General features: G+C 73.4%; 55 protein-coding genes and 2 tRNA genes (2 of these 57 running past the window's edge). 30 read left to right on the forward strand and 27 right to left on the reverse strand.

Going from position 1 to position 55,301, the window contains the following annotated elements; genetic code table 11:
• Positions 1–521 carry the 3' portion of a phosphotransferase family protein gene (locus ACTFAP_RS06895; protein ID WP_500468486.1) on the forward strand. Its footprint begins 226 nt before the window's first position, so the window shows 521 of its 747 coding nt (coding positions 227–747); its start codon lies off the left edge, out of view; its stop codon occupies positions 519–521.
• A gap of 175 nt (positions 522–696) precedes the next feature.
• Complete coding sequence (locus ACTFAP_RS06900; RefSeq protein ID WP_500468487.1) at positions 697–1,338, forward strand: histidine phosphatase family protein; 642 nt, start codon at positions 697–699, stop codon at positions 1,336–1,338.
• A gap of 183 nt (positions 1,339–1,521) precedes the next feature.
• On the opposite strand, the gene ACTFAP_RS06905 is transcribed toward ACTFAP_RS06900, so the two are convergent.
• Positions 1,522–1,890, reverse strand: coding sequence for a VOC family protein (locus tag ACTFAP_RS06905; RefSeq protein WP_495683853.1), 369 nt, complete (start codon positions 1,888–1,890; stop codon positions 1,522–1,524).
• Between the two features lie 96 nt (positions 1,891–1,986).
• On the opposite strand from ACTFAP_RS06905, the gene ACTFAP_RS06910 reads away from it, so the two are divergent.
• Positions 1,987–2,934: a WYL domain-containing protein gene (locus tag ACTFAP_RS06910; RefSeq protein ID WP_495683854.1), complete on the forward strand. Its 948-nt coding sequence runs from the start codon at positions 1,987–1,989 to the stop codon at positions 2,932–2,934.
• A gap of 31 nt (positions 2,935–2,965) precedes the next feature.
• Here the strand turns inward: ACTFAP_RS06910 and ACTFAP_RS06915 are convergent, their stop codons facing one another.
• Both ACTFAP_RS06915 and ACTFAP_RS06920 read right to left on the reverse strand, forming a co-directional pair.
• A complete protein-coding gene (locus tag ACTFAP_RS06915; protein ID WP_495683855.1) occupies positions 2,966–3,850 on the reverse strand; it encodes an NAD(P)-binding domain-containing protein in 885 nt (294 codons plus the stop codon).
• A gap of 2 nt (positions 3,851–3,852) precedes the next feature.
• Positions 3,853–4,347 carry a DUF3145 domain-containing protein gene (locus ACTFAP_RS06920; protein ID WP_390116630.1) on the reverse strand — a complete coding sequence of 165 codons (495 nt, stop codon included), beginning with the start codon at positions 4,345–4,347 and terminating at the stop codon, positions 3,853–3,855.
• Between the two features lie 242 nt (positions 4,348–4,589).
• Between ACTFAP_RS06920 and ACTFAP_RS06925 the strand changes: the two genes are divergently transcribed.
• The 10 genes from ACTFAP_RS06925 (at position 4,590) to ACTFAP_RS06970 (ending at position 17,925) form a co-directional block, all read left to right on the forward strand.
• A complete protein-coding gene (locus tag ACTFAP_RS06925; protein ID WP_500468488.1) occupies positions 4,590–5,480 on the forward strand; it encodes an SGNH/GDSL hydrolase family protein in 891 nt (296 codons plus the stop codon).
• 129 nt (positions 5,481–5,609) lie between these two features.
• Positions 5,610–6,773 (forward strand): mandelate racemase/muconate lactonizing enzyme family protein, encoded by a 1,164-nt coding sequence (locus tag ACTFAP_RS06930; RefSeq protein ID WP_390116626.1) that lies wholly within the window; start codon positions 5,610–5,612, stop codon positions 6,771–6,773.
• Complete coding sequence (locus ACTFAP_RS06935) at positions 6,770–7,795, forward strand: zinc-dependent alcohol dehydrogenase (RefSeq protein WP_500468489.1); 1,026 nt, start codon at positions 6,770–6,772, stop codon at positions 7,793–7,795. Before ACTFAP_RS06930 ends, ACTFAP_RS06935 begins: the two co-directional genes overlap by 4 nt.
• 120 nt (positions 7,796–7,915) lie before the next feature.
• Positions 7,916–8,899: a hypothetical protein gene (locus tag ACTFAP_RS06940; RefSeq protein ID WP_500468490.1), complete on the forward strand. Its 984-nt coding sequence runs from the start codon at positions 7,916–7,918 to the stop codon at positions 8,897–8,899.
• 150 nt (positions 8,900–9,049) lie between these two features.
• Complete coding sequence (gene chvE, locus ACTFAP_RS06945; RefSeq protein WP_495683859.1) at positions 9,050–10,177, forward strand: multiple monosaccharide ABC transporter substrate-binding protein; 1,128 nt, start codon at positions 9,050–9,052, stop codon at positions 10,175–10,177.
• Positions 10,178–10,221: 44 nt separating this feature from the next.
• Positions 10,222–11,856, forward strand: a complete 1,635-nt coding sequence (locus ACTFAP_RS06950; RefSeq protein ID WP_500468491.1) for an ATP-binding cassette domain-containing protein — start codon at positions 10,222–10,224, stop codon at positions 11,854–11,856.
• Complete coding sequence (gene mmsB / locus ACTFAP_RS06955; RefSeq protein ID WP_500468492.1) at positions 11,853–13,124, forward strand: multiple monosaccharide ABC transporter permease; 1,272 nt, start codon at positions 11,853–11,855, stop codon at positions 13,122–13,124. Before ACTFAP_RS06950 ends, mmsB begins: the two co-directional genes overlap by 4 nt.
• 36 nt (positions 13,125–13,160) lie before the next feature.
• A complete protein-coding gene (locus ACTFAP_RS06960; protein ID WP_500468493.1) occupies positions 13,161–14,261 on the forward strand; it encodes an aldose epimerase family protein in 1,101 nt (366 codons plus the stop codon).
• Positions 14,262–14,318: 57 nt separating this feature from the next.
• Positions 14,319–16,907 (forward strand): ATP-dependent Clp protease ATP-binding subunit, encoded by a 2,589-nt coding sequence (locus ACTFAP_RS06965; RefSeq protein WP_500468494.1) that lies wholly within the window; start codon positions 14,319–14,321, stop codon positions 16,905–16,907.
• A gap of 160 nt (positions 16,908–17,067) precedes the next feature.
• The gene (locus tag ACTFAP_RS06970) at positions 17,068–17,925 is read left to right on the forward strand and encodes a dioxygenase family protein (RefSeq protein WP_500468495.1); all 858 of its coding nucleotides are present in this window, start codon (positions 17,068–17,070) and stop codon (positions 17,923–17,925) included.
• 51 nt (positions 17,926–17,976) lie between these two features.
• Here the strand turns inward: ACTFAP_RS06970 and ACTFAP_RS06975 are convergent, their stop codons facing one another.
• On the reverse strand, positions 17,977–18,444 hold the full coding sequence (locus ACTFAP_RS06975) for a VOC family protein (protein ID WP_500468496.1): 468 nt from the start codon (positions 18,442–18,444) through the stop codon (positions 17,977–17,979).
• A gap of 107 nt (positions 18,445–18,551) precedes the next feature.
• Here ACTFAP_RS06975 and ACTFAP_RS06980 point away from each other — a divergent pair, with 107 nt between their 5' ends.
• Together ACTFAP_RS06980 and ACTFAP_RS06985 are read left to right on the forward strand one after the other, a co-directional pair.
• On the forward strand, positions 18,552–19,541 hold the full coding sequence (locus ACTFAP_RS06980; protein ID WP_500468497.1) for a helix-turn-helix transcriptional regulator: 990 nt from the start codon (positions 18,552–18,554) through the stop codon (positions 19,539–19,541).
• A 25-nt stretch (positions 19,542–19,566) separates the two neighbouring features.
• Positions 19,567–20,166 carry a YdeI/OmpD-associated family protein gene (locus ACTFAP_RS06985; RefSeq protein ID WP_500468498.1) on the forward strand — a complete coding sequence of 200 codons (600 nt, stop codon included), beginning with the start codon at positions 19,567–19,569 and terminating at the stop codon, positions 20,164–20,166.
• Positions 20,167–20,178: 12 nt separating this feature from the next.
• Here ACTFAP_RS06985 and ACTFAP_RS06990 read toward each other — a convergent pair whose 3' ends face one another.
• The 5 genes from ACTFAP_RS06990 to ACTFAP_RS07010 all read right to left on the reverse strand — a co-directional run bounded on the left by ACTFAP_RS06990 (position 20,179) and on the right by ACTFAP_RS07010 (position 24,731).
• On the reverse strand, positions 20,179–20,754 hold the full coding sequence (locus ACTFAP_RS06990; protein ID WP_500468499.1) for a hypothetical protein: 576 nt from the start codon (positions 20,752–20,754) through the stop codon (positions 20,179–20,181).
• Positions 20,751–22,481 carry a PHP domain-containing protein gene (locus ACTFAP_RS06995; RefSeq protein ID WP_500468500.1) on the reverse strand — a complete coding sequence of 577 codons (1,731 nt, stop codon included), beginning with the start codon at positions 22,479–22,481 and terminating at the stop codon, positions 20,751–20,753. The genes ACTFAP_RS06990 and ACTFAP_RS06995 overlap by 4 nt, the downstream gene beginning before the upstream one ends.
• Positions 22,482–22,708: 227 nt before the next feature.
• Entirely contained in the window at positions 22,709–22,885 is a 177-nt protein-coding gene (locus ACTFAP_RS07000) for a hypothetical protein (RefSeq protein WP_495683870.1), read from the reverse strand.
• 119 nt (positions 22,886–23,004) lie between these two features.
• Entirely contained in the window at positions 23,005–23,823 is an 819-nt protein-coding gene (locus ACTFAP_RS07005) for an ABC transporter permease (protein ID WP_500468501.1), read from the reverse strand.
• Entirely contained in the window at positions 23,820–24,731 is a 912-nt protein-coding gene (locus ACTFAP_RS07010; RefSeq protein WP_500468502.1) for an ABC transporter ATP-binding protein, read from the reverse strand. The genes ACTFAP_RS07005 and ACTFAP_RS07010 overlap by 4 nt, the downstream gene beginning before the upstream one ends.
• Before the next feature lie 134 nt (positions 24,732–24,865).
• Between ACTFAP_RS07010 and ACTFAP_RS07015 the strand changes: the two genes are divergently transcribed.
• From ACTFAP_RS07015 to ACTFAP_RS07025, 3 genes are all read left to right on the forward strand, one after another.
• Complete coding sequence (locus ACTFAP_RS07015; RefSeq protein ID WP_500468503.1) at positions 24,866–26,059, forward strand: sensor histidine kinase; 1,194 nt, start codon at positions 24,866–24,868, stop codon at positions 26,057–26,059.
• Positions 26,056–26,721 (forward strand): response regulator, encoded by a 666-nt coding sequence (locus ACTFAP_RS07020; RefSeq protein ID WP_500468504.1) that lies wholly within the window; start codon positions 26,056–26,058, stop codon positions 26,719–26,721. The genes ACTFAP_RS07015 and ACTFAP_RS07020 overlap by 4 nt, the downstream gene beginning before the upstream one ends.
• Positions 26,722–26,910: 189 nt before the next feature.
• A complete protein-coding gene (locus ACTFAP_RS07025) occupies positions 26,911–27,993 on the forward strand; it encodes a protein-L-isoaspartate O-methyltransferase family protein (protein ID WP_500469422.1) in 1,083 nt (360 codons plus the stop codon).
• Between the two features lie 184 nt (positions 27,994–28,177).
• Here the strand turns inward: ACTFAP_RS07025 and arfA are convergent, their stop codons facing one another.
• The 9 genes from arfA to ACTFAP_RS07070 all read right to left on the reverse strand — a co-directional run bounded on the left by arfA (position 28,178) and on the right by ACTFAP_RS07070 (position 37,649).
• Positions 28,178–29,701, reverse strand: coding sequence for an arabinosylfuranosidase ArfA (arfA, locus tag ACTFAP_RS07030; RefSeq protein WP_500468505.1), 1,524 nt, complete (start codon positions 29,699–29,701; stop codon positions 28,178–28,180).
• Between the two features lie 150 nt (positions 29,702–29,851).
• On the reverse strand, positions 29,852–30,850 hold the full coding sequence (locus ACTFAP_RS07035; RefSeq protein ID WP_500468506.1) for an arabinan endo-1,5-alpha-L-arabinosidase: 999 nt from the start codon (positions 30,848–30,850) through the stop codon (positions 29,852–29,854).
• A gap of 44 nt (positions 30,851–30,894) precedes the next feature.
• A complete protein-coding gene (locus ACTFAP_RS07040; RefSeq protein ID WP_495683874.1) occupies positions 30,895–31,812 on the reverse strand; it encodes an ABC transporter permease subunit in 918 nt (305 codons plus the stop codon).
• Positions 31,809–32,705, reverse strand: coding sequence for a carbohydrate ABC transporter permease (locus ACTFAP_RS07045; protein WP_500468507.1), 897 nt, complete (start codon positions 32,703–32,705; stop codon positions 31,809–31,811). Before ACTFAP_RS07045 ends, ACTFAP_RS07040 begins: the two co-directional genes overlap by 4 nt.
• Entirely contained in the window at positions 32,702–34,045 is a 1,344-nt protein-coding gene (locus ACTFAP_RS07050; RefSeq protein WP_500468508.1) for an extracellular solute-binding protein, read from the reverse strand. The genes ACTFAP_RS07045 and ACTFAP_RS07050 overlap by 4 nt, the downstream gene beginning before the upstream one ends.
• 362 nt (positions 34,046–34,407) lie before the next feature.
• On the reverse strand, positions 34,408–35,427 hold the full coding sequence (locus tag ACTFAP_RS07055; RefSeq protein ID WP_495683877.1) for a zinc-binding dehydrogenase: 1,020 nt from the start codon (positions 35,425–35,427) through the stop codon (positions 34,408–34,410).
• Between the two features lie 139 nt (positions 35,428–35,566).
• Positions 35,567–36,433 carry an SMP-30/gluconolactonase/LRE family protein gene (locus ACTFAP_RS07060; RefSeq protein ID WP_500468509.1) on the reverse strand — a complete coding sequence of 289 codons (867 nt, stop codon included), beginning with the start codon at positions 36,431–36,433 and terminating at the stop codon, positions 35,567–35,569.
• 26 nt (positions 36,434–36,459) lie between these two features.
• Complete coding sequence (locus tag ACTFAP_RS07065; RefSeq protein WP_390116574.1) at positions 36,460–37,233, reverse strand: IclR family transcriptional regulator; 774 nt, start codon at positions 37,231–37,233, stop codon at positions 36,460–36,462.
• A gap of 134 nt (positions 37,234–37,367) precedes the next feature.
• A complete protein-coding gene (locus ACTFAP_RS07070) occupies positions 37,368–37,649 on the reverse strand; it encodes a hypothetical protein (RefSeq protein WP_495683879.1) in 282 nt (93 codons plus the stop codon).
• Between the two features lie 151 nt (positions 37,650–37,800).
• Here ACTFAP_RS07070 and ACTFAP_RS07075 point away from each other — a divergent pair.
• Positions 37,801–37,873: transfer RNA gene (locus ACTFAP_RS07075), tRNA-Asn, on the forward strand.
• Between the two features lie 190 nt (positions 37,874–38,063).
• Positions 38,064–38,137 (forward strand) — tRNA-Ile (locus tag ACTFAP_RS07080).
• Positions 38,138–38,268: 131 nt separating this feature from the next.
• Here ACTFAP_RS07080 and ACTFAP_RS07085 read toward each other — a convergent pair.
• Complete coding sequence (locus ACTFAP_RS07085) at positions 38,269–38,781, reverse strand: MarR family winged helix-turn-helix transcriptional regulator (protein ID WP_500468510.1); 513 nt, start codon at positions 38,779–38,781, stop codon at positions 38,269–38,271.
• A 179-nt stretch (positions 38,782–38,960) separates the two neighbouring features.
• Between ACTFAP_RS07085 and ACTFAP_RS07090 the strand changes: the two genes are divergently transcribed.
• A complete protein-coding gene (locus ACTFAP_RS07090) occupies positions 38,961–40,190 on the forward strand; it encodes an FAD-dependent monooxygenase (protein ID WP_500468511.1) in 1,230 nt (409 codons plus the stop codon).
• Positions 40,191–40,432: 242 nt separating this feature from the next.
• Here ACTFAP_RS07090 and ACTFAP_RS07095 read toward each other — a convergent pair whose 3' ends face one another.
• Positions 40,433–41,008, reverse strand: coding sequence for a M15 family metallopeptidase (locus ACTFAP_RS07095; RefSeq protein WP_500468512.1), 576 nt, complete (start codon positions 41,006–41,008; stop codon positions 40,433–40,435).
• A 147-nt stretch (positions 41,009–41,155) separates the two neighbouring features.
• Here ACTFAP_RS07095 and ACTFAP_RS07100 point away from each other — a divergent pair, with 147 nt between their 5' ends.
• Positions 41,156–41,824: a response regulator transcription factor gene (locus ACTFAP_RS07100; RefSeq protein WP_451750802.1), complete on the forward strand. Its 669-nt coding sequence runs from the start codon at positions 41,156–41,158 to the stop codon at positions 41,822–41,824.
• Positions 41,821–42,975, forward strand: coding sequence for a sensor histidine kinase (locus ACTFAP_RS07105; protein ID WP_500468513.1), 1,155 nt, complete (start codon positions 41,821–41,823; stop codon positions 42,973–42,975). The genes ACTFAP_RS07100 and ACTFAP_RS07105 overlap by 4 nt, the downstream gene beginning before the upstream one ends.
• Before the next feature lie 237 nt (positions 42,976–43,212).
• Here the strand turns inward: ACTFAP_RS07105 and ACTFAP_RS07110 are convergent, their stop codons facing one another.
• The 4 genes from ACTFAP_RS07110 to ACTFAP_RS07125 are packed head-to-tail and all read right to left on the reverse strand — an operon-like array spanning position 43,213 to position 46,549.
• Positions 43,213–44,211 (reverse strand): DUF4184 family protein, encoded by a 999-nt coding sequence (locus ACTFAP_RS07110; protein ID WP_500468514.1) that lies wholly within the window; start codon positions 44,209–44,211, stop codon positions 43,213–43,215.
• Between the two features lie 50 nt (positions 44,212–44,261).
• The gene (locus ACTFAP_RS07115; RefSeq protein ID WP_500468515.1) at positions 44,262–45,137 is read right to left on the reverse strand and encodes a hypothetical protein; all 876 of its coding nucleotides are present in this window, start codon (positions 45,135–45,137) and stop codon (positions 44,262–44,264) included.
• Entirely contained in the window at positions 45,134–45,472 is a 339-nt protein-coding gene (locus ACTFAP_RS07120) for a PadR family transcriptional regulator (RefSeq protein WP_030726121.1), read from the reverse strand. The genes ACTFAP_RS07115 and ACTFAP_RS07120 overlap by 4 nt, the downstream gene beginning before the upstream one ends.
• Before the next feature lie 42 nt (positions 45,473–45,514).
• Positions 45,515–46,549 (reverse strand): lysylphosphatidylglycerol synthase transmembrane domain-containing protein, encoded by a 1,035-nt coding sequence (locus ACTFAP_RS07125; protein ID WP_400009554.1) that lies wholly within the window; start codon positions 46,547–46,549, stop codon positions 45,515–45,517.
• A gap of 131 nt (positions 46,550–46,680) precedes the next feature.
• Between ACTFAP_RS07125 and ACTFAP_RS07130 the strand changes: the two genes are divergently transcribed.
• Genes ACTFAP_RS07130 through ACTFAP_RS07145 form a run of 4 tightly spaced genes read left to right on the forward strand, consistent with a single transcriptional unit; the run spans position 46,681 to position 50,025 of the window.
• The gene (locus ACTFAP_RS07130) at positions 46,681–47,238 is read left to right on the forward strand and encodes a chorismate--pyruvate lyase family protein (protein ID WP_500468516.1); all 558 of its coding nucleotides are present in this window, start codon (positions 46,681–46,683) and stop codon (positions 47,236–47,238) included.
• Entirely contained in the window at positions 47,238–48,359 is a 1,122-nt protein-coding gene (locus ACTFAP_RS07135) for an FAD-dependent monooxygenase (protein ID WP_500468517.1), read from the forward strand. Before ACTFAP_RS07130 ends, ACTFAP_RS07135 begins: the two co-directional genes overlap by 1 nt.
• Positions 48,356–49,312 (forward strand): UbiA family prenyltransferase, encoded by a 957-nt coding sequence (locus ACTFAP_RS07140; RefSeq protein ID WP_500468518.1) that lies wholly within the window; start codon positions 48,356–48,358, stop codon positions 49,310–49,312. Before ACTFAP_RS07135 ends, ACTFAP_RS07140 begins: the two co-directional genes overlap by 4 nt.
• Complete coding sequence (locus ACTFAP_RS07145) at positions 49,309–50,025, forward strand: class I SAM-dependent methyltransferase (RefSeq protein ID WP_500468519.1); 717 nt, start codon at positions 49,309–49,311, stop codon at positions 50,023–50,025. The genes ACTFAP_RS07140 and ACTFAP_RS07145 overlap by 4 nt, the downstream gene beginning before the upstream one ends.
• A gap of 75 nt (positions 50,026–50,100) precedes the next feature.
• Here the strand turns inward: ACTFAP_RS07145 and ACTFAP_RS07150 are convergent, their stop codons facing one another.
• From ACTFAP_RS07150 to ACTFAP_RS07160, 3 genes are all read right to left on the reverse strand, one after another.
• The gene (locus ACTFAP_RS07150; RefSeq protein WP_500468520.1) at positions 50,101–51,093 is read right to left on the reverse strand and encodes a polyprenyl synthetase family protein; all 993 of its coding nucleotides are present in this window, start codon (positions 51,091–51,093) and stop codon (positions 50,101–50,103) included.
• A 34-nt stretch (positions 51,094–51,127) separates the two neighbouring features.
• Complete coding sequence (locus tag ACTFAP_RS07155) at positions 51,128–52,441, reverse strand: acyltransferase family protein (RefSeq protein WP_495683893.1); 1,314 nt, start codon at positions 52,439–52,441, stop codon at positions 51,128–51,130.
• Between the two features lie 173 nt (positions 52,442–52,614).
• Positions 52,615–53,967, reverse strand: coding sequence for an aminotransferase class I/II-fold pyridoxal phosphate-dependent enzyme (locus ACTFAP_RS07160; RefSeq protein WP_495684907.1), 1,353 nt, complete (start codon positions 53,965–53,967; stop codon positions 52,615–52,617).
• Positions 53,968–54,082: 115 nt separating this feature from the next.
• On the opposite strand from ACTFAP_RS07160, the gene ACTFAP_RS07165 reads away from it, so the two are divergent.
• The 3 genes from ACTFAP_RS07165 to kdpA form a co-directional block, all read left to right on the forward strand.
• Positions 54,083–54,889, forward strand: coding sequence for an alpha/beta fold hydrolase (locus tag ACTFAP_RS07165; RefSeq protein ID WP_390116543.1), 807 nt, complete (start codon positions 54,083–54,085; stop codon positions 54,887–54,889).
• Positions 54,890–55,017: 128 nt separating this feature from the next.
• On the forward strand, positions 55,018–55,107 hold the full coding sequence (locus tag ACTFAP_RS07170; protein ID WP_495683895.1) for a potassium-transporting ATPase subunit F: 90 nt from the start codon (positions 55,018–55,020) through the stop codon (positions 55,105–55,107).
• Positions 55,107–55,301, forward strand: the 5' portion of a protein-coding gene (kdpA, locus tag ACTFAP_RS07175; protein WP_500468521.1) for a potassium-transporting ATPase subunit KdpA. It continues 1,467 nt past the right edge of the window; only the first 195 of its 1,662 coding nucleotides appear in the window; its start codon is at positions 55,107–55,109; its stop codon lies beyond the right edge, outside the window. Before ACTFAP_RS07170 ends, kdpA begins: the two co-directional genes overlap by 1 nt.

The following is a 55,301-nucleotide window of genomic DNA, read 5'->3' on the forward strand; positions in this document are numbered from 1 at the left end:
GGACGCCGACGGCGTGGGCCGCGGCGGGCGCGGCCATCCGGACGCTCCACGAAGCGCCCCTGCCGCCCCAACGGGGGCGCGCCGGGCGGAGCATCGCCAGACTGACGGCCGAACTCGACGACGAGTGCGAGGCGCTCGTGGCACACGGTGCCCTGCCCGCCGACCTGGTCACCCGGAACCGCCGGGTCGCCGAGGCCGCGCTCCGGCCGTGGACCCCGGCGTTCACCCACGGCGACCTGCAGATCGCGCACGTCTTCCTCGACGGCGACGAGGTCACCGGCATCATCGACTGGTCCGAGGCGGGCCGGGGTGATCCCCTGTACGACCTCGCCACCTTCACGCTCGGACACGAGGACCGCCTCGACGACGTCATCGCCGGCTACGGCACCGGCATCGACCTCGACGTGATCCACGCGTGGTGGTCGTTGCGGAGCCTGATGAACGTTCGCTGGCTGGCGGAGCACGGCTTCGACCCCTTCGCGCCGGGCTGTGAGGTCGACGTGCTGAGATCGCGGATGTGAGACCGCGCGGGCCCGGCGCCGCGTGAGCATTCCGGGACGTCCAGCGCGCCGGCTCGTACAGGTCCTGCCGGACCCGGCCTGCTCCCGCCCCGGCCCCTGAAGGGCGCGAAAAACGTTTGCCCGACCGGGAGCGGCTCTTGCACAGTTGCGGGCCGCCCACCGAAAGGCCCGCACCATGCGCACCCTGTACGTCGTCACCCACCCGGAGGCGACCCACCACGTCGAGGGAGTCGTCGGCGGGTGGCACGACTCCCACCTGACGCCCGCCGGTGTCCGCGCCGCCGGTTCCATCGCCCGTGCGCTGCGCGAACAGGTCCCGGACGGCGCCGAGGTGGAGCTGTACTCCTCGGATCTGCGGCGCACCGCACGGACGGCCGAGGAGGTGGGCGCGGCGTTCGGCGTGCGGCCGGTCCTGGACCGCGATCTGCGGGAGAAGTCCTACGGTGAGGCGGGCGGAAAGCCACAGGAGTGGCTGGACCGGCGGTTCGTGCCGCCGCCCGCCGTCGGGGAACGGATGGACCACGACGAGGGCGTCGCGGGCGCGGAGACCAAGCTGGAGGGGGCGCGGCGCCTCTACGCCGCCCTGGACCGGATCCTGGCCCGCCCCTGCCGTCACCAGATCATCGTGACGCATGGCGGCTCGCTGACGTTCGTCGTCTCGGCCTGGATCAGGATGCCGATCGAGGCGGCCGGTTACGCCAGTTTCCGGGCGCCGTCCGGCAGCATCACCACGCTGCGCGAGGACGACTACTTCCACAACCGTCAGCTGACCGTGCTCGGAGACACCCGGCATCTCGACGCCGCCGGGGCCGGCTGACGCACCTCCGGCGATCACGGGCGGGTGGTGCACGGGCGGTCTCCCCGGTCACGTTCCCGAACGAGCGTACGCCGGGCCGCCGGCCACCCGGCGAAGGGTGTGGGCGGCACACTCGCCGCCCGGGGGCACGGCCCCGCCGGTGCCGGCCGCACGGGCCGGCGCCGCCGGAGACCGTTCCGGCCGTCAGTCGACGGGGGCGACCCGGATCAGGTTGCCGTCCGGGTCCGCGACGACGAAGGTGCGCCCGAAGACCGTGTCGGCCGGCTCGCTGACCACCCGGACGCCCTTCGCCACCCACTGCTCGTACCGGCGGTCGATCGCCTCGGGCGCGCCCGGCAGGCAGACACAGACCTCGCCCGTGCGCGGCACCCGCGGGTTCAGGCCGCCCTCGAACTGGCCGCTCCACAGGGCCAGGTCGGCGCCGTCCCCGAGGGAGTAGGAGATGAATCCGGGGCTCTCGAAGACGGGCTTGATCTCCAGGAGGTCGGTGTAGAAGCGGGCGGCTTCCGGCGCGTCGCTGACGTAGACGATGAAGGTGATCGAGGCAGCCATGAGGTGTTCCCTGAGTCGGTCGTGCTGACTGGACGACCGGAGCCTGCCGGTCATACCTGACGGATCCCGTCATGTTTTCTGCGATGCTCGGTTTCCGTGACCCCGGATCGGTTCTTCTCGCTGCTGCTGGCCCTGCAATCAAGGGAGGCCACGACCTCCGCTGACCTGGCCGCCGAGGCGGGGGTGTCCGTGCGGACCGTCCTGCGGGATCTGCGCTGGCTCCAGGAGGCGGGCTTCCCGCTGCTGATCCGGCGCGGCCGGTGGGGCGGGGTGACGCTGCTGCCCGGTGGCCCGCTGGACACCTCGCGGCTGACGCCGGAGGAGCGGGATCAGCTGGCGCTCCACGGACTCGACGACGCGCAGCGCGGGCATTTGGGGGCGTCCGGCGACAGCAGCCGGGCGCGCCGCAAGATCGGGGCGGCGGCGCGCCGGGCGGGGACCGGTGCGCTGCCGCTGAGTTCGCTCGTGACCACCGACAACAGGCCGTGGTTCTCCGGGGAGTCCGAGGGGCTGCCCCGGGCGGCGATGGTGGACGCCCTGCGGCGCGGGGTGCGGCTGCGGATCCGCTACCGCCGCTCGGGGGAGCGTGAGCCGACCTGGCGGGTGGTGGACCCGTACGGCCTGCTGGCCAAGGCCGGGAAGTGGTATCTGGTGGCCGACCGGGCGGGGCGTCCCCGGCTGTACGCGCTGGAGCGGCTCATGGACTGGGAGCCGGTACGGGCGGCCCGGCGGCTGCGTCCGGGCGCGGACCTGGCCGGAGTGGCGGCGGAGTTGACGGCGCACTGGGAGAACCCGGACGGTTTCCTCATCCGGGCCGAGGTCGATCCCGATCGGCTCGGGGTGGCCCGGCGCATGCTCGGCCGGCGGCTGGTGATCGGGGAGGCGGTCGCGGGAGGGCGGGTGAGCGTCACCGTCAACGGGCGGAACGTGGAGGATGTCCGGCTGCTCCTGCCGTTCGGCGGCAGTCTCACGGTGACCGGTCCTGCGGAGGCCCGGGCGCGGATGCGGGAACTCGCCGAGGAGATCCGCGCGGTGTACGCGTAGGGCGTCCCCCGCAGGGCCCGGGGCCCGGCGCTCAGCTCCCGGCGGCCGGGGGCTCGAAGCTCGCGAAGTAGGAGGCGGCCATGTCCTCGGCCGCGTGGCCCTGCGCCGCCGCGCGCCGGAAGCGCTCCGCGCCCGCCTCCGTCGCGTCCAGCAGGACCCCGGCCTCCCGGCCCGCCGCCACGATGAGCCGGGCGTCCTTCTCGGCGGTGTCCACGGCGAAGCTGGGCGGGGTGAGGGAGCGGGTGCGCACGGCCGTCGATTTCGCCCGCAGGTAGCCCATGTCCAGACTGCCGCCCGCGATGGCGTCCAGGAACTGGTCGAAGTTCACGCCCAGGCCGTCCGCCAGGGCGAGGGTCTCGGCCGCGCCGTGGGTGACGGCCAGCACCCAGGTGTTGCAGACCAGCTTCAGCCGGGTGGCCTCGCCGGGGCGTTCGCCGACCCACACCGTGCGGGAGCCGACCGCGTTCAGCACCGGCTCGATCCGTTCCCACACCTCGGTCGGTCCGGCGATCAGCGTGGTCAGCTCGCCGGCCTCCGCCGGGGCCCTGGTGCCCAGCACCGGGGCGTCCACGAAGGCGAGCCCCCGCTCCCGGGCCAGGTCGAGGAGAAGGGGCAGGGCGTCGGTGCCGGCGGTCGTGGACTGGAGCCACACGGTGCCCTCGGTGAGGCCGTCCGCCGCCGCCCGCATCGCGTCCAGGGTGGCCGGTCCGTCGTACAGCATGGTCAGCACGGTGTCCGCGCCCGCTACCGCATCCGCCGGATTTTCGGCGACCCGGGCGCCGTCGGCCGCCAGGGGTTCGGCCTTGGCCCGGGTACGGTTCCACACCCGTACGTCGTGGCCGGCCCGGCACAGGTTGCGGGCCATGGCCGCGCCCATGATGCCGGTGCCGAGGACTGCCACGGAGCGGCGCGTCATGATCAGACCACCTGGTGGAGCCAGCGGACGGGGGCGCCCTCGCCCGCGTACCGGAACGGTTCGAGTTCGTCGTCCCACGGCTTGCCCAGCAGGCGGGTGATCTCCGCGTGCAGGTCGCTCTCGCCGCGCGCGGCGCGCGCGGTGGCGGCGCGCAGCCGGTCCTCGGGGATCATGATGTCGCCGTGGATGCCGGTCACCGCGTGGTAGATGCCCAGCTCAGGGGTGCAGCTGTAGCGTTCGCCCTCCGCCGACTGGGAGGGGTCGCTGGTGACCTCGAAGCGCAGCAGATGCCAGCCGCGCAGGGCGGAGGCGAGCTGGGAGGCGGTGCCGGGGGCGCCCTGCCAGGAGAGTTCGGCGCGCCAGGTGCCGGGGGACGCGGGCTGTCTGATCCAGTCGAGGGACACCCGACTGCCCAGGACTCCCGCCGCGGCCCACTCGATGTGCGGACACAACGCGCGCGGCGCGGAGTGTACGTACAGGACTCCTCGTGTGGTCATCGGGTCCTCCAGGTCTTTCCTACCAGCGCCCACACCCCCACGTACCGCGCACGAACAGTAAACACCATGGAGATCATTTCTCGCCAAAATGGACAGCGTGTGACATGAGGTCATGTCTTTTACGCTGGATGAAGGGCCCGATCCCACTCGCCGTCCAGTGCCTGGATCCAAGCTACCGCGCGGCGGTGACCCCGGGCCCCGCCGCAGTGCCAGCGCACCATGACTCAAGGGCAGGGAACTGAATGCCGGTCAGCCGCCCCATCCTCGCCTCGACGCTCGCCGCAGCCGCCTCGCTGGCGCTGGTGGCCGGGTGTACGTCGACCCCCGCCGGTTCCGAGCCCGAGTCCGTGAACGCGACCGACGAGGCGGGCGTCCCTGCCGTCCCGCCGTGGAACACCAGCCCGGCGTCGGTGGCGGCGATCGGGGATTCCATCACCCGGGCCTTCGACGCCTGCGGGGTGCTGTCCGACTGCCCCGAGGTGTCCTGGGCGACCGGGACGGACCCGGAGGTGGCCTCGCTGGCGCATCAGCTGATCGGGGACGCCGAGCTGCTGGCCGACCGGTCGTGGAATCTGGCCGAGTCGGGGGCGCGGGCGTCCGATCTGCCGGCCCAGGCGCGGGCGGTCACGGCGCACGATCCGGAGCTGGTGACGATCATGGTCGGGGGCAATGACGCGTGCGCGCCCGATCTCGCCTCGATGACGGACACGGACGACTTCCGCGCGGACATCGAGCGGGCGGTGGAGATCATCCGGGAGTCGCTGCCGGACACCCAGATCTATGTGTCGAGCGTGCCGGATCTGCTGCGGCTGTGGGAGGAGGGCAGCACCTCGGCGCTGGCCCGCACGGTGTGGGGGGTGGCGGACGTGTGCCCGTCGATGCTGGCCGATCCGGTGGCCGTCACGGCGGAGGCGACCGAGCGGCGGGACGCGGTGCGCGAGCGGGTGGAGGAGTTCAACGCGGTGCTGGAGTCGGTGTGCGCCGCCGACACGCTGTGCCGGTACGACGGCGGGGCGGTCTTCGGGTATCAGTTCACGGCGGACGATCTGAGCAAGTGGGACTGGTTCCACCCGAACGCGCGGGGCCAGGCCGCGCTGGCCGCGCTGGCATATGAGCAGATCAGCATGGAGTAGGGCCCAGTAGGGCTCATCGGTGCCGAATGGGGCCAAGCCATTGACACGGCGGCTTGGCTCTCATTACGTTCACGCCAGCATTTCGAACAGCTGTCGAAATATCGAACAAGTGAGAGGCTGGCTGTCCCCGTGCGCATCACCGGAATCAGTACGCATGTCGTCGGTACCCCCTGGCGGAACCTCACATACGTCCAGGTGCACACCGATGAGGGGCTGACCGGCGTCGGCGAGACCCGGATGCTGGGCCGCACCGACGCCCTCATCGGCTACCTCCGGGAGGCGGAGGTCAACCACATCAAGGGCTCCGACCCGTTCGCCGTGGAGGACCTGGTCCGCCGCATGAAGTACGGCGACTACGGGCGGGCCGGCGAGATCGTCATGTCGGCGATCGCCTGCGTGGAGACCGCCTGCTGGGACATCAAGGGCAAGGCCCTGGGCGTACCGGTGTGGCAGCTGCTGGGCGGCCGGGCGAACGCCTCCGACAACCGGATCAAGGCGTACGCGAACGGCTGGTACACCGTTGAGCGCACCCCCGAGGCCTTCCACAAGGCCGCCGAGGCCGTCGTGGCCCGTGGCTACCAGGCGCTGAAGCTGGACCCGTTCGGCACCGGAAACTTCGAGCTGGACCACGCCGAGACCGTGCGCTCGCTCTCCCTGGTCGAGGCGGTGCGGGACGCGATCGGCCCCGAGCGCGAGCTGCTGCTGGAGATGCACGGCCGCTTCTCCCCCGCCACCGCCATCCGGCTGGCCAAGGACCTGGAGGAGTTCGCGCCGTCCTGGCTGGAGGAGCCGGTGCCGCCGGAGAACCTCAAGGCGCTGGCCAAGGTCGCCGCCAAGACGACCCTGCCGATCGCCACCGGTGAGCGCATCCACGACCGGATCGAGTTCCGCGAGCTGTTCGAGTCGCAGGCCGCCGACATCATCCAGCCGGACCTCGGGCACCTGGGCGGCATCTCCGAGATGCGCAAGCTCGCCGCGACCGCCGAGACCCACTACGTGCTGATCGCCCCGCACAACGTCGGCGGCTCGGTGCTCACCGCGGCCAGCCTCCAGCTGGCGGGCTGCACCCCCAACTTCAAGATCCTCGAACACTTCAACGACTTCGCGGACGCCGAGATCAAGAAGGTCGTCAAGGGCGCGCCCGAGGTGGTCGACGGGTACTTCACCCTCTCCGAGGAGCCGGGGCTCGGCGTGGAGCTGGACACCGACGCCGCCGCCGAGTTCCCGCAGCAGCAGGCCCGGTTCGACCTGTGGGCCGAGGGCTGGGAGAAGCGGGAGGGGACGAACAAGTGACGCGCGGCAGCACGGCGCGCGCCGTCCTGATCGAGGAGCCGGGGCGGCACCGGCTGGTGACGGGGCCGCCCGCCGAGCCGGGCCCGGGCGAGGTACGGGTGGCGGTGCGCGCCGCCGGGATCTGCGCCAGTGACCGCGAGGTGTACGAGGGGACGCGCGCGCCCGGCTATGTGCGCTACCCGATCGTGCCGGGACACGAGTGGGCGGGCACGATCGAGGCGGTCGGCGAGGGCGTCGACCCGTCGCTGATCGGGCGCGGGACAGTCGCCGAGGGGTTCCGGGCGTGCGGGATGTGCGAGCGCTGCCGCACCGGGCAGACCAGCCTGTGCACGGCCGGGTACGAGGAGACCGGCTTCACGCGGCCGGGCGCCTTCGCGGACACCGTGGTCGTACCGGCCCGGCTGCTGCACCCGCTGCCCGACGACGCGGACCTGAGCGCCGCCGCGCTGCTGGAGCCGGCCGCCGTGGTGGCCGCCGCCGTGCTCGCCGCCCCGCCCCGCCCCGGGGAGCGGGTCGCGGTGGTCGGCGCCGGCACGCTGGGGCTGCTGGCCGTCCAGTTCCTGGCCGCCTCCTCCCCCGGCGAACTGCTGGCCATCGACCCCAGGAAGCGCCCCCTGGAGCAGGCCGCGGCGTTCGGCGCGACCACCACGGTCACCCCGGACGCGGCGAACGCCCTGCACGGGCGCTACGACCTGGTGATCGAGACGGCGGGGGCGCCGACCACCGCCCGGGACGCCACGCTGCTGGCGCGGCGCGGCGGGCGGGTGGTGCTGACCGGGATGCCGGAGGCCGGGGCCGCGGGCATCGACCCGGTGCATCTGTCGGTCTCCCAGCTGACCGTCTCCTCGGTGTTCGGCGCGACGCCCGCCGCCTGGAGCTACGCGGTGCGGGCGTTCAGCGGCGGGCTGCTGCGCCCGGCCGAACTGATCACCCATCAACTGACCCTGGAATCCTTCGGCGAAGCGATCGAACTCGTCGGTAGCGGAGACCCGGAGGTGGGCAAGGTGTTGTTGACGCCCTAGCCCGCCACCTGCCGCCCGCCGCCCGATCCCCCACCGCCCCGGTGTCCGGGAGTCGTGCGACCGCCCGCCGCCCCGCCCGAACCATGTACGACATATCGAACAAACCCTTACAGGAGCATCGTGTCTGAGTCAGCCGCCGCCCTTCCGCACCGCCCGGGCGAGGCCGCCCTGGCCTCGCTCGGCCACGCCATACCGGCCGGCGACACCGCCGACTCCTCCCCGCACACCTTCCCCGACGGTGGCCGCTGGCGCACCGAGGTGCCCTCGGTCGAGGGCCCCGAGGCCCTGCACACCGTCCTGAAAGAGGCCGCCCAGCTGGGCGTGCCGGTCCACCGCATCAGCCAGGGCAGCGGCGTGTGGATGCTCACCGACGCCGAGATCACCGAGATGGTGGACACCGCCGCGCAGGCCGGGGTGGAGCTGTGCCTGTTCACCGGGCCGCGCGGCACCTGGGACATCGGGGCCGGCACCCGTACCGCCTCGGGCGGTGGCGGGCTGCGGGCCCGCGGCCAGTCCGCCGTCGCCGGCTGCGTGGAGGACGCCCTGCGCGCCGCCGCGCTGGGCGTGCGCTGCCTGCTGGTGGCGGACGAGGGCGTGCTGTGGGTGCTGCACCAGCTGCGCGAGCGCGGCGACCTGCCGGCCGACACCACCCTCAAGGTGTCCGCGCTGATCGGCCCGGTGAACCCGGCGGCCGTCTCCGTCCACGAGGGGCTCGGCGGCGACTCCGTCAACATTCCCTCGGACCTGACGCTGGAGCACCTCACCGAGATCCGCCGGGTCAGCCGGGTCCCGCTCGACTTCTACCTGGAGGCGCCCGACGACCTGGGCGGCTACGTCCGGATGCACGAGATCGCGGAGCTGATCCGGCGCGGGGCGCCCATCTACCTGAAGTTCGGGCTCAGCAAGGCGCCCGGCATCTACCCCTTCGGCGGGCACCTGCGCGACCTGGCCCTGGAGACCGCGAAGGAACGGGTACGGCGCGGACGGCTCGCCCTGGACCTGCTCGCCCGGCTCGGCGGGGACGAGACCGGCACCGGCACGATGTCGCCGCTCGGTTCACGGCTTCCGGGCGCGCTCAACCGCTTCCCCATTCCGGCCAGCTGACGGAGAATCAGCCAGCCGGTACCACCACCACAACCGAACAACTTCCCTCACCGAACACCGCCAGGAACAGCGCCACCTGCACGACTCGCACCACGTACCACCGCACAGAGAAGGCACCGCACCACCGAGTCGAGAGGACGTGACCCCGTCATGTCTCGCGCACGAGCCGCAACACGCGTCACCGCCGCCACCGGCGCCGCCCTCGCCCTCACCCTCGTCCTGGCCGCCTGCGGCCAGGACTCCAACCGGGGTGGGGGCGGGGGCGGTGACCGCGACCCCGAGGCCGAGGGCGGCACCATCGGGATCGCGATGCCCACCAAGTCGTCCGAACGCTGGGTCGCGGACGGCAACAACATGGTCCAGCAGTTCGAGGACGCCGGTTACGACACAGTCCTCCAGTACGGCGAGAACCGGGTCGAGAACCAGGTCTCGCAGATCGAGAACATGATCTCCCAGCGGGTCGACCTGCTGGTGATCGCCGCCATCGACGGCAGCGCGATGACCAACGTGCTCCAGCAGGCCCACGACGCCGGCATCCCCGTCGTCTCCTACGACCGGCTGCTGCTGGGCAGCGAATACGTCGAGTACTACGCCTCCTTCGACAACGAGCGGGTCGGCCGGCTCCAGGGCGAGTACATCGTCGAGGCCCTGGGCCTGGCCGACGGCAGCGAGGAGGGGCCCTTCAATATCGAGCTGTTCGCCGGCTCCTCGGACGACAACAACACCCAGTACTTCTTCCAGGGCGCCATGGAGGTGCTCCAGCCCTACCTGGACAGCGGACAGCTGGTGGTCCGCAGCGGGCAGACCAAGCTCAGCCAGATCACCACCGCGGCCTGGGACGGTGGCCGCGCGCAGAGCCGGATGGACGACCTGCTGACCGCGCACTACTCCGGCCAGCGGCTGGACGCCGTGCTGTCCCCCTACGACGGCATCTCGATCGGCATCCTGTCCAGCCTCAAGAGCATCGGCTACGGCTCGGGCAGCCAGCCCTTCCCGGTCATCACTGGGCAGGACGCCGAACTGGCCTCGATCAAGTCGATCATCGACGGCGAGCAGACCCAGACCGTCTACAAGGACACCCGCGAACTGGCCCGGCAGGCCGTGGCGATGAGCGACGCGCTGCTGACCGGCGGCGAGGCGGAGGTCAACGACACCGAGAGCTACGACAACGGTGTCAAGGTCGTCCCCGCCTACCTGCTGGACCCGGTGAGCATGGACATCAGCAACTACCAGATCCTCATCGACGAGGGCTACTACAAGGAATCGGACCTCGGCTGAGCGGCGAGGCGGACGGAGGCAGACGGAAGCACGGGAGCGACGTCATGGCACGTGCACAGCACACGGCATCCGAGCCCGAACACGTCCTGCGGATGAGCGGCATCGTCAAGACCTTCCCCGGGGTGCGCGCCCTGGACGGGGTCAGCATGTCGGTGCGGCCCGGCGAGATCCACGCCATCTGCGGGGAGAACGGGGCCGGCAAATCCACCCTGATGAAGGTGCTCAGCGGGGTACATCCGCACGGCAGTTACGAGGGCGACATCGAATTCGAGGGCGCACCCTGCGCCTTCAAGGACATCCGCGCCAGTGAGCGGCGCGGCATCGTCATCATCCACCAGGAACTCGCGCTCATACCGCAGCTGTCCATCGCCGAGAACATCTTTCTCGGCAACGAACGCACCGGCGGACGCGGTTTCATCTCCTGGTCCACCACGCTGAGTGAGACGGAGCGGCTGCTGCGCCGGGTCGGGCTGACCGGCGAGCGCCCGCAGACGAAGATCTCCGCCCTGGGCGTGGGCAAGCAGCAACTGGTGGAGATCGCCAAGGCGCTGGCCAAACGGGTCAGGCTGCTGATCCTGGACGAGCCCACCGCCGCGCTCAACGACGAGGACAGCCGCAAGCTCCTCGACCTGATCCGCGAACTGCGCGACCAGGGCATCTCGGCGATCCTCATCTCGCACAAGCTGAAGGAGGTGCTGTCGGTCGCGGATTCCGTCACCATCCTGCGCGACGGCCGCACCATCGAGACGCTGCCGGCCGAGGGCCTCACCGAGGACCGCATCATCCGGGGCATGGTGGGCCGCGAGCTGGACGCCTACTACCCCGACCGGGTGCCCTACGAGGGCGAGGACGCCGGACAGGTGGCGCTCGCGGTACGCGACTGGACAGTGGCCCACCCCGCCGACGAGCGGCGCAAGTCGGTCGACTCGGTCTCCTTCGAGGTACGGCGCGGCGAGATCCTGGGCCTGGCCGGGCTGATGGGCGCCGGCCGCACCGAGCTGGCGATGAGCCTGTTCGGGCGCTCCTGGGGCCGGTACGAGGGAGGCACGGTGGCCGTCGACGGCGAGGAGGTGTCCACCCGTACGGTGCCGGAGGCCGTCGCGCACGGCCTGGCGTACGTCACCGAGGACCGCAAGACGTACGGGCTGAACCTGATCGACACCATCAGCCGCAACATCTCCCTGGCGGGGCTGCCGGGGATGGCGCGGCGCGGCGTCGTCGACGAGCACGCCGAGACGCGGGTCGCCGAGCGTTTCCGCGCCTCGATGAACATCAAGACGCCCACGGTGTTCGAGCAGGTGGGGCGGTTGAGCGGCGGCAACCAGCAGAAGGTGGTGCTCAGTCAGTGGATCAACACCGGGCCCAAGGTGCTGATCCTGGACGAGCCGACGCGCGGCATCGACGTGGGTGCCAAGGCGGAGATCTACGCGGTGATCAGCGCGCTGGCGGCCGAGGGGCGGGCGGTGGTGCTGATCTCCTCCGAACTGTCGGAGCTGCTGGGTCTGTGCGACCGGATCGCCACCATGGCGGCCGGGCGGCTGACCGGCGTACTGGAGCGGGAGCAGGCGTCCCAGGAGGCCCTGATGCGGCTGATGACGCGCACCGAGGAGCCCGTTGACAGCGTTGTCAACGCGGCCGGCGGGGGCAGGGGCGACGAGGACGGGGAGGCACGAGGATGAGCGGCACCGACGTCACGCTGGACAAGAACGCGCCCGCGCCGGGCGGCGGTGACGGGCAGGGGCCCGGGAGCGGCGGACCGGCGGGCGGACTGGCCGTGCTGGCCTCGGAGTTGCTGCGCTCGGTGCGCACCAACATGCGCCAGTACGGGATGCTGATCGCGCTCGGCATGCTGGTGGTGATCTTCCAGATCTGGACCGGCGGCGATCTGCTGATGCCGGGCAACGTCACCAACATCATCCTGCAGAACGGCTACATCCTGATCCTGGCCATCGGGATGATGATCGTGATCATCAACGGTCACATCGATCTGTCGGTCGGTTCGGTCGCGGCGTTCTCCGGGGCGGCCTCGGCGGTTTTGATCGTCAACCACGGGGTCCCGTGGCCGCTCGCCCTCACGCTGTCGCTGCTGATCGGCGCGGCGGCCGGGGCCTGGCAGGGCTTCTGGGTGGCGTACATCGGCATCCCGTCGTTCATCGTCACGCTGGCCGGGATGCTGCTGTTCCGGGGCGCCACCCAGCTGTTGCTGGACGGTCAGTCCCGGGGTCCGTTCCCGCGCGGCTTCCAGAACATGAGCCAGGGGTACCTGCCGGAGGTCGGCCCGTACACCAACTACCACAATCTGACGCTGCTGCTGGGTCTGCTGGTGGTGACGGTGGTGCTGTTCCAGGAGTGGCGCAAGCGGCAGCAGCAGCGGGAGTACGAACTGGAGGTGCTGCCCCGCAATCTCTTCCTCCTCAAGTGCGCGGCGATCGTGGCCGCGACGGCCGCGTTCACCATGACCCTGGCCAGCTACCGGGGTGTTCCGGTGGTGCTGCTGATCCTGTCCGGGCTGCTGATCGTGCTCGGTTACGTGATGCGCAACGCGGTGCTGGGCCGGCATGTGTACGCGCTGGGCGGCAACCGGGCGGCGGCCCAGCTGTCCGGGGTGAAGGACAAGCGGGTCACCATGGCCGTGTTCATCAACATGGGTGTGCTGGCGGCGCTGGCCGGGTGTGTGTTCGCGGGCCGGCTCAACGCGGGGACGCCGGGCGCCGGTCAGCTCTTCGAACTGGAGGCGATCGCGGCGGCGTTCATCGGTGGCGCGTCCATGAGCGGCGGTGTCGGCACGGTGCTGGGCGCGGTGATCGGCGGCCTGGTGCTGGGTGTGCTGAACAACGGCATGCAGCTGGTGGGGATCGGTCCCGACTGGCAGTCGATCATCAAGGGGCTGGTGCTGCTGGCCGCCGTGGGCTTCGATGTGTGGAACAAGCGTCGCGCTCGCACATGAAAGAGCGCTCCCGCACATGAAGGAGCAAAAGGCAACATGAGCACCACGGAGCACCGCCCGGCCGCGGCCCCGCCCGCGCGCACCCCGTTCGGCACCCTGCCGGACGGAACCGGCGTCGACCGATGGACGCTGGCGCGCGGCGGGCTGCGGCTCGCGGTGCTCACCTACGGCGGGATCGTGCAGTCCCTGGAGGTGCCGGACCGGGAGGGGCGGCTCGCCAACGTCTCGCTGGGCTTCGGCCACCTGGCGCCGTACGCGGCCGAGGGCGCGTCCCCGTACTTCGGCGCGCTGATCGGCCGCTACGGCAACCGGATCGACGGCGGGCGGTTCACGCTCGACGGGCGCGAGCACCGGCTGCCCGTCAACAGCGGCGAGCACAGCCTGCACGGCGGAACCACCGGGTTCGACCGGCGGCTGTGGGACATCACCCCCTTCGACGGACCCCAGGGCACCGGGCTCACGCTGCGCCGGACCAGCCCGGACGGCGAGGAGGGCTACCCCGGGACGCTGGAGGTGCGGGTGGACTACACGCTCACGGACGGCGGCGCGTTCCGGATCGACTACACGGCGACCACCGACGCCCCCACCCTCGTCAACCTCACCAGCCACACCTACTTCAACCTGGGCGGGGAGGGCAGCGGCAGCGTCGAGGGCCACGAGCTGCGGCTGGCCGCCTCCCGCTACACCCCGGTGGGGCCCACTCTCATCCCGACCGGGGAACTGGCCCCGGTCCAGGGCACCCCGTTCGACTTCACCGGCCCGGCGGGCAAGCCGATCGGCCGCGATCTGCGCACCGGGCACGAGCAGCTGCGGTACGCGCAGGGCTACGACCACAACCTGGTGCTGGACGCCGGGGCGAGCGAGGAGCCGCGGTACGCCGCCACGCTGCGCGACCCGCGCTCGGGCCGGGTCATGGAGCTGGCCACCACCGAGCCGGGGGTGCAGCTGTACAGCGGCAACTTCCTGGACGGTTCGCTGGTGGGCTCCTCGGGGCGGGCGTACCGGCAGGGCGACGCGGTCTGCCTGGAGACCCAGCACTTCCCCGACTCGCCGAACCGGCCCGGCTTCCCCTCCACCGTGCTGCGGCCCGGTGAGACCTACCGCAGCAGCACGGTGCACACCTTCACCACCGCGTAGCCGAGTGGGGTTTGTGCCGGTTTGCGGGGCCTGGTGGCTCTTGCTGTAGTGGACAGCATGAGCTTGCCCTTCGGATCCTCGTCGTCGCCCTCCTCACCCGACCCGTTCTCCGACCTGCTCAACCGCTTCTTCGGGATGTCGCCGCTCGCCTCGCCCCCCGCCGTCCAGCGGGTGCCGATCGGGCGGCTGCTCACCGACGCCGCGCGCGAGCTGATCTCGCTCGCCTCGGGCCGGGCGACCCGGGACGGCAGCGAGGATCTGGACACCGGGCACCTGCTGTGGGCCGCCACCCAGGTCGAACCGTCCCGGGGGCTGCTCACCACCGCCGGCGCGGACCCCGACCGGCTGGCCGAGCGGGTCGAGGACACCCTGCCGCATCCGGGAACCCGGGCCGGCACCCCACTGGGCCTGACCCCCTCCGCCAAACGCACCCTCATCGCCGCGCACGCCCGCTCCCGGGCGGCCGGCGTCTCCTACATCGGCCCCGAGCACATCCTGGGCGCGCTGCTGGACGACCCCGACTCGGCCGCCGCCCGGCTGCTGCTGGGCGACGCCCGGGTGGACAGCGGACGGCTGCGCGAATCCGCCCGCCCCGGCCGCCCCGCCGAGCCCGTGCGCGGCCCCGGCGCGATGGGCATGCCCGGTGCCGCCACCGAACGGGAGAGCACCACCCCCACCCTCGACCTGTACAGCCGCGACCTGACCGAGGAGGCGGGCGCGGGCCGGCTGGACCCGGTGGTGGGCCGCGCCGAGGAGATCGAGCAGACCGTCGAGATCCTCTCCCGGCGCGCCAAGAACAACCCGGTGCTGATCGGCGAGCCGGGCGTCGGCAAGACCGCCATCGTGGAGGGCCTCGCCCAGCGCATCGTCTCCGGGGACGTGCCCTCCACCCTCGCCGACCGGCGGGTGGTCGCCCTGGACCTGACCGCCCTGCTCGCCGGGTCCAAGTACCGGGGCGAGTTCGAGGAGCGGCTGAAGAACGTCATCGACGAGGTACGGGCCACCGAACGCTCCACCATCCTGTTCATCGACGAGGTGCACACCGTCGTCGGCGCCGGGACCGGCGGCGAGGGCAGCATGGACGCCGCCAACATCCTCAAACCGGCGCTGGCCCGCGGCGAACTGCACGTCGTCGGCGCCACCACGCTGGACGAGTACCGGCGGCACATCGAGAAGGACGCCGCCCTGGAGCGCCGCTTCCAGCCGGTCACCATCCCCGAGCCGACCGTCACCGAGACCGTCCAGATCCTGGAGGGGCTGCGGGACGCGTACGAGGCGCACCACCAGGTGCGCTTCACCGACGAGGCGCTGACCGCCGCCGCCGAACTCTCCGACCGCTACCTGTCCGACCGCTTCCTGCCCGACAAGGCCATCGACCTGCTCGACCAGGCCGGCGCCCGGGTGCGGCTCAGCGGCGGCCCCGGCGGGGCGGACGGGCAGCGGCGGCGCGAGCGGATCGCCTCCCTCAACCGGGAGAAGGACCAGGCCATCGCGGTCGAGGACTACGAGCGGGCCGCCGACATCAAGCAGCAGCTCGCCGCCGTCGAGGCCGAGGGGCCGCCGCCCGGCGCCGGGCCCGACCACCACGAGGGCGTGCGCACCGTCACCGCCGACGACATCGCCCAGGTGCTCTCGCGCGCCACCGGCATCCCGGTCGCCCAGCTCACCGAGAGCGAGCGGGCCCGGCTGCTGCGCCTGGAACACGCCCTGCACCAGCGGATCGTCGGCCAGGAGGAGGCGGTCACGGCCGTCTCGGAGGCGGTGCGCCGCTCCCGCGCCGGCATGGGCGACCCGGACCGGCCCGTCGGCTCCTTCCTCTTCCTGGGCCCCACCGGGGTCGGCAAGACGGAGCTGGCCAAGGCCCTCGCCGAGCTGCTGTTCGGCGACGAGAGCCGGATGGTGCGCTTCGACATGAGCGAGTTCCAGGAACGCCACACGGTCTCGCGGCTGGTGGGCGCCCCGCCCGGCTACGTCGGGTACGAGGAGGCCGGGCAGCTGACCGAGCAGGTGCGCCGGCAGCCGTACCGGGTCCTGCTCTTCGACGAGGTGGAGAAGGCGCACCCCGACGTGTTCCACCTGCTGCTCCAGGTGCTGGACGACGGGCGGCTGACGGACGGCCAGGGCCGCACCGTCAACTTCCGCAACACCGTGGTCATCATGACCAGCAACCTGGGCGCCGACCTGATCCTGTCGCACGGCGGCGAGGTCGACGAGATCAGGACCGAACTGCTGGAGCAGCTGCGGCGCGGCTTCCCGCCCGAGTTCCTCAACCGGATCGACGAGACGATCATCTTCCACCGGCTGTCGGACACCGATCTGGAGCGCGTGGTGGACCTGCTGCTGGAGCGCAGCCGGCGCCGGGTGCGGGCCCAGGGCATGCACCTGGAGGTCACCCCGGCCGCCAAGCGGCTGCTGGCGGAGCGCGGGCACCAGCCGGAGTACGGGGCCAGGCCGCTGCGCCGCACCATCCAGACGGAGCTGGACAACCGGATCGCCACGCTGCTGCTGGGCGACCGGGTCGAGCACGGCGACACCATCACGGCGGACGCGCGCGGGGACCACCTGGTGGTGACGGTGGTCCCGGTCGCGGACGAGGAGGCCGAGGAGCGGGCCGAGGGCGAGGGCATGCCCCCGCCCATGAGCTGAACCCGGTGCGGGTGCGGTGACGGCGGTCCGGGCGGCGAACCGCCGTCGCACGTCGCAAGGGGCACCGGCTCCCGGCGGGGGTGCGCCATACGGTGACAACATCTGTTCGGCCAGCCCGGGACTCTGCTCAATCCACCGTGATGAACCTAGCTTGATCCTCATGACGGAATACAGACTCAGCCGCCGTCGCATCCTGACCATCGGCGGCCTGGGAGCCGCCGGGTTTGTGCTGGCCGGCCACTGCCCCGCGAGCGCCGCCACCGGCGCCGCCACCCCCGTCCACCCCGCCTCGGGCGCCACCGGCGAGACCACCGCCGACTCCTGGTACGAGCTGACCACCCACCGCTCGGACGGCCCGTACACCCTGACCGCCGCCCAGAACCGGCAGGACATCACCGACGGCAAGCAGGGCGTGCCGCTGGCCCTCGACCTGACGGTGCGGGACAGCGGCGGCAGCGGGGCGGCCCTCCCCGGCGCGGCCGTCGAGGTCTGGCACTGCGACGCCTGGGGGTACTACTCGGGCTACACCGACGCCAACCCGGGCGGCGAGGTACGCGCCGAACGCGAGGACCGCAGCGGCGCCGACCCGGACTCCTTCCTGCGCGGCCACCAGGTCACCGACCGGGAGGGCCGGGTCGCCTTCCGCACCATCGTGCCGGGCTGGTACGCGCCGCGCGCCCCGCACATCCACGTCCGGGTGCACCTGGGCGCCGAGCCGGAGAGCGGCGGCTTCGCGGCGGAGGCCACGCACTTCACCGGGCAGCTGTTCCTGCCGGACGAGCTGGTCGCCGAGGTGTACGAACTGGAGCCGTACGCCCAGCACATCGGCGACGGTCCGGCGACGCTGGCCCGCGACATCGTGTACGCGGGCGGCGGGGAGCGGGACGGCCTGCTGTCCCTGGAGCGGGTCAGCACCCGCTCTCTGACCGAGGGCTGCTCGGCGGCGTTCACCCTGGCCGTCCCGGCGGAACGCGCCAGGGCCGCCGCCCGCGCGGCGTCCGCCGCCCGCGCCGCCTGACGGCGGGCGCGGCCCGCCGGGGGGCGGGCCGCGTTCGTCGGGCGTGTGCCGTCAGCCCGCGTACGGTGCCTGGACATCGAGGACCCAGGTGACGCCGAAGCGGTCGGTGAGGATGCCGAAGCCGGGGCTCCAGGGCGAGGCGGCGAGGGGCTCGACGATGTCGGCCCCCTCGGACAGCGCCTTCCAGTAGCCGGTGACCTCGTCGAGGGTCTCGCCGCGCACGGACTGGAAGAAGGTGCGGTCGGTGAGGGTCATGCCGTTCTCCCGGCGGGTCGACCCGGCGATCGCGGCCGGGTCGGCGTCCTCCGGGCCGGGGATGTCGTAGGCCATGACACGGAACCCGTCCTCGTTCTCGACCTGGCCGAACACCACCTTGTCGGCACCGGGCGCGTCCTTCGGCGCGCCGAGGTCACCGTACGTCGCGAGGGTGAGCCGTCCGCCGAACACACTCTGGTAGAACGCGAGGGCCTGCCCGGCGGTGCCGCGGAAGTTGAGGTGGGTGGTGGTCTGGATGGTCATGGGAGTGTCCTTCTCCTGACGGTTCTCGGCGGCCGGTTCGCCGCGGGGCCCACACTGGCGGCAGTAGAGGACAGCGGCGGTCCTCCACCTCGGGCAGGATCGGGCGCATGGCCGGACGTTCCTCTCGGATGCTGTCGTTGCTGTCGCTGTTGCAGACCCGGCGCGACTGGCCGGGCCGGACGCTGGCCGAGCGGCTGGCGGTGAGCCCGCGCACCGTGCGGCGCGACATCGAGCGGCTGCGCGAGCTCGGGTACCGGATCAGCGCGACGAAGGGCCCGGACGGGGGTTACCGTCTCGCGGCGGGATCGGAGCTGCCGCCGTTGCTGTTCGACGACGACCAGGCCGTGGCGATCGCGGTGGCTCTGCGGAACGCCTCCGCGAGCGGGGTCGACATCGAGGAGGCGGCGGCGCGGGCGCTGGCGACCGTACGGCAGGTGATGCCCTCACGTCTCCGCCATCGGATCGACGATGTCCGGTTCACCGGCGCCGAGCCCACCGCACGCGTGGACCCCGGGGTGCTCCGGACGGTGAGCGCCGCGGTGCGGCGGCGGCACGTCCTGCGCTTCGGCTACGGGGAGGCGGACGGTCCCGCGCGACGCGCCGAGCCGCACGCCGTGGTCGCCCGCGGCGGCCGGTGGTACCTCATCGCCTGGGACCTGGACCGCGAGGACTGGCGTGTCTTCCGCCTGGACCGGGTGACCCCGCGCCTGCCGGACGGTGGCCCCTTCACCCCGCGCCGGCTTCCGGCCCCGGACGCGCGGACCTTCCTGGCCGCGCGGTCCAAGGGGTCGGCCGCCGAGGACCGGTGGCCGTGCACCGGGGAGGTCGTCATCGCCCGGCCGGCGAGCGAGGTCGCGCCGTGGATCGGGGACGGCGAGGTGGAGGCGCTGACCGAGCGGACGTGCCGGCTCACGGTGGGCTCGTGGTCATGGACCGGCCTGCTCGCGCTCGTGACCCGGTTCGACGCCCCGTTCACCGTCCTCGGGCCACCGCCCCTGGCCGCCGCCGCCCGTACCCTGGCCGACCGCCTGCGGGCGGCGGCCACCGGCCCGCCGCCGGACACCGCGGGCCACGCGGAGGAACAGGACAGAACCTGACCGCTTGTGGGGCCACCCTTGCCCCATGACGAAGCGACAACCGGCGGAGCGGCTGACAGTGCGGGACACGCGGGCGTGGCGACAGTGGCTCGACGTCCACGAGGAATCGTCCGACGGCGTGTTGCTGGTCCTCGCGAAGAAGGGACACACGCACCCCACCTCCCTGACCTATGCCCAGGCGCTGGAGGAGGCCCTGTGCAGCGGCTGGATCGACGGGCGCCGCAACGCCATCGACGAGCGGACCTTCCAGCAGCACTTCACTCCCCGCCGCGCGGCGTCCCTCTGGTCGCGCCGCAACGTCGGCATCGTCGCGGCCCTGATCGAGGAGGGGCGGATGCGGGCGCGCGGGCACCGGGAGATCGAACGGGCGAAGGCCGACGGCCGGTGGGAACGGGCGTACGGCGGACAGGCCGTGGCCCAGGTCCCGGACGATCTCGCGCGTGCCCTCGCCGGGTCGCCGGAAGCGGCGGCGCGTTTCGCCGCGCTGGACCGGTCCCGGCGCTATTCCGTCATCCATCAGGTCGTCACCGCGTCCAGCCCCGCCGGCCGGGCCCACCGGATCGAGCGGTTCCTCACCCGTCCGGAGCCCGCACCTCCTGCCACGTCCGATGACCCCCGACGATGAGTGGCCGGCCCCTCAGTCGTGGTCCGCTCCGCAGCAGGGGTGCGGATCCGGGGTCTCGAACGGCACGTAGGTGCCGCCCAGGGCCGGCATCAGCCGCAGCAGCAGCCGCCCGCCCGCCCATTCGGGGCGGACGTGGGAGCGGGTGAGGAGCACCGTGTCCGGGTCGGCCGGGGTGCCGCCCAGCACCTCGGCGGCGTCGATCGCGGTGGTGGCGAGGAGTTCGGCGACGGTCAGCCGTTCCGGCAGGCTCGCGGAGCCGGGAAAGTACACCGCCCGGCCGCCCGTACGGCCCGTGTGCTCGGCCGTGGCGAGCGCGGCGCCCGCGCCCGCCTCCGTACCGCACCGCACCCCCGCCGGGCCCGCCTCCGCGCCGAGCCGGTCCAGGACCGTACCGGCGTCGGCGGCGGGCACCGCGAGCGACAGGGCCAGGCCCGGCCGTTCGCCCGGCGGGCGCACCCGGTGGGTGCAGGCGTACGCACCGGCCGGCAGCGGGAGCAAGCCGGCCAGCCGGTGCAGCACATGGTCGGCGGCGCGCAGGGTGGCGGCCTGCGGCCCGGCGTCGACGCCGATGACGTGGAACGTGGTCACGAAGGCAGCACCCAGATGGGGTTGGAGTAGAACCACAGGTCGCGCCACGGGTCGGCGTCGCCGACGACGTCCAGCGCCGGACCGTTCGGGTCGGTGGCGGCGCCGTGCAGGCCCACCTGCGAGCGGTTGCCGTCGGTGCCGCGCACCCGGACGTACACCGGGCGGTCGATCCGGCCCAGCTTGTAGGTGAGGGTCACGGAGCCGGTCGACTTGTTGACCTCGAAGGACGTGGCGACCTTCGTGCCGGGGGCACGGAAGCCGTCGCGGTCCTGCGCCGCGCCGGTGACCTCGCCCCGGATGACGTCGACCCGGGCCAGTTCGGGCACGAAACCGGCCCAGTTGGCGCCGTTGGCCAGCGCGATCTCCAGCCGCAGCTCCACGCTCGTACCGCGCTTGACCTGGAGGGTGCCGCCGAGGGTGGCGGAGCGGTTGCCGCCGCGCAGCTGGGCGTCGAGGCCGGAGATCAGCCCGCCGTGGTCCACCCAGACCCGGCCGTCGCGGATGCCCTCCATGACGGCGGCGTAGGAGAAGTTGGTGGCGCCGACGTGGGTGCGGCTGTACTGGCCGGGCCAGTAGTCGCCGGCGTCCAGGTTCAGGCCGCCGGAGTACACCGGGTCGCCGTGGAAGCCGTTCGCGTCGAAATCCGTGTCGGAGGGGCGCGCGGCGGTGTCGGCGTAGTTGCTGTGCGAGTCGGAGTTGGCGCTGATCCACCAGGGCTTGCCCTCGGCGAGCAGGCTGTCCCACAGGCCGCCGACGGTGGCGGTCATCCAGTCGAAGCCGCCCCAGGTGCGGTAGCTCTCGGCCGGGTAGGCGGGGAAGGAGCCGGCACCCGGGCTGGAGTCGTAGTAGCCGCGGCCCGAGCCGGGGCCGCCCGGCTTGGCGATGCCGGCCGCCTGGTGACCGGGGGCGCCCTCCATGCCGACCGCGATGCCGGGCTGCGCGTCGCGCCAGGCGCGGATCTCGTGCGGGGAGTCGATGCCCTTGCGGGAGGGGTGGTTGGCGAGCATCAGCGCGGCCTTGACCTTCTTGCGCTGGACCTGCTCGGCGAGGAAGTTGAGGCCGGAGATGGCCAGGGCCTCGTTCTGCGGGGTGTCGGCGGTGGCGCCCTTGACGGCGCCGTCGTAGCCGGTCTCGAACTGCTTGAGGACATCGACCTCGTTCTTGCCGGGGTGGACGAAGACGGTCGCGTGCTCGGCGGCGGGGATGTTCCACTCCAGGCCCTGGAAGACGAGGGTGTCCTGGTAGCGCTCCCGGGCGGCCTTGATGTCCGGATTGACCTTCTCCACGCCGATCCGGGAGTGGTTGACGCTGCCGTGGTCGGTGATGACCATCCAGTCCAGGCCGTGGCGCGAGCCGTTGCGGACCTGGTCGGCGACCCGGTAGAGGCCGTCGGAGCTGTACTGGGTGTGGATGTGGTGGTCCCCGGCCAGCCACAGCATCCGGCCGTTGCCGTTGCCCCGGCCGTTGTTGCCGGTGGGGCGGGTGCCGGGGGCGGCGGCCGCCGCCTCGAAGGCGGAGGAGCCCAGCACGCCCGCACCGGCGATCCCGGCGCCCAGCAGTCCGGCGCGGCGCAGCATGGAGCGCCGGGAGAGCTGGTCGGGGCTCAGCTCGCTGTCCGGGATCTCCGTGTCCATGGCGGCCGGAAGCGCCCGGGGTTCCTCGTCGTGGTCGTGCCCGTGACCGTGTTCGTGCCCGTGACCGTGCGGGTGGTGGTGTCCGTGCCCCATGGGATCGCTCCTGTGTCCACGCGTTGCTGCTGCCGCAGGAACTCTGAGAGTGGCAGGTGAACACGAACCCGTATCGACGCCACGTGGAGAAGAACAAAGGAGAAGAATGTCAGGGAATTGGCGACCGAATCGGCGGAAAACCGGCGCCGGGACCGGCGGATGAGCAGGGACGGACGAGGGGCGGCGGGAACGGTCCCGCCCGTTCCCGCCGCCCCGCCCCGACCCGGTCAGCGACCCTCGGAGGGCACCTGTCGGCTGTGTTCCGGCCCGGCCGGCTCGGCGGACTCACCCGCGCTCACGGCGGTCCCGCCGGCCAGCACCAGCAGCCCGGCGGCCAGCACTCCGGCCCCCACCGCGGCCAGATTGCGGCGTCCGGTGGGCCTGCGGTGCCTGCTGCGGCTCATGGGGTCCTCTCCGACTGCTGAACCGACCTGTACACCTCAACCTAGGAAGCGCTTGTTCACTCCGTCAATCCCCGCCCCGGGCCGGTTCGGTGGACGTCCTGTGCTGGTTCACGGACGGCTCACAGATCGCGCCGGTGGACCACCGCCACCGCCGTCACCGCCGCCGCGAGCGGCCAGGCCGCCAGGACGATCCAGGACCCGGTCACCGTCGCCGGATACCGGCCCGGGTCGTAGTCCATCGCCGGGTTGAGGGTGAGCGTCTGCCAGGCGGGCAGCGGCATCGCGTGCCCGATCTCCGCCACCCAGCGGTAGGTGTCGCCGCCGAACAGCGCCGGCAGCAGGAGCAGTACGCCGATGGTCGTCACCACGGTGCCGGTCGCGTGCCGGATCAGGGCGGCGACCGCCAGGCCCACCAGCGCGCTCACCGGGGCCAGCAGCGCCGACGCGGCCACCGCGCGCGCCGCGCCCGGGTCGGCGAGCGAGACGCCGCCGTACTCCCGCAGCAGCCACTGGCTGACGGCGAACGAGGTGAGCGCCACCACCGTGCCCATCGCCAGGGTCACGGCCGTCACCACCGCCGCCTTGGCCGCCACCACCGCCCGGCGGTCCGGGACCGCCGCCGCCGTCGTACGGATCAGGCCGCTGGTGTACTCGCCGAACAGGGCGATGGCGCCCACGCTGCCCGCGATGATCACCAGGATCTGGTAGGCGGGGCCGACGAAGGCCGTGTGCATCGGGTCGAACATCATGCGCGGATCGAGGCCGTCCGGCGGCGGCCACAGGGTGGCGAGCCGGTCGGCGTTGGAGCGCGCCGCGTTGACGTTGATCGCGATCACGGCCAGCGCGCCGGCGCCCAGCACCCAGTAACTGGAGCGCAGCGACCACAGCTTGATCCATTCGGCGGCCAGCAGCCGGCCGAACCGGGGGCGGGGGGTCATCGGGCATCTCCGGCGAGGTGGTCGACGCTGTCGGCGGTCAGTTCCATGAACGCCTCCTCCAGGGAGGAGGCGGCGGCGCTCAGTTCGTGCAGGACGTAGCCGTGCCGCAGGGCGAGTTCCCCGATTCGCGCGGCGGTGAGCCCGGTGACGGTCAGGGTGTCCTCCCCGCCGGGCACCGGGGTGCCGCCCGCCGCCGCCAGCACGCTCGCCAGCGCGGTGGCGCGCGGCGCCCGGACGGTGATGGAGCGCCGGGCGCCGCGCGCCGCGAACGCGGTGACGGTCTCGGCCGCGATCAGTTCGCCGCGGCCGATGACGACCAGGTCCTCGGCGGTGTGCTCCACCTCGCGCATCTGGTGGCTGGAGACGAACACCGTGCGGCCCTCGGCGGCCAGCCGCCGGAACAGCGCCCTGATCCACCGCACGCCCTCCGGGTCCAGGCCGTTGAGCGGCTCGTCGAAGACCAGCACCGGCGGGTCGCCCAGCAGCGCGCCCGCGATGCCCAGGCGCTGCTTCATGCCCAGCGAGAAACCGCCGATCCGGCGCCGCGCCGCGTCCGCCAGGCCCACCTCGGCCAGCACCTCGGCGACCCGCGCCCGGGGGATGCCGTTGCTCACCGCCAGCGCCGTGAGATGGGCCGCGGCGGTGCGCCCGCCGTGCACGTCGTGGGCGTCCAGCAGCGCGCCGATGTGCCGCAGCGCGCGCGGCCGGTGCCGGATCTGCCGCCCCTCGACGGTGGCGGTGCCCGAGGTCGGGTCGTTCAGGCCCAGGATGATCCGCAAGGTGGTGCTCTTGCCCGCCCCGTTGGGGCCCAGGAAGCCGGTGACCCGGCCGGGCCTGACGGTGAACGTCAGCTCCCGCACGGCGGTGGCCGGCCCGTATCGCTTGGTGAGGTGGTGTACGTCGATCACCCGTCCCACGGTGCCGCCCCGCACCCGTGCCGGGCATCGGCCCGGTGGCCGCAACCGGCGCCCGGCCATGGGCCCGTGGGCGTACGCCCGTCGGCCAATGGCCGGGCCCGCTCCCGCGTCCTACGATCGGCGTCATGCACACCACCCCCGGTCCCCCGGCCCCGCCCTCGCTGTTGCGGCGGGTCCCGCCCGGGCTGTGGCTGGTGCTGCTCTGGCTCGCGGTCACCGTGTACACGCTGGTGATGGACACCCGGATGATGGACCCCTGGCACTTCGTGTTCGGCGGCCCCCGCTCCCGGATGACCGGCTGGCCGATGCTGACCGTCGCGGGGGCCCTGGTCGCGGCGGCCGGCCTGCTGACCCGGCGTACCCTGCTCGCGCTCGCCCTGCTGCTGACCGGCACCGTCGTCACCACCACGGGCATCTCGGTGAAGGACATCCCGCTGCTGCAGTTCCTGCCGGTGATCGTGGCGCTGTGCTACATCGCGGCGACCCGCCCGCGCCGTACCTCGGCCGCCGCCGGCGCGATGGCGCTGGGCGTACTGATCGGGTACGCGCTGACCCGCTCGCTGCTGGGGATGCCGGTGGAGGTCTCCACCGCGGCAACCGTCGTGCTGACGACCGTCGTCGCGTGGCTGATCGGGAACTCCATCCGGCAGAGTCAGCTGCACGAGGAGGCGCTGCGGACCCGGGCCGCCGAGGCCGCGGTCACCGCCGAGCGGCTGCGGATCGCCCGCGAGCTGCACGACATGGTGGCGCACAGCGTGGGGATCATCGCGTTCCAGGCCGGGATGGGCGGCCGGGTCATCGACACCCAGCCCGCCGAGGCCCGCAGGGCACTGGGCGCCATCGAGGCCACCAGCCGCGAGACGCTGTCCGGGCTGCGCCGGATGCTGGGCACGCTGCGCCGCCCCGTCGCGCTGGAGCCCGCCCCGGGCCTGGCGGACCTGGACCGGCTGGTCGCCACGGCGGGGGCCGCCGGGGTACGGGTGGAGGTGCGCCGGCTCGGCGAACCCCGCCCGCTGCCCGGCGACATCGAGCTGTCGGCGTTCCGGATCGTGCAGGAGGCGCTCACCAATGTGGTGCGGCACGCGCACACCGACCGCTGCCGGGTGACGGTCGGCCTCGGCGAGGCGGACCTGTCGGTGGAGATCACCGACGAGGGGCGCGGGCCGGGCGACGGGCGGGCCGCCGGGTACGGGATCGTCGGGATGCGGGAGCGGGCGGCGCTGCTGGGCGGCTCGCTGACGGCCGGGGCCCGCCCCGGGGGCGGCTACCGGGTGGCGGCGACGCTGCCGGTTCCGGCGCCGGTGGCGGCGGTCCGGTGAGCGTGCGGGTGCTGCTGGCCGACGACCAGCCGCTCATCCGGTCCGGGCTGCGGGTGCTGATCGCCGACACGGCCGGGCTGGACGTGGTGGGCGAGGCCGGGACCGGCGCGGAGGCGGTCGCGCTGGCGGCCGAACTTCGCCCCGATGTGGTGGTGATGGACATCCGGATGCCCGGCATGGACGGCATCGCGGCCACCCGGGTCATCACGGCGGGCGGCGAGGGCGCGCCCCGGGTGCTGATCCTCACCACCTTCGACGAGGACGCGCACGTCTACGGCGCGCTGCGGGCCGGGGCCAGTGGCTTTCTGGTCAAGGACATGGCGCTGGACGACATCCTGACGGCGGTGCGGGTGGTGGCGGGCGGCGAGGCGCTGATCGCGCCGGGCGTCACCCGGCGGCTGATCGCGGAGTTCGCGGCCAGACCGGCGGTACGGCCCGGTGCCGGGCGGCCGTTGCCGGGCAGTGTGACCGAACGGGAGCGCGAGGTGCTGACCCTGGTCGGCCGGGGCCTGACCAACGCGGAGATCGCCGCCGAACTGACCATCAGCGCGGCCACGGCGAAGGCGCATGTGGCCCGGCTGTTCACGAAGCTCGACGCCCGGGACCGGGTGCACCTGGTGATCACCGCGTACGAGGCGGGGCTGGTGACGACGGGCCGGTAGGCGCGGGTGCCGGGCGGGGCCGCGGTGGCCCGGGCGCCGGCGTGGGGCCCGCCGGGCCCGCACCGCGCCGCATATGCCTTTGTCCCGTTCCGCGCGCTCCTCCCCCACCTGCGGCTTGCACGGCATATGGGATGGGTAGGGCTGTTGGCCGGAATCGCCGCCCCCACCCGAAGAGGTTCGACCGTGCCCATGGGACCGCTCGCCGACGCGCTGATCCGGGTGCCCCGGCACGCGTTCATTCCGACCGCGGCCTGGGCCAGGCCCGCGGCGGGGGACGGGTACTGGATCGACCGGGATCGGGATCCGGACCAGTGGTGGACGGCGGTGTGCTCCGACACCGTGGTCTTCACCCAACTGGACGACGGGGCGACCGAGCTGACGCCGCACAACGCCGCCCGTACCTTCGCGCCCACCTGCTCGGCGTCCAGCCCACTGCTGATCACCGCCTTTCTGCGGCACCTCGCGCCCGAGCCCGGCGACCGGGTGCTGGAGGTGGGGACCGGCACCGGCTGGACCGCCGCGCTGCTCGCGGACCTCACCGGAGACCCCGGGCGGGTGACGACCGTCGAGATCGACGCCACGCTGGCGGCCGTCGCCGAGCGCAATCTGCGCGCGGCGGGAGCGGTGCCGCGGCTGGTGGTCGGCGACGGCACCGCGGGGGCACCGGAGCACGGGCCCTTCGACCGGCTGCACATCACCGCCGGGGTGCGGGAGATCCCGTACGGCTGGATCGAGCAGACCCGCCCCGGCGGCGTCATCGTGCTGCCCTACGCGCCCGTGATGCGGCTGCTGCGGCTGGTGGTCGGCGCGGACGGTGAGGCGCTCGGGACCTTCCACGAGGACTGCGCGTTCATGCCGCTGCGCTCCCAGCGCGGGACGGGGCCGGGCGCGCCGGCCGGCGACCCGGGGCCGTCCCGGACGCGCGCGCTGGACCGCGATCCGGCGCCGCTGCTCGATCCGGCGCCCGGGCTGCAGCTGCTGTTCGACGTCCTCCTCGGCGATCTGCCCTGGGAGGGCCGGGACGGGGAGCTGGTACTGGCCGGTGGCGCCTCCCGCGCCACGGTACGGGCGGGCGAGGTCACCCAGAGCGGGCCGCGCGATCTGTGGGACGAGGCGGAGCACGTGCACGCCGCGTGGACCGACCGGGGCTGCCCGGGGCCGGACCGGATGGGCCTGCGGCTCACCCGGGAGCGACAGTACGTATGGCTGGATGATCCCGCCTTCCCGGCGACGGACATCCTCACCGCGAGAGGGGATACGCACCATGGCTGACTGTGGATCGTGCGGGGGCCAGGGGTGGGTGTGGGTGCACTACGACGGCAAACGCAAGAAGGAGAACTGCCCCATCTGCACCGGGAAGTGAGCCCGGAGCCCGCTGGGTGGGACCGCCGGCGCCCGGGGATGGGCGGGCGGCGGCGGTCCCGGTCGGTGGGGGTGCGTACCGGCGGTTACGGGGTCACGCGAGCCGGATGACGTTCCACGACAGCGGCTCCAGGGTGGCGCTCAGGGTGCCGTCGGTGAGTGTCGTGCCGGTGGCCGCGTGCGGGGCGACCCGCTCGGTGTTCTCCAGGGTGTTGCGCGCGTCGGGGTCCTCGTCCGAGAGCACCGAGTGCTCCACGACCCGGGTCAGGTCCAGGCCGTGCAGCACCGCCTCCAGCGGCAGCGCCCGGGTCTGGCTGCGGTTGACGGCGAAGATCGTGACCTCGCCGGTCTCGTCGTTCTTGACGGCCGTGGTGTGCAGCAGGTCGACCGTGCCGAACTGCTCGGTCTCGTACGTCGGGGACTCCGGGCGCACGTCGAGCACCGTGCCGCGCCCGTACTTCGAGGCCGCCGCGAAGGGGAAGTAGGTGGTCTGCTTCCACGCCGGGCCGCCCGGCTCGGCCAGGATCGGGGCGATGACGTTGACCAGCTGCGCCAGACAGGCGACCTTCACCCGGTCCGCGTGCCGCAGCAGCGCGATGAGCAGCGAGCCGAAGACGACGGCGTCCACCACGCTGTAGTGGTTCTCCAGCAGGCGCGGCGCCTCGGCCCAGTCCTCCTGCGGCGGGTCGGTGTGGGCCGGCGCCTCGGGGTTCATGTACCAGACGTTCCACTCGTCGAAGGAGAGGCTCAGCTTCTTCTTCGACTTCAGCTTGGCGCCCACGTGGTCGCAGGTGGCGACGATCTTCTCGATGAAGGACTCGGTGTCCACGGCCGAGGCCAGGAAGGAGTCGCGGTCCCCGTTCCGCTCCTCGTAGTAGGCGTGCAGCGAGACGTGGTCCACCAGCTCGTAGGCGTGCTCCAGGACGGTGGCCTCCCACTGCGCGAAGGTGTCCATCGAGGAGTTGGAGCTGCCGCAGGCGACGAGTTCCACGTCCGGGTCGATCTGCCGCATGGCGCGCGCCGTCTCGGCGGCCAGCCGCCCGTACTCCTCGGCCGTCTTGTGGCCGGTCTGCCAGGGGCCGTCCATCTCGTTGCCCAGGCACCACAGCTTGATGTCGAACGGGTCCTTGTCGCCGTGCGCGGCGCGCAGGTCGGACAGGGCGGTGCCGGCGGGGTGGTTGGCGTACTCCTGGAGCTCCAGAGCCTCCGCGACCCCGCGCGTGCCCAGGTTGACGGCCATCATCGGGGTGCCGCCGACCTTGCGGACGAAGTCGATGAACTCGCTGAGCCCGAACTGGTTGGACTCGGTGGAGCGCCAGGCCAGGTCCAGACGGCGCGGCCGGTCCTCTTTGGGGCCGACGCTGTCCTCCCACTTGTAGCCGGAGACGAAGTTGCCGCCGGGGTAGCGGATGGCGGTGACGCCCAGTTCCCGGACCAGGTCCAGGACGTCGGTGCGCAGTCCGGCGGCGTCGGCGGCGGGGTGCCCGGGCTCGTAGATGCCGGTGTAGACGCAGCGTCCCAGGTGCTCCACGAAGGAGCCGAAGAGCCGCGGGTCCACCTCGGAGACGGCGAAGGCGGGGTCGAGGGTGAAACGGGCGGTCGTCTGCTGAGCACTCATGCGGGTCCCTGACTGACTGAACGGTGTTGTTCGATGGTGTTCGTTATTTCGTACATCGGTCGCAGCTTCGAACAAAAAGAAAATCTAAGGCGGGATGGAGCCGGCGTCAACGGGGTCCCGTCCGCTGCGCCGGCTCCTCCCCCGGCCGCGTCAGCCGCTGGTCGGCACGACCACCGGCCAGCCCGCCGCCGTCCAGCCCAGGCGGCTGATCGCCAGATGCGGCTCGCCGCCGCGCTGGGTGTCGTAGTAGTGGTACACGAGCAGGTCGCGCCCGCCGTCACCGAGCAGCACGTGCTGCCCGCCCGGGCCCAGGTACCGGCCGCTGTTGCCCAGCAGCAGATCCCCGCCGCCGTTCAGCATCGAGCGGCCGGTGCTGTCCGTGAACGGCCCGGTCGGCGCGGAGGACCTGCCCACCCGGATCTTGTACGTGGAGTCGAGCCCGGCGCAGCAGGCGTCGTAGGAGGCGAACAGGTAGTACCAGTTGCCGCGCTTGACGACCTGGCCCGCCTCCACCGCGTACGGGGCGTCCGGCCGGGTGGCGAGGTGGGTGATGGGCGGGTTGCCGCTGCGCAGCCCGGTCGCCGGGTTCAGCTCGACCATGTGGATGCCGGTCCAGTACGAGCCGAACGTCATCCACAGCCGGCCGCCGTCCCACAGCACGGCCGGGTCGATGGCGTTGTACCGGTCGCCGGTGGCGCTGGAGAGCACGATGCCCCGGTCGGTGAAGGTGCCGGGCGCGCCGGTGGGGGAGGTGGCCAGGCCGATGGCGGAGTTCTGGGAGCCGAAGGTGGAGACGGCGTAGTACAGCCAGTACTGGCCGTTCGCGTAGGAGATGTCCGGGGCCCAGGGGCGGTCCTGCGTGGTGTAGCGGTCCCACCAGGACGGAACGTTCTGCGGGGCGAACGCGCCGCCCTGCCGGGTCCAGTTGACCATGTCGGTGGAGACGTGGGCGTCGACGTCGCGGTGCGAGCCGTACGCGACGTACCGGCCGTCGGCGAGCCGGATCATGGTCGGGTCGTGCAGTTGGGTCTCCCCGGCGGCGGGGTACGGGTCGGGGTACTCGGCGGCCGACGCGGTGCCGGCCGGCAGGGCGGCCGCCAGGGCGGCGGCGGTGACTAACGTCAGCAGGCGGTGGAGTGTCCTTCTCATGGCGGATGCGGCTCCTCGGGTGGGGGTGAGCGGGGGGTGCGCGGTCACTGGCCCGCGATGCCGGTGTGCGCGACACCGCGGACGATCTGCCGCTGGAAGAAGACGAAGACGATCAGCAGCGGCAGCGCGGCCAGCAGGGACATCGCCATCAGCTGGGCCCAGCGGATCCCGAAGCTGGACTGGATGGTGGCGAGCCCGACCGGCAGGGTCGCGAGATCGGGGTCGGTGGTGGCCAGGTAGGGCCACAGGAAGTTGTTCCAGGAGGCGATGAAGGTGAAGATCGCCACGGCCGCCAGCACCGGGCGGGACAGCGGCAGCACGATCCGGAAGAAGATCCGCCAGCGGCCGGCGCCGTCGATGGTCGCGGCCTCCTCCAGCTCCGGCGGCACCGCCTGGAAGAACTTGTAGAGGATGTACAGCATCGCGGGCGCGGCGACCTGCGGCAGGATGACGCCCCAGTAGGTGTCCACCATCCCCAGGGCCCTGATGTTGGCGAACTGCGGGGCGGTGATGACCGTTCCGGGCACCATGATACCGGCCAGGATCAGCCCGAACAGCGCCTTGCGGAAGCGGAATTCGGTGCGTGCGAAGCCGTAGGCCGCGAGCGCGCACACGGTGAGGGTGAGGACGGTGACGCCAGTGGAGACGATCACCGAGTTGAGCAGCCAGGCCGGGATGTCGCCCTCGCCGAGCACCTTGCGGTAGGCGTCCACGCTCATGTTGGACTGGATCCACGCGAGCGGCAGTTTCTGGGTGTCGCCCTCCGGTTTGAGGGAGGTGGACAGGGCCCAGCCGAAGGGCACCAGCCACAGCGCCGCCAGCAGGCTCGCGACGACGGTGAGGGCGATCTGTCCCGCGTTGCGGCGCGCCCGGACGCGCAGGGTGCCGCCGGTGCCCGCGGTGTCCGCCGCCCGGCCGGCGCTCGCCGGCGGCGCGGTGCTCGCTGTCGTGTCGGTGCTCACTGGACCTTCTCCCCCCGGGTGCGCAGCAGCCACATCCGCAGCAGCGTGACGGTGACGATGAGGACGAAGACGATGTACGAGATCGCCGACGCGTAGCCGATGCGGTAGCTGGTGAAGCCCTGTTCGATGACGTACTGGACGACGGGCCGCGTCGCGTTGTTGGGGCCGCCGGCGGTCATCAGGAAGATCTGGTCGAAGACCTGGAGCGAGGCCAGCAGTTGGAGGATGACGATGAGGCCGGTGATGTTGCGCAGCAGCGGGACGGTGATGTGCCACATCCGCTGGAACGGTCCCGCGCCGTCCAGCGCGGCGGCCTCGTACAGGTGCGCGGGGATGGCCTGGAGGGCCGCCAGGTAGAGCAGGAAGCTGAAGCCCACCGTCCACCACAGGGTGGTGAGCACGAGGGAGAACATCGCCCAATCGGCGTCGATCAGCCAGGGCACCCGGTGGTCCAGGGTGTTGTTCAGCAGCCCGAAGTCCGGTTCGTACAGCCACTTCCACAGCTGGGCGACGACGGCCGAGGGCAGCAGGAACGGGGCGAAGAACGCCAGCCGCCAGAACCACTTGCCGCGTTTGATGTGGTGGGCGAGGAGGGCGAGGCCGAGTGCCGCGAGCACGATCAGCGGGGTGATCATGACGGTGAACTTGAGGGTGTTGCCCAGGGAGTCCCACACCGCTGCGTCGCGGAATGCCTCGCGGTAGTTGTCGAGGCCGATGAAGCGGGTGTCGATCCCGGCCAGGTTGGTCTCGTTGAGGCTGTACCAGAAGCCGGAGGCCAGTGGCCAGAGCAGGAACAGCGCGTACAGCGCCAGGAACGGGGCGACGAACCAGGCGCCGTGCTGGAAGATCCCGCCGCGCGAACCGCGCCGTGCCGGGTCGGCGATGGTGCTCACGCCGCGCTCCGTCCGCCGAAGGGGTCGCGGGTGGCGAGCAGTTTGCCGAGCGCCGCGCGGATTGCCCGGACGCCCTGGGCGGGGGTGGTGAAGCCCATGGCGGCGGCGGAGATGGCGTTGCCAACGTCGTTCTGCAGCGCGGACTGGGTGCCGGCGAACCAGGCGGGCGGGTCGAAGGCGGCCTGGTCCATGGCCGCGCGGTACTCGGACTGCGGGCGCATGGCGAGGTAGCCGGGATCCTGGAGCACGGGGAGGTAGGCGGGGACGTGGCTGGCGGCGGCCCAGTCGATGCTGTGGCGCACCAGCCAGGCCATCAGCAGATGGGCGTTCTCGTGGGCGGGGCCACCCCGGTTGTCCTGGTGCGGCAGCACCAGGGTGTGGCCGTCGGCCTGTCCGGCCGGGGTGTCGCCGAGGATGGTGGGGAACGGGGTGACGCCGAAGTCCATTCCGGCGTCCTGGAAGTTGATGACCAGCCAGTTGCCGAACCAGACGAAGCCGCCGCCGTTGACGAGGTAACCAACCAGGTCCTGGCCGGGGATGGCGTACTCCTCGGCCACCAGGCGGGCGAGGAAGGCGAGTACGGCCTCGGCCTTGTCGTCCTCCAGAGCCGTGCCGGTGCTGTCGGGGGTGAGCAGGGCGCCGTCCAGCTGGGTGTAGAGGGACAGGAACGCCCACCAGCACTCGACGGGTTGCAGGGCGTTCCAGCCCAGCGGTGAGGCGCCGGTGACCTCGCGCACCGCGTCCAGCGCGTCGATGAAGGCGCTCTCGCCGCGCAGCGGTGCCAGGTCGCCGTCCGGGGCGAGGAGTCCGGCCGCCTCGCACACCGGGCGGTTGTAGAAGTGGACGAAGGCGAAGACGTCCAGGGGCAGCCCGTACAGCTCGCCGTCGATGGTCGCCGCGTCCCACAGCAGGGGGTTGAAGTCCTCGCGTCGTACGCCGTGTCCGGCCAGCAGCGTGGTGTCGATGGGGTCGAGCAGCCGGCCGGGGGCGAAGCCGGGCAGCCGGCCGAGGTGGACGACGCCGAGTTCGGGCGCGCGCCCGCCGGCGCCGGCCATGGCGAGCTTGGTGTAGTACGGGGCGCCCCAGGCCAGGGTGACGTCGTCGACGGTGATGCCGGGGTGCTCGGCGCGGAAGCCGTCCAGCATGGCCCGCATGTTGGCGCCGTCGCCGCCGTCGAAGAGGTTCCAGAACCGCACGCGTTCACCGTCCCCGCCGAGGGAGGCCGGGGCGGCGCAGCCGGTGGCGAGCGCACCCAGCGCGGCCGTGCCGCCCGCCCCTGCGGCACCGGCCAGCAGCCGGCGACGGGTGAACCCATTTGGTGGAAGGGAGTGTTGGGACATCGGCGGCTCTCATCCCCCAGGGAGGCAGTGGTCGATATACCGAACAGCGATCGGATATGCGAACGTGCACCGCAACGTAGAGCCGCCGCCGCACAGGGTCAACCGCCCGGACACAAGAAGCCAGAATTTCCCTCACGGCCGCACACAACGGAGCCCGGGCGCAACGCCATCGGCGTCGCGCCCGGGCTCCGGCCCCGCCGGCGGGTGGCCGAGGGTCGGTACGCCCCTGCTCGCCGTCCGGCGGCCGTGCGACGCGCTCACCCGCAGGGCAGCCCACTCGCATCACTGAACGGTGACCTCAGCCGCGTCCCGTGGCACCACCCCGGCTACCGCCTGGGCTGCCTCACGGAGCCCCCGCGCGCCTACAGGCGCACCAGCATCTTCCCGGTGTTCTCGCCGCGCAGCATCCCCAGGAACGCGTCCAGCGTGTGCTCGACGCCGTCCACCACGGTCTCCTCGTATTTCAGCTCACCCGACCGCACCCACGCGCCCGCCTGCTCGACGAAACGCTCGCGCAGACCCTGGTGATCGCCCACCAGCATCCCCTCGATCCGCAGCCGCTTGCCGATGACCTGGCTCAGGTTGCGCGGCGCGGCCGGCGGCTCGGTGGCGTTGTAGAGCGAGATCATTCCGCAGATCACCGCCCGGCCGTGGACGTGGAAGGCGTCGATCGCCGCCTCCAGGTGCTCCCCGCCCACATTGTCGAAGTAGACGTCGATGCCGTCCGGCGCCGCCTGCCGCAGCTGCTCGGTGACCGGCGCCGGGTCCTTGTAGTTGAACGCCGCGTCGAACCCCAGGTCCTCCGTCAGCCAGCGCACCTTCTCCGCCGAGCCGGCGCTGCCGACCACCCGGCCAGCGCCCAGCAGCCGGGCCAGCTGCCCCACTTCGCTGCCCACCGCGCCCGCCGCGCCGGAGACGAAGACCGTGTCGCCCTCCGTCAGCCGGGCCACCGCCACCAGCCCGGCGTACGCGGTCAGGCCGGTCATCCCCAGCACCCCCAGATAGGTGCTGAGCGGGGCCTCACGCTCGGAGACCCGCCCGGCCCGCGCCGCGTCCACCACCGCGTGGGAACGCCAGCCCAGGCCGTGCAGCACATGGTCGCCGGGCGCGAACCCGGTGACGCCCTCCCCCACCGCCAGTACCTCGCCGACCGCGCCGCCCTCCATCGGCTCCTCCAGCCGGTAGGGCGGCACGTACGAGGGCACGTCGTTCATCCGGCCGCGCATGTAGGGGTCGACGGACAGGTAGACATTGCGGACCAGCAGCCGGCCCGGACCCGGCGCCTCCAGCGGGACCTCGCGCAGCGCGAAGTCCGAGGGGGCGGGGACACCATGCGGGCGGGCGACCAGATGCCAGGCGAGAGCGGTGCTCGGCAGGGACACGGAGAACCTCCGGGTGGGGGACGGCTCGGGAGCGCCGCGGCACGGTGCGCACCGCGACTCCCTCGTCAACCTTCCCCCCGGCAGGGACATTCCGCACCAGCGGGAGCGCTCCGGCTCCGGATCGGGCTGCGGCTCCGGGTCAGCCCGCGAACGCCGGCTGCGGCAGCCCGCGGCCCGCGCCCGGCAGCACCAGCACCGAACCCGCCAGCGGCTCGGCCGCCGGATCGGTGCCGGTGGCGGCGGTGGTGATGTACAGGTCCGTCAGGTCCGCGCCGCCGAACGCGCACGCGGTGGGCTGCGAGACCGGCACCGGGACCGTACGGTCGAGTTCGCCCGCCGGGGTGTAGCGCAGTACCGCCCCGCCGCCCCAGAACGCCACCCACACACAGCCGTCGGCGTCCACCGTCAGCCCGTCCGGGTCGCCCGGCATCGCGCTGGTGTCCACCAGCGGGACCCGGCGCACCTCGCCGTCGTCGGAGAAGGTGAGGACGTCGATCCGCTTGGTGGGGCTGTCGACGTAGTACACCCGGCCGCCGTCCGGGCTCCAGCCCAGGCCGTTGCTCACGGTGACCTCGGGGAGGAGGGTGTGCACGGTGCCGTCCGCGTCCACCCGGACGAGCGTGCCGCCGCCGGGGGCCTGGTCGTAGCGCATGCTGCCGGCCCACAGCGAGCCGTCGGGCGCGACCGCCGCGTCGTTGGCGCGGCGGCCCGGCACGACCTCGCGGTGCAGCCAGCGGAAGCCGGTGCCGTCCGCCTCGTACAGGCCGATGCCGTCCCGCAGATTGACCACCAGGCCGCCGCCGGCCCGCGGCTTGGCCGCGCCGACGTGCTGCTCGACCGGCAGAACGGTGTCCGTGCCGCCCGCCGGGTCGTGGGAGTGGACGCGGGAGCCCAGAATGTCCACCCAGATCAGCCGCCCGGCCGCCGGATCCCAGGTCGGGCCCTCGCCCAGCTCCGCCCGCGCCCGTATCGCGACGTCGAGTCCCTGCCCAAGGTGCTGTGCCACGCGAACCCTCTCCCTGAAGTGTGCGGTCAGTCCCGGTTGCCGGTGTGGTGCCCGAGCCGTTCGGACAGATCGGCCGCGCCGCGCGCGGCCAGCTCCGCCAGCTCCCGCTGCCGTTCCTCGCTCCAGCGGATCATCGGCACCGAGACGGACAGCGCCGCCACCACCCGGCCGGCCCGGTCCCGCACGGGGGCGGCCACACAGCTCACATCGGGGTTGGACTCGCGCTGTTCGTAGGCGATGCCCCGCTCCCGCACCCGCGCCAGCTCGGCGCGCAGCTCCTCGGGGGAGGTGAGGGAGTTGGGGGTCATGGCGGTGAGCCGGTCGGGCAGCCGGGCGGCCAGGTCCTCGGGCGGCAGGGTGGAGAGCAGCATCTTGCCGACGGCCGTGCAGTGCGCGGGCAGCCGGCGGCCGGTGGCGGAGACCATCCGTACGGCGTGGGTGCTGTCGACCTTGGCGATGTAGATGACGTCGGCGTCCTCCAGGACGGCGACGTGCACGGTCTCCCCGCAGGTCTCGGCGATGGCGCGGGCGACCTGCTGGCCCTCGGCGGCGAGATCGAGCTGCTCGGCGTAGCGGCTGCCGAGCTGGTACGTGCGCACGCCGAGGCGGTAGCGGCCCGGCTGCTCGGGGACCGGGACGAGATAGGAGCGTGCGGCCAGTGTGGTGACCAGCTCGTGGACGGTGGTGCGCGGGAGCTGGAGCCTGCGGGTGATCTCGGGCGCGGAGAGCGTGCCGTCCCCGTCGAGGAACAGCTCCAATATGTCCAACGCACGGCTGACCGCCGGTACGCGACGCCCCATGACCGCGGCCTCCGCTCGCTCACTGTTCGGCATGCCGGTCAGATGCCGGAATGTCGAACAGCACGGTACCGAGCCGGGCCCTTCCCCGGCAAGAGGCGGCGGCCGGGTGGCGGTGGGAGGCCGGGCGCCCCCGCTCAGGCGACCTCGTCCTCCGCGGCTCCGGAGCGGCGCACCTCGCGCAGCTTCTCCACGACCGGGTCGGGCAGCTTGTCGCCGGCCCGGTCCACGACGGCGCCGGCCGCCATCGCCGCCGCCTGACGCCCGGTCTGGTTGGCGGTGTCCATGCCGTTGCGCACGGCGGGCCGGTCGCAGAACCGCCGGGCGGCGTCCGCCAGCTGGTCATACCGCTCGCGCCCGGCCCGGGCACCGAGCACGTAGCCGACCGCCGCACCTGCGACGAAGATGAGCTTGCGCATGGGGATGCGTCCTTTCTCGTACGGACTGTCCGTCGTACTTATGGGCGCCCCGCTTACCGATTTCGAAGCACCGCCTCACATGCGCTAATGTATTGCCCGCAGCGAGGGAATGCTTCCGCAGAACAACGGGAGGCAGACCCGAGCGGCGCAGTCCCCTGTAGCTCAATTGGCAGAGCAGCCGGCTGTTAACCGGCAGGTTACTGGTTCGAGTCCAGTCGGGGGAGCATCACTCGAAGGGCCCCGTTCAGGGGCCCTTCGGCGTTCTCCATGCATCACTGCCCGCTGACCGGGAACCGATCAACCCGTGACCGCCGTCGTAGCCTCCGTACAACCGCCCCAGTCCGGGCGGGAGATCGTATGAGCAGCTATGCTGCGGCAGACGGCGCGCACATGTGTGCGCGGCTCGCCGTTCATGGGGCGGTAGCTCAGCCGGTTAGAGCAACGGACTCATAATCCGTCGGCCGTGGGTTCGAGTCCCACCCGCCCCACCCCGGAAGGCCGGGCGCACCTCGCGCCCGGCCTTCGGGCTTTCCCGTCGAGGACCCACGTCCGCCGTGGCGCCCAGGACGGCGACGGGCAGAGCCCGACGAGCCGGCGGCAGCGCCGAGCACGCCGCGCTCTACGTCTGCTCCCCCTCCTCCGGCAGCGCCAGCCGGGCCAACACGTCGTCGGCGAAGCGGGCGAGAAGGCGGAGGAGGTCATCGCGGTCCTGCCGGGGCCAGTCGGCGAGGACCTCGGCCAACCAGCCGAGCACCGAGGCGACATAGCGGCGGGCGGCCTCGTTACCCGTCTCCGTCGGCTCGATGAGGCTCGCGCGGCGGTCGAGGGGGTCGGCGATGCGCCGCACGAGGCGGCGCTTCTCCAGGGCCTGGACCTGACGGGTGACGTGCGGGCCCACGACCTGCATGCGGTCGGCGATCTCCCCGATGCGCAAGGGCTCCCCGGCCGCGAGCAGGGACACCAGCACCCCCACGGCGGGGCGGTCCAGGGACGGACCGGCAGCCTTCACGGCACGATCGACGAGCCAGCCCTTGTTGAACGCGGAGCTGAGCCGGGTGATCCGGGGCAGCACGGCGAGCAGCTCGTCGGGCGAGAGTCCGGGCGCGGGTTCCCCGGGGGACTCGGGAGTCATGGCACCTCCATTTGCATACCTGAGTTAGGTATCTATACCGTGGGGACGAAGCCGCGGCACCGAAGGGCGCCGTACGGCCTCATAAAGGATACCTAAGGTACGTATTTTTCCCGCGCTCTCCGGGGCGCGCCGCGTGCCGCCTCCGTGCCGGGTCCGCCCGGCGGAAAGGTGCCGTTCCCATGACGCACCCGCCATCCACGTCCGCCCCCCGTCGCGTCCTGATCTCCGGGGCCAGCATCGCCGGTCCCACCCTCGCCTACTGGCTCGACCGGTACGGCTTCGAGGTGACCGTCCTGGAGAAGGCCAACGCCGTCCGGGGCGGCGGCTACGCGATCGACATCCGCGGCACGGCCCGGGAGGTCGTGGACCGCATGGGCCTGCTGCCGCGACTGCGCGAGGCCCACATAGACACCCACCGGATCTGCTTCCTCGACGCCGCCGGGGACACGATCGGCGCGGTGCAGCCCGAGCAGGTGACCGGCGGCGAGAGCGGCCAGGACCTCGAGGTCCGGCGCGGCGACCTGGCCGACGCCCTCTACGCGCCGCTGCGGGGCCGCGTCGAGTTCCTCTTCGGCGACTCGATCGCCACGCTGGACGACGACGGGGACGCCGTGCACGTCGTCCTGGACAGCGGCACGCGCCGCACGTTCGACCTCGTGATCGGCGCGGACGGACTGCACTCGAACACCCGCCGGCTGGTCCTCGGGCCCGAGGAGCCCTTCCACCGCTACCTCGGGCACGTCTTCGCGGGCTTCACCCTGCCCAACGAACCCGGCTTCTCGCACGAGGCGTTCATCTGGAGCGAGCCGGGACGCAGCGCGGTCGTGTACGCCTACGAGCCCTCCGAGCCCGTGCACGGATTCCTCACCTTCGTGCGCGACACCCCGCCCTTCGAGGCGTTCCGCGACCCGCGTGCCCAACGCGATCTGGTCGCCTCGCAGTTCCCCGAGGAGGTGTGGCAGGTGCCGCGGCTGGTGGCGGCGATGCGGGCGTCCGAGGACCTCTTCTTCGACATCGTGAGCCAGATCCACCTGCCGGCCTGGTCCCGGGGGCGGGTGGTGCTGGCGGGCGACGCGGCGCACGCGACGTCCTTCCTCTCCGGGCAGGGGTCGAGCGTCGCGCTCGTCGGCGCCTACGTCCTGGCCGGCGAACTCGCCTCGCACGCGGACCACGCCGAGGCGTTCGCGGCGTACGAGCGCCGGATGCGCCCCTTCGCGGAGCGCAACCAGGCGCTGGCCACCAGCGGTGGCACCATCGTCATACCGACGACGCGTGCCCAGCTGGACGCCCGCAACGCGCTCCTTCGCGACCCGGCGGCGATGGCGAAGGAACTGGCGACATCGGATGCCGAGGCGCGACGGGCGACGCACTCGTCCCTGACGCTGCCGGAGTACGCGACGGGACGCTGAGCCGCGCTCTTCCACAGCCCATACATCCCAAACCGCACCGCACGGAGGTCTTCGTGTGGTGCGGTGACGCCCGGCTGACCGTTCAAGGCGGGCGGGCGGACCCCGGATCGACAGCGTCGGCGGCCGGGCCGCGCGAGACCTCCAGGGATGCCGGCCTCAGGGGGGACGGGCGGACCGGCCGGTCGCGTCCATCCGCCGGACGCCGGTCGAACGACGACGGTCGTGTCATCGTGGGCCGGGGTTCAGCCCGCGGAGGCGTCCGGGCGGGCGGCGGGGCACACCTCGCCGGGTGCGACCACCCGTTCGAAGTGCCACATCTCGTTCGCGTACGTCTGGCACAGGCCGTACCGCGCGCCGTTGCGCACCATCCAGTCGGCGCCGTCCGTGTAGCCGATGTCCACGGCCTCCCCCGTGACATGGCGGGAGAGCTCCGGGGTGCTCACCCAGCGCCTGGCCTCCTCCTCGCTCCCGTACTCCCGGATCGCGTGGTCCAGCAGCTCCCGCTGATAGCCGGCGCTGCGCCGGCCCGAGGTCACCACCAGCTCCACGCCATCGGCCGCGGCGTCCTCGGCGGCTGCGTGCAGCGCCGCCCGCAGCCCGGGCTCCAGCCCGGTGATCGCCCAGTCGTCCGCGAACGGGGAGATCGGCTCGGCCAGGTAGCCGCTCACCTCCGTTCCCCCGGGCGGGCTGCCGCCCGCCGGGTCCGGGCTGCCGCCCGGGGAGGCGGTGGCCGTACAGCCGGCGAGCGTGCCCGCCAGCAGCACGGCCACCGCGCTCAGCAGGGTGGCGCCGGGGCGGCGGTGTGCGACGCGGTCCATCGATGGCTCCCTCCCGCGGCGGCCCTCGCCGCGTGACGGGGCCACCCCACGCGCCCGCACCTTGCGCGGCCGTGAGCCCTCCGGCTCACATTTCCGCAACACGGCCGCTGCCTAGACTGGCCGGGCCGAAGGGAGGGAGAACGGAACATGCGCGTGCTGGTGGTCGAGGACGAGGAGTACCTGGCCGAAGCCCTGCAGGAAGGGCTGCGGCTGGAGGCGATCACTGCCGACATCGCCCTGGACGGGGACAGCGCGCTGGAACGGATCTCCGTCAACGACTACGACGCCGTGGTACTCGACCGCGACATCCCCGGCACCCACGGCGATCAGGTGTGCCGGGCCATCACCGAGCACCACCCGGCCGTACGGGTCATCATGCTCACCGCCGCCGGCCGGCTGCGGGACAAGGTCGGCGGCTTCGAACTGGGCGCCGACGACTACCTCACCAAACCGTTCGCCCTGGCGGAGCTGGTGGTACGGCTGCGGGCGCTGGGCCGCCGCCCGGCCGCCTCGGCGCCGCCCGTGCTCACCTGGGGCGAGCTGCGTCTTGACCCGTTCCGTCGCGAGGCGTACCGGGCCGGCCGCTACCTGCGGCTGACCCGCAAACAGTTCGCCGTGCTGGAACTCCTCATGCGGGCCGGCGGCGGCCTGGTCAGCGCCGAGACGATGCTGGAGAAGGTCTGGGACGAGCACGCCGACCCGTTCTCCACCGCGCCCCGGGTGACCGTCTCGACCCTGCGCAAGGCGCTCGGCGACCCCGACCCCATCACCACGGTGCACGGGTCCGGGTACCGGCTGCGGGAGCCGGCGCCGTGACGTGGCCGCCGCCCGCTCCGCCGCGCGGCCCCCGGGTGAGCGCCCGGCTGCGGCTGGCCCTGGGCTACGCGGTCTTCCTCGTCGCCGCCGGGGCCGTCGTCCTGGCCGGCGTCTCCATCGTGCTGTACAAGGTGCCGAACTATCCGCTGACCGCGGCGAACCCCCGGGACCGCGCGTACGCGCCCAGCCGCCAGGAGATCCTGGAAACCCTGGTGGGGGTGTCGGGCTATCTGCTGGCCGCGCTCGCCGTGGTCGGGGTGGCGGGCGGCTGGTTCCTGGCGGGCCGGGTGCTGCGCCCGCTGCGGCGCATCAACGACGCCGCGACCCGGATCGCGGCGACCGGCGCCCTGGACCACCGCATCGGGCTCCGAGGCCGCAACGACGAGTTCCGGCAGCTGGCCGATTCCTTCGACACCATGCTGGGGCGGCTCCAGGACGCCTTCGCGGCGCAGGAACGGTTCGCCGCGAACGCCTCCCACGAGCTGCGCACCCCCCTGGCGGTGACCTCCACCCTGCTGGAGGTGGCCCGCCGCGATCCGGCCGGGCAGGACCACCCCCGGCTGCTGCGACGGCTCACCGACACCAATGAACGCGCCATCGGGGTGACCGAGGCGCTGCTGCGGCTGGCCGACGCCAACGAGGTGACGGCGGCCTGCGACGACCTCGACCTCGCCGAGGCCGCCTCGGCGGCGCTGGCGGAGTGCGCCACCGAGGCCGAGGGGGCCGGGGTCCGGGCCAACACCGACCTGCGCGCCGCGCCGGTGCGCGGGGACGCCGAGCTGCTCGCCCGGCTCGCGGTGAACCTGGTGCAGAACGCCGTCCGGCACAACCTCCCCGACGGCGGCTCGCTGTGGGCGGCCACCCGCCACGACCGCGCGGCCGGCACGGTCACGCTGCGCGTGGAGAACACCGGGCCGCCCATGAGCCCGCAGACCGTGGCACGGCTGCACGAGCCGTTCCTGCGCGGCGGTGGCCGGGTGGCGGCGGAGCCCGGCCGCGTCCCGGCCCCCGGCCGGACCCGTGGGCACGGCCTGGGTCTGGCGCTCGTCGACCGGATCACCCGGGTCCACCACGGCATGCTGACCCTGCGCCCCCGCGAGGGCGGCGGCCTCGTCGCCACCGTCGTGCTGCCCGCCCGGCAGGCGGACTGAGCCACCGGGACGGGGCGGGCGCGACGGGCCGGCGCGCCGGCGCCCGTCGGCGGGCTCGGGCCGTGCGGGGGCCGGTCCGCCGGCCCGGAACACGGGCGGCCTCCTCAGCCGGCCGCGCCGCATCCCACGCCCGCACGGCTGGCGCCGCACGCCGCGAGGACAGCTCGCCGGTGGCGGCGCGTTCCCCCGGCTGCGGCTGCCCGACGCCCCCCTTGCCCTCGGCCCGTCCGTCCGGGCTCAGGCGTCCGGTGGTCCCGTTCGGACGGCTCCGGGGTGCCGGTCCCGCGCCGTGGTGCCGCGTGGCAGCAGCCGGTGGGTGTGCCAGGCCGTGCCGTACAGCAGCAGGGCGGCGGTGAACGCCGCGCCGCCCCGCTTGGCGGCGCCGGTCAGGACTCCCTCGGCGAAGGTCCCCCAGGGGGCCCGGACCGTGGTGGTGGGGTATGTCGTCTCGCTCGTGCCGTCCTCGAAGGTGCGGGTGACGGGGTGCTCGTGGTCCACCTCGGTCGTGTACCGGAAGGCGTCGACGTCGGCGCGGGCCCCGGCGGCGACGCCCAGCGCGGTGGCCAGGGCCAGCAGCGCGAGCACGGTCAGCCGGACCGGGCGGCTCAGCCGGCCCCCGCCGTCCCCCGTCTCCCGGTGCCCGGCCCGCGTCCGGTGGCGGCGGCGCCACAGATGGCGGGCGATCAGCGCCAGGCCGAGGACGGTGCTGAGGGTCTGGAGCAGCCGGGAGACGGTCAGTCCGCCCAGCACCGGCTCGCTCAGCAGGGCGGCGCGGGTGACCAGGAAGCCGTCCCCGTGGGTGACGGCGTCCCAGGCGAGATGGGTGGCGATCCCGATCACGGCGGAGAGCACCAGCCACCCGGCGTACCGCGCCCGGTCCAGGGGCCCGGGCCCGGGTGCCGTCGCGGGTGGCCCCACCCGGGCCCGGGCCGGGAGCAGCGCCACCAGCGGCCCGCGCATCAGCCGCCAGCCGAGGACCAGCAGGAGGGCCATGGGCAGGTTGACCAGCAGCCCGGTCAGGGGCCCGTGGGTCGTGGTGGCGTTGAGGAGCGGCTCGTACCAGTCGTCGGACGAGGTGGCGGCGACGCCGAGTTCACCGAGGTAGTAGGGGACGTCGGGGGCGACGGCGCCCATGACGAGGGCCGCCGGGACGAAGGGCGGGCGCAGCAGTGGCAGGACGGCCGCGGGGTGGGACAGCGTGAACGGCAACGCGGTGCTCTCTCTGCTCGCGCTCAACAATGGAACGGGCAGGAGACTATTCACTTCAACGGACTATGGCAATCCGGTCAGCTTCCGCGCCGCACCCGCCACACCCCCACCGAGAGCGCCGCCCCCAGCGGCAGGACCAGCAACAGGCCCGCCACGGGCCACGGATCGAGCCAGGCGTCCGCGTACGCGCGGCCGATCAGCGGCGGGGAGGCCACCGCCATCGCCCCCAGTTCGTACAGCCCCCGCGAGCGCCGCCGCACCGCCAGCGCGATGCCGGAGGCGGCCAGCACCAGCAGCGGCCACGCCCCGTAGTCCGTGCTCACCGCGAACCCCCCGGTGCCCACGGCCACCAGCGGGAACCAGCCCACCGCCGCCATCACCCCGGCCGCCGTACACGCCTCGGGGTCCGCCCGCCGGTCCGGCGGGCAGGCCAGCACGACGGCCACCGTCAGCAGCGCGAGCACCGGCACCAGCGCGCCCCCGCCGCGCGCCGGACCGACGGCCGGCCACAGCGCGACCGTCCCCAGCAGTCCGCCCGTCACCGCGGCGACCCCGGCCACCCAGCGCCCGGTCAGCGCGAGGATCGCGCCCACGCACACCAGGAGCGAGCACAGCAGATACAGCCCCCACCCGGCCCCCGTGCCGGCCACCATGGTGCGCAGCGTGGTCGGGGAGATCACCAGCGTCCGGTACCAGTCCGTCAGTTCGAGGCCGGCCACCACCGCGGCGGTGGCCAGCGCGAACGGCGCCGCGAGCGCGAACAGCCGCCCGCCGGGCGCGGCCGGGTCGAGCCCCAGGCGCATCCGCAGCGCGTGCGCCGCCAGATCGGCGTCGGCCCGCAGCCGGGCCGCCCGCGGCAGCCCCGCGGTCAGCTCCCGGTGCGTCTCCGCGATCTCCGGGCCGTGCACGGCCCGGTAGCCGGCCGGGTAGAGCCGGACCGGCCCGCGACTCATGTGGGCTGCACCGCGCCGCCGATGCCCAGCCGCCGGCGCGCCTCGGAGGCGGTGGCCGCCATCCGCTCCGCCTCAGCCGCCAGCCGGTCCCGGCCGGCGGGGGTGAGCGCGAACGTACGGCGGGCGCGCCCGTCCACCACCTCTTCGCGCTCCACCCGGATCAGGCCATCGGCCAGCAGCCGGTCCAGCGCCCCGTACAGCGCGCCGGTCCGCGGCACCACCCGGCCGTCCGTGATGGCCTTGACCTCCTGCGCGATCGCGTAACCGTGCCGGGGCGCGTTGGCCAGCGCCGTCAGCAGCAGCAGGGCCAGCTCCTGCATCCCTCGCTCACTCATGCCGACAGAGTATTCCGCCCGGCGGACGGCCGTCCCCCGCGCTCACTCCCCCTTGGCCTCCCGGCGCCCCTGCACCGACAGCGTCAGCCAGCAGCCCCAGCCGATCGGCTGCAACAGCCAGTAGCTCCAGATCCGGTACAGCAGCGTGGCCGCCAGCGCGTCGGCGGCGTTCAGCCCGTACACCACCAGCAGCGCCGCCATGCTCGCCTCCACCACGCCCACCCCGCCCGGGGTCAGCCGCAGACTGCCAGGGATCTGCGTCAGCCCGTAGGCGATCAGCACCCCGTGCCAGGGCACCGAGATGCCCAGCGCCCACAGCGAGGCGACCAGACAGGCCGCGTCCAGCAGCCAGTTGAGCTGGGCGTACGCGTACGGCCGCAGCCACGGACGGAAGCCCGGCTGGATGGCGCGGGCCTGCACCAGCAGCCGGTTCACCGCCTCGGTGCCCTCCCTGGCCCTGCGGTGCCGGGCCTGCACCCGCCGCCACCAGCGGCGCGTCCAGGCCCGTACCGCGGCCGAGCGCGCCAGGATCAGCACCAGCAGCGCCAGAACCACCAGCACGATCCCGATCCGGCCCAGCACGCCGGCCGGCCCCCGGGCACCGGCCGTCAGCAGCCCCGCCGCCAGCACCACGATCAGGCCGAGCGCGGACAGCGCCCCCGCGATGACCAGCGAGGCGGCGGCCAGCGCCTTGCTCGCGCCCCTGCGGTGCAGTTGCTGGTAGAGCCAGGCGGCGGAGAACGCGGCACCCCCCGGGAGCGCGCCCGCCACCGCGTTGGAGGCGAGGATCATGGACAGCAGCGGCCGCATGCCCATCCGCAGCCCGCCGGTCAGCAGCAGCCAGCGCTGGACGGCGGCCAGGCACCACATGGCGCCCGCCTGGCAGATCAGGGCCAGCGCCGCCTTGACCGGGTTCACGTTGGACAGCTGCTCGAACGCCTCGCCCAACTCGTCCCGGCGGGACGCCGCCAGCACCAGCGCGGCGATGATCACGGCCGCGGCGAGCAGCCACACCCACCATCCGGCTCTGGGCGGGGGCCGGCTGTCATCGATACCGGGCTGATCACCATGGGTCATGACGGTTTTGACGGTAACAGCGGGGAGCGTCCGGTTCTCGTCGTACATGCGGGGGATCCGCCGTGACCTCCCGGTGCCGGGGGCGTTGTGTTTCTGGTGAGCCGGGCGAAGGTGAGACGAGGAGGGTGCCGGTGCGCTCATTACGGGCCGCGGCCTTCGACACGGAGGTCTTCGACATCACCGGCGGCGCCACGCTCACCGAGCGGATCGCGGACTTCGCCTCCCCCCTGACCCGGATGCTGCTCAGCGGCGACGGCCTGACCACCACCGCGCTGCACGCCCTGACCGGCGCCGCCCCCCGGGTACGGCTGCTGCGGGCCGACCGGATCCCCGCCGGCCGCGCCGGGCGCCCGGTGCCCGCGCTGCTGGAGATCGGCGCGGACCAGGACGTCCTCACCCGGCACTCCGCGCTCACCGGCCCCGGAGGCCGCTGGCTGTCGGTCAACCGGGTGGCCGCCCGGGACGATCTGCTGCCGGAGATCCGGCCGCTGCTGACGGACGGCCGGCTCCCGATCGGCGCCGCCCTGCACGCCGCCGGCACCGGCCACCGCCGCACCGTCCTGGACGCGGGCCGCCGCCGCTGGCCCAGCGGCGAACCCGCCTGCTACAAGACGTATCTGCTGTGGCACGGGGACCGGCCGCTGGTCCTGGTCAACGAACTGTTCCACCCCTCCCTGGTGTCCCCCTGATGCGCCGGCTGCGCACCCAGGTCGGCATCATCGGCGCCGGACCGGCGGGTCTGGTGCTCGCCAATGTGCTGGGCCGGGCCGGCATCGACTGCCAGGTCGTCGAACGCCACCCGCGCGCCCGCGTCGAGAGCCGCGCCCGGGCCGGGCTGCTGGAGGAACGCACCGTCTCCTACCTGCGCGCCCACGGCCTCGCCGACCGGCTGCTCGCCGAGGGCACCCGGCACGGCTGGTGCGAGTTCCTGTGCCAGGGACAGCGGCTGCGGATGGACTACGCGGCCCTGACCGGCGGCGCCCGGCACTGGGTGTACCCGCAGCAGTGGCTGGTCCGCGACCTGATCGCCGCCCTGGAGACCGACGGGCGGCTGCCCTGGTTCGCGACCCCCGCCCGCGCCGTCGAGGAACTGCGGCGCATCCGCTGCGACCGGCTCCAGATCGACTGCGACTACGTCATCGGCTGCGACGGCGGACACGGCGTCAGCCGGCACGCCCTCCACCCCGTACTGCGCCGCGAGGTGACCCAGCGCTACCCGTACGACTGGCTCGCGGTGCTCGCCGAGGTCGACCGCCCCGCGCACGGCGTGCTGTACGCGCTGCACGAGCGCGGGTTCGCCGGAATGATGCCGCGCACCCCCGCGATCAGCCGCTTCTACCTCCAGTGCGCCGCGGGCGACACCCCAGCCGACTGGCCCGAGCGGCGCGTGCGCGAGGAGCTGCGGCTGCGGCTGGAGGGCGGCCCGGCGCTCGGCGGGCTGTACGAGCGGCGGACGCTGCGCATGCACAGCCGCGTCACCCGGCCCCTCCAGCACGGGCCGCTGTTCCTGGCCGGCGACGCCGCCCACCTGCTGACCCCGTCCGGCGCCAAGGGCATGAACCTCGCCATCGACGACGCGGCGGACCTCGCACACGCCCTGCTCCACGGCGGCCTCGCCGGATACGGGCAGCGCCGGCTCGCGGCCCTGCGCCGCGCCCAGGACTTCTCCGAGCGTCTGATGCGCCTGCTCCACCAGCCGCCCCGGGACGCGCTGGAGGAGCTGCGGCGGCTGACCCGGCCGGGCCCCGAGGCGGCGGCCTTCGCCCGTGAGTTCGTGGGACACGTGAACCGTAAAGAGTGGAGAGCATGATGGCGATCCCCGTCCTGGCGGACCGGATGCGTGACCGGGTGCGGGCCCTGTACGGCTTCTCGCGCGGCACGCAGGCGTCCCTGTCCGTCGCCCAGCCGCTGATCGGCGCGCTGATCGCGGTGCCGGACCCGCCGCTGGACCGGCTGGGGGTGGCGCTGGTGGCGGCGTTCGCCGGGTACTTCGCGCTGTTCGCGGTCAACGACCTGCTGGACCACCGGCTGGACCGCAAGCGGTTCGCCCACCTCCGCTCGTACGAGGGCTTCGACATCGACAGCACCGGCGTCCGGCATCCGCTGGCGCAGGGCCGGCTCTCCTACCCCGGCGCGGTCACCTGGGTGGTGACGCTCGGCGGGCTCGCGCTGGTGCTGGCGGCCTGGCTGCACTGGCTGTGCGCGGTGCTGTTCGTGGTGGCCGCGCTGCTCCAGGTGGTGTACTGCGCGCTGGCCACCGTCACCCCGCACAAGTTCTGGCTGACCGGGGCGTGCGTGGGCGTGGCGGCGTGCGCGGGCTGGTTCGCGCTGGCCCCGGTGACGGCGGGCGGCGGCGGGGTCGACTGGGTACGGCTGCTGCTGTTCTTCTGCTGGATGGCCGCCTGGGAGATCGGCGGGCGCAACCTCGTCAACGACTGGGCCGACGTGGAGGAGGACGTGCACCTGGGCGTGCGCACCGTGCCCGTCGTGTACGGCCACCGGGTCACCGCACGCCTGGTGCTCGCGTTCCTGCTGATCACCTTCGGCTGCGGGGTCGCCCTGATGATCGCCGGGTGGTCCTCGTTCCGGGCCATCGGCGTGGTGGGCACCGTGCTCGCCGGCTGCTGGGCGCTGCTGGTGCCCGGCCTCGCGCTGCACCGCGACCCGCGCCCGGAGACGGCGCTGGCCGTCTTCAACCGGGCCAGCCTGTACCCGGTCCTGGTGCTGGTGGTCATCCTGCTGGCCATGGCGCGGCCCGAATGACGGCCGTGATGCCGCGCGGCGGCCCGGACGCCTCCTGGCTGGACCGGCGGTACGAGACGGACGTGCCCGAGTACCTGGACCGCCCGGAGACCCCGCACGAGGCGGCCCGGGTCCGGCGGGCCCTGCACCGGATGCAGTTGCTGACCCGTGGCTACGACCGGTACGCGCGCTGGACCCTGGAGCGGGCCCGGGGCGCCCCGCGTCCCCGGGTGCTCGAACTCGGCGCCGGTACCGGCGGCCTGTCCCTGCGGGTGCTGCGCCGGCACCCGCAGGCGCGGGTGACGGTGAGCGATGTGGCGCCCGACGCGGTGGCGGCGCTGGAGGCCGGGCCGCTGGGGGCGCACCCCAGGGCGGCGGTGCGGCGGCTGGACGCGACGGCGATCGACGCGCCGGACGCGGCGTTCGACGTGGCGGTGTTCGTCGCGAGCCTGCACCATCTGCCGCCGGACGGGGTGCGTGCCGTGCTGCGCGAGGGCACCCGGGTGGCCGGGGCGCTGCTGCTGATCGACGCGTGGCGCAGCCCGTGGGTGTGCGCGGCGGCGATCCCGCTCATGTTCGCGACCGGAGGGCCGACCCATGTGCACGACGGGGTGATCAGCCTGCGCAAGGCGTACGGGGCGGCGGCCTTGCGGGAACTGGCCGCGCCGCTCCCGCTGACGGTCCGCTTCGCGTTCCCCGGCTACCTGGTGGCCACGGTGGGCCGGGGCGCGTGAGGCCCTGCCGCATCCGGGTGCCGGGGCGGCCCCACCCGCCGTCCCGGTTCACGACGCGGCGGGCCGCCGCTCGTCTCAGCGGTCGCGGGTGAGGGACCAGTCGGCCAGTGCCATCAGCCGGTCGCGGTGCGGGGAGGGCGGGAAGCCGCCGGTCAGGGCGTACTTCGCGGCGGTGGCGTAGGCGCGGGCCAGCTCGCCGGTGCGCCCGATGGCGTCGGTGCGGCGCAGCACGGGAGCGGCGCGGGCCAGCAGCTCCGGGTCCGGGAGGGTGTCGGCACCGGCGAGCAGCCCGGTCAGCAGTTCGCGGTCGGCGGGCCCCGCGTACTGCCAGGCGAGCAGCAGCGGCATCGCGGCCCGCCGGTTGCGCAGGTCACTGGCGGCGGGTTTCCCGGCCACCGCCTCTCCGGTGGTCCACGGCAGCAGGTCATCCCGCAGCTGGAAGGCGATCCCGAGCGCGTGCCCGTACGCGCTGGCGGCCCTCACGCGCGGCTCGTCGCCGCCGCCCAGCACCACCCCGAGCCGCCCGGCCAGCGCCAGCAGGGCACCGGTCTTCTCGCCCGCCATCCGCAGGTACTCCTGCGGCGGCAGTTCCCAGCTGCCGCTGAGGGCCAGTTCGCGCAGCACGCCCCGGGAGATCTCCTCTCCCGCCTCGGCGACCAGGCCGCAGGCCCGCACCACCGCCTCGGCCGGCACCCCGGCCCGTACGCAGCCCGTGAGCGCGCTGAACGCCATGAAGAACAGCGCGTCACCGGTGACCAGCGCCCGTTCGGTGCCGAACGCCCGGTGCAGGGCGGGCTGTCCGCGGCGGGTGTCGTCGCCGTCGATGATGTCGTCGTGCACGAGCGAGGCGGAGTGCAGCACTTCGACGGCCTCGGCGGCGCCCAGCAACCGGGCGGGCCCGGTGCCGGTGGCGGCGCCGAACTCCAGCAGCACCAAGGGGCGCAGCAGTTTGCCGCCGGAGAGCACGGCGTGCCGGTTCATCGTGTCCAGCTCGTCGCCGGTGCCGCCGCTGCCGAATCGCTGCTCCAGCGCGGCCCGTACCTGGGTGGTCGTCGTCCCGGGAGTCACATGGTGAGTCAACGCGGTGGCGCGCGATCGGGCACTACGCGGACGCCGAATGCCCGACACCGCCACCCGTCCGTGGCGCGGCGGAGACGGCGAGCAGCAGGGCGACGCCCACCGCGTAGCACAGCAGGGGCAGGGCGGGCAGCCGTCCGTCCGGGGCGAAGCCGCGCAGGGCGAGGCGGGCGAGCCCGAAGGAGGCGGCTGCCAGGCCCGCCCCGAGGAGCAGCCACGGTCCGGTGCTCCAGCCGGTGCGGGTGGGGTACGGGGGCGGGTGCGGCAGCCGGGCCATGGCCAGGACGAGGGGGATCAGCAGGGCGGCGCAGATCAGCACCCACACCGGGCGCAGCAGCCACCAGCCGCCGGAGCCGACGGGTTCGAACGGCAGCAGGCCGAGCGGGTAGAGGACGGCGCCGATGGCCATGGCGGGGGCCATGTGCCACAGATACAGCGGCATCGCGGCGGCGTTGGCGGCGGTGACGCGGCGCGGGTGGCGCAGCCGGCGGCGTACGGCGTCCTCGGCGGCGAGCAGCAGGCCGATGAGGACGACGGAGTAGGCGAACAGGGCGATGGAGGGGGGTGAGGCGTTCTGGACGCGGGCGCCGGGGACGCCGATGGTGCTGACGGGGAACGGGCCGGGGAGGACCAGCAGCACCCACAGCGCCGCCGCGGCGGCGGCCGACCACAGCAGCAGGGGGCGGGTGAAGGTGCCGTCGCGCCAGGCGAAGCCCAGCAGGTACAGGCCGCCCCACACCCACAGGTAGTTGCTCCAGCCGATCAGGGGGACGCCGGGGCCGAGGACGAACGCGTCCACCACGGCGCTCAGCGCCGCGAACGCCAGGGGCAGCCACAGGCCCAGACGCCGCCACAGGGCCAGCAGCGGCGGGGTGAGGGCGAGCAGCAGCAGATACATCGGCAGGAACCACAGGTGCAGGGCGACGGCCCAGAACACCTCGTCCCGTACGGTGGCCGGCACCCCGGCGGCCACGCTCACCACCACGGCCAGCACGGCGACCGCCACGTACACGGTGGTGGGGACCAGCAGCCGCCGGGCCCGGTCGGCGAGCCAGCCGCCCCAGGACTCGCCGCGGGCGTGGTGTCCCGACCAGGACAGGGCGTTGGCGTAGCCGCCGGCGAGGAAGATCAGCGGCATCACCTGGAAGAAGAGGGTCAGCCACTGGGTCCACGGCAGGGCGTCCACGACGTCCTCGCCGTGCAGTTGGCCGCCCCGGTCGCTGACGGAGGTCAGCAGCCAGTGGCCGACGACGACGAAGCCGACGGCGGTGATCCGCAGCAGATCGACGTACGGGTTGCGGCCCGGTGGTGCCGCCGGGGCCGGGGCGTCCGGCGTCACGGGAGGGCGGCGGGCCCGCCGCCCGCGCTCCCGGCTCCGGTCACTGCCAGGGTCATCGCGTGCCCTCGTCTTTCGCCTCGCGCCCGCCGGTGCTCGCCATCCTGGGCGATGACCGCCCGCCGCCCGGGGACCCGGGGGCGGCGCGTGTCGTAGGGGGGCGCGGCACCGCCCCCTCACTCCAGTTCCCTGGCCTCCTCCGGGCGGGAGCGCGCCAGTTCGGCCAGGGTGCCCAGGGCGGCGTCGAGGACCTGGTGCGAGGGCGTGGCCAGGGCGATGCGCACCGCGTGCGGGGCGTGGGCGGGGCTGGTGGTGAAGGCGGCGGCCGGGGCCAGGGCGATGCCGTGGCGGGAGGCGGCGGCCAGGAAGGTGTCGGCGCGCCAGGGGGCGGGGAGTTCCCACCACAGGTGGTCGGAGCGTTCGTCGGCCCGGACGGTGAACCCGGCCAGCCGCTCGCGGGCGATGCGCTGGCGTACGGTCGCCTCCTCCCGTTTCGCGGCGGCGATGGTGGCGGCCGTGCCGTCCGCCAGCCAGCGGGTGGCGGCGGCCAGCGCGTACGGGGCCGCCGTCCACGCGCCGGACCGTACGGCGGTGGCGATCTGCTCGGTCAGGGCGGGCGGGGTGAACGCGAAGCCCACGGTCAGCCCGGCCGAGATCCGCTTGGACAGGCTCTCCACCAGCACCGTGTGGTCGGGCGCCAGCACGGCCAGCGGTGGCACGTCCTCGCGCAGGAAGGAGAACACGGCGTCCTCGATGAGCGGCAGGTCCAGTTCCCGCACGGTGGCGGCGACCGCCTCGCGCCGGTGCGGGGGCATGGTGACGGTGAGCGGGTTGTGGAGGGTGGGCTGGAGGTAGACGGCGCGCAGCGGGGTGCGCTGGTGGGCGGCGCGCAGGGCGTCGGGGCGTACCCCGTCCTCGTCCATCTCCAGCGGTACGAGGGTCACGCCGAGCCGCGCGGCGATCCCGGCGGCGGGCGGGTAGGTGAACCGTTCCACGCCCAGCCGTTCGCCGGGCGGCACCAGGGCGGAGATGGTGGCGGCGATGGCCTGCCGGGCACCGGCGGTGAACAGGGTGTGCGCGGGGTCCGGCGTCCAGCCGGCGCGGGCGAGCCCGGCGGAGGCGGCGGCCCGTGCCTCGGGGGTGCCGCGCGCCCCGACCTGCCACAGGGCGGCGGTGAGGACGTCGGCGCGCAGCATGCCGCTGAGTCCGCGGGCGAGCAGGGCGGCGTGGTCGGGTGAGGCGCCCGGCCGGTTCATGCCGAGTTCGATACGCCCGGCGGAGGGGTCGGCCGGTTCGGAGAGCCAGGGTCCGGGGGCGATCGGGGTGGCGCGGACGAAGGTGCCGCGGCCGACCTCGCCGACGGTGAGCCCGCGCCGGGCCAGTTCGGTGTAGACGCGGGCGGCGGTGGAGGCGGCGATGGCGTGCCGGCGGGCGAACTGCCGCTGCGGCGGCAGCCGGTCGCCCGGCCGCAGCCGTCCCTCGGCGATGTCCGCCGCGATCCGGTCGGCGATCAGCCGGTAGTCCTCCATGCGCCCCATCCCGTATTGCTCTCGTCCCCGTACATTGCACTGAGTTCAATGATGTTATTGCACTCGGATATTGCTCCGGATAGCCTCGATCCGTCAAGGTCCCACAGGAGGAACCATGCGGAACACGGCGTACGAGGACCGGGGCACCGGCGCACCCCTGCTGCTGGTGCACGGACACCCCTTCAACCGCACCATGTGGCACCCCCAGACCGAACACCTCGCCGCCGCCGGCCACCGCGTGATCGTCCCGGACCTGCGCGGCTACGGCGACACCCCGCCCGCCGGCGACCACACCACCCTGGACGTCTTCGCCCACGACCTCGCGGCCCTCCTGGACCGGCTCGGCGTCGCCCGCTGCGCCGTCGGCGGGCTGTCCATGGGCGCCCAGATCGCCCTGGAGTTCTACCGGCTCTTCCCCGAGCGGGTCACCGCCCTCGTCCTCGCCGCCGGCAGCCCGCGCGCCGACTCCGCACCCGCCCGCCGGGTACGCCGCACCACCGCCGAGCGGCTGCTGCGCGAGGGCATGACCGCGTACGCGGACGAGACCCTGCCGAAGATGGTGTGCCGCGACACCCTCCAGACCCGGCCGGACGTCAACCGGCACGTACTGGCGATGATGGACACCACCGACCCGGCCGGCGCCGCCGCCGCCCTGCGCGGGCGCGCCGAACGGCCCGACTACCTCCCCCTGCTCCCGCGCGTCACCGTGCCCACGCTGATCGTGGTCGGCCGGCACGACGAGTTCACGCCGGTCGCCGAGGCCGAGCTGATGCACCGCCACATCCCCGGCTCGCGGCTGGAGATCATCGAGTCCGCCGGGCATCTGCCGAACCTGGAACAGGAGTCGGCCTTCAACACCGCCCTGGCCGGGTTCCTGACGGAGCACAGCCCCCTGGCCCGATCGGGTGGTTCGCCCGACTGACCCGGCGCGCGCCCCGCGCCCCCTCGGCGCGCTGTGCAGACTTCGCTGATGGCAGACGTGGCCTTCATCGCGCTGACGATCGGGTGCTTCACGGTTCTGGTGCTGATCGTGAAGGGGGTGGATCGCCGGTGAGCTGGGAGAACATCCTCGGCCTCGGCTCCTGCGGCGCACTGCTGCTGTACCTGCTCTGGGTGCTGCTCTTCCCGGAGCGCTTCTGATGAACGACGCCACCGCCGGCCTGCTCACCATCGCCGCGCTGGTGGCGCTGCTCGCCCTCGTCCACGTCCCGCTCGGCGACTACCTGGCGCGCGTCTACACCGGCGAGCGGCACCTGGGCGTCGAGCGGCTGCTGTACCGGATCGCCCGCGTCGACCCGCGCGCCGACCAGCGGTGGACGGCGTACGCACTGTCT

The organism is Streptomyces sp. PH9007 (genome assembly GCF_059813725.1).

Excerpts from the sequence above, each read along its gene's own strand:
- ACTFAP_RS07050 (WP_500468508.1), bottom strand. The coding sequence starts at position 34,045 with ATGTCCCAACACTCCCTTCCACCAAATGGGTTCACCCGTCGCCGGCTG.
- ACTFAP_RS07070 (WP_495683879.1), bottom strand. The coding sequence starts at position 37,649 with ATGCGCAAGCTCATCTTCGTCGCAGGTGCGGCGGTCGGCTACGTGCTC.
- ACTFAP_RS06960 (WP_500468493.1), top strand. The coding sequence starts at position 13,161 with ATGAGCACCACGGAGCACCGCCCGGCCGCGGCCCCGCCCGCGCGCACC.
- ACTFAP_RS06980 (WP_500468497.1), top strand. The coding sequence starts at position 18,552 with ATGGCCGGACGTTCCTCTCGGATGCTGTCGTTGCTGTCGCTGTTGCAG.
- ACTFAP_RS06900 (WP_500468487.1), top strand. The coding sequence starts at position 697 with ATGCGCACCCTGTACGTCGTCACCCACCCGGAGGCGACCCACCACGTC.
- ACTFAP_RS06975 (WP_500468496.1), bottom strand. The coding sequence starts at position 18,444 with ATGACCATCCAGACCACCACCCACCTCAACTTCCGCGGCACCGCCGGG.
- ACTFAP_RS07085 (WP_500468510.1), bottom strand. The coding sequence starts at position 38,781 with ATGACTCCCGAGTCCCCCGGGGAACCCGCGCCCGGACTCTCGCCCGAC.
- ACTFAP_RS07090 (WP_500468511.1), top strand. The coding sequence starts at position 38,961 with ATGACGCACCCGCCATCCACGTCCGCCCCCCGTCGCGTCCTGATCTCC.
- ACTFAP_RS07035 (WP_500468506.1), bottom strand. The coding sequence starts at position 30,850 with ATGAGAAGGACACTCCACCGCCTGCTGACGTTAGTCACCGCCGCCGCC.
- ACTFAP_RS07025 (WP_500469422.1), top strand. The coding sequence starts at position 26,911 with ATGGGACCGCTCGCCGACGCGCTGATCCGGGTGCCCCGGCACGCGTTC.
- ACTFAP_RS06970 (WP_500468495.1), top strand. The coding sequence starts at position 17,068 with ATGACGGAATACAGACTCAGCCGCCGTCGCATCCTGACCATCGGCGGC.
- chvE (WP_495683859.1), top strand. The coding sequence starts at position 9,050 with ATGTCTCGCGCACGAGCCGCAACACGCGTCACCGCCGCCACCGGCGCC.
- ACTFAP_RS07140 (WP_500468518.1), top strand. The coding sequence starts at position 48,356 with ATGATGGCGATCCCCGTCCTGGCGGACCGGATGCGTGACCGGGTGCGG.
- ACTFAP_RS07125 (WP_400009554.1), bottom strand. The coding sequence starts at position 46,549 with ATGACCCATGGTGATCAGCCCGGTATCGATGACAGCCGGCCCCCGCCC.
- ACTFAP_RS06905 (WP_495683853.1), bottom strand. The coding sequence starts at position 1,890 with ATGGCTGCCTCGATCACCTTCATCGTCTACGTCAGCGACGCGCCGGAA.
- ACTFAP_RS07065 (WP_390116574.1), bottom strand. The coding sequence starts at position 37,233 with ATGGGGCGTCGCGTACCGGCGGTCAGCCGTGCGTTGGACATATTGGAG.
- ACTFAP_RS07160 (WP_495684907.1), bottom strand. The coding sequence starts at position 53,967 with ATGGAGGACTACCGGCTGATCGCCGACCGGATCGCGGCGGACATCGCC.
- ACTFAP_RS07000 (WP_495683870.1), bottom strand. The coding sequence starts at position 22,885 with ATGAGCCGCAGCAGGCACCGCAGGCCCACCGGACGCCGCAATCTGGCC.
- ACTFAP_RS06915 (WP_495683855.1), bottom strand. The coding sequence starts at position 3,850 with ATGACGCGCCGCTCCGTGGCAGTCCTCGGCACCGGCATCATGGGCGCG.
- ACTFAP_RS07015 (WP_500468503.1), top strand. The coding sequence starts at position 24,866 with ATGCACACCACCCCCGGTCCCCCGGCCCCGCCCTCGCTGTTGCGGCGG.
- mmsB (WP_500468492.1), top strand. The coding sequence starts at position 11,853 with ATGAGCGGCACCGACGTCACGCTGGACAAGAACGCGCCCGCGCCGGGC.
- ACTFAP_RS06965 (WP_500468494.1), top strand. The coding sequence starts at position 14,319 with ATGAGCTTGCCCTTCGGATCCTCGTCGTCGCCCTCCTCACCCGACCCG.
- ACTFAP_RS07005 (WP_500468501.1), bottom strand. The coding sequence starts at position 23,823 with ATGACCCCCCGCCCCCGGTTCGGCCGGCTGCTGGCCGCCGAATGGATC.
- ACTFAP_RS07115 (WP_500468515.1), bottom strand. The coding sequence starts at position 45,137 with ATGAGTCGCGGGCCGGTCCGGCTCTACCCGGCCGGCTACCGGGCCGTG.
- ACTFAP_RS06985 (WP_500468498.1), top strand. The coding sequence starts at position 19,567 with ATGACGAAGCGACAACCGGCGGAGCGGCTGACAGTGCGGGACACGCGG.
- ACTFAP_RS07145 (WP_500468519.1), top strand. The coding sequence starts at position 49,309 with ATGACGGCCGTGATGCCGCGCGGCGGCCCGGACGCCTCCTGGCTGGAC.
- ACTFAP_RS06920 (WP_390116630.1), bottom strand. The coding sequence starts at position 4,347 with ATGACCACACGAGGAGTCCTGTACGTACACTCCGCGCCGCGCGCGTTG.
- ACTFAP_RS07100 (WP_451750802.1), top strand. The coding sequence starts at position 41,156 with ATGCGCGTGCTGGTGGTCGAGGACGAGGAGTACCTGGCCGAAGCCCTG.
- ACTFAP_RS06995 (WP_500468500.1), bottom strand. The coding sequence starts at position 22,481 with ATGGGGCACGGACACCACCACCCGCACGGTCACGGGCACGAACACGGT.
- ACTFAP_RS07095 (WP_500468512.1), bottom strand. The coding sequence starts at position 41,008 with ATGGACCGCGTCGCACACCGCCGCCCCGGCGCCACCCTGCTGAGCGCG.
- ACTFAP_RS07120 (WP_030726121.1), bottom strand. The coding sequence starts at position 45,472 with ATGAGTGAGCGAGGGATGCAGGAGCTGGCCCTGCTGCTGCTGACGGCG.
- arfA (WP_500468505.1), bottom strand. The coding sequence starts at position 29,701 with ATGAGTGCTCAGCAGACGACCGCCCGTTTCACCCTCGACCCCGCCTTC.
- ACTFAP_RS07165 (WP_390116543.1), top strand. The coding sequence starts at position 54,083 with ATGCGGAACACGGCGTACGAGGACCGGGGCACCGGCGCACCCCTGCTG.
- ACTFAP_RS07135 (WP_500468517.1), top strand. The coding sequence starts at position 47,238 with ATGCGCCGGCTGCGCACCCAGGTCGGCATCATCGGCGCCGGACCGGCG.
- ACTFAP_RS06925 (WP_500468488.1), top strand. The coding sequence starts at position 4,590 with ATGCCGGTCAGCCGCCCCATCCTCGCCTCGACGCTCGCCGCAGCCGCC.
- ACTFAP_RS06950 (WP_500468491.1), top strand. The coding sequence starts at position 10,222 with ATGGCACGTGCACAGCACACGGCATCCGAGCCCGAACACGTCCTGCGG.